This window comes from Microbacterium aquimaris (assembly GCF_039531285.1).
In the GTDB taxonomy this organism is placed as follows: domain Bacteria; phylum Actinomycetota; class Actinomycetes; order Actinomycetales; family Microbacteriaceae; genus Microbacterium; species Microbacterium aquimaris.
The window spans coordinates 1,313,191-1,367,573 of sequence record NZ_BAAAPT010000001.1 but is presented as its reverse complement, the minus strand read 5'-3'; the positions used below and the strand labels follow the sequence as shown (position 1 = coordinate 1,367,573).

The window sequence follows — 54,383 nt, the reverse complement described above, 5'->3', positions numbered from 1 at the left end:
CATCACCTCATGGCGCCCGGCGGGGGCCGAGGCATCCTTCCCGGCGGCGTCCCCGGCACTGCGCGCGCGCACGTCGTGGTGATCGGCGGCGGAGTCGCCGGCACCAACGCCGCGGAGATGGCCGTCGGCCTGGGCGCACACGTGACCGTCATCGACACCTCGCTGCCGAGACTGCGGCAGCTCGACGAACGCTTCGCGGGGCGTATCGACACCCGGGTCTCGACGCGGACCACCATCGCCGAGGCCGTCGCCTCCGCCGACCTCGTCATCGGATCGGTACTCATCCCGGGCTCGGCCGCGCCGAAGCTGGTCACCCTCGACATGGTGGCGGACATGCGCACCGGCTCGGTGCTCGTCGACGTCGCCGTCGACCAGGGCGGCTGCTTCGAGGGGACCCACCCGACCACCTACAGCGAGCCGACCTACCGGGTGCACGGTTCCGTCTACTACGCGGTGGCCAACATGCCCGGCGCGGTGCCGCTCACCTCGACCGTCGCCCTCACCAACGCCACCCTCCCGTACACGCTGACCCTCGCCCAGCACGGCACGGATGCCGCGCTGGACCGGGACCCCGCGCTCCGCGCAGGCCTGTCCACCGCCCGGGGTGAGATCATCGACCCCCGCATCTCCCTCTGAGGTCAGGGCCGGGAGAGGCGGGGCAGGAGAAGGAGCAGCGCGAGGGCGGGCACGGCGGCCAACAGGGCCAATCCCGCTCCCGGACCGGCGAGATCGACCAGCGCGAAGACCGCGAGCGGCCCGACCGCGGCGCCGAGGTCGCCGGTGGTGCGGGTGACACCGACGGCGGCGCCTGCTGAACGGCCCGGGAAGCTCTCGGCGGTCACGACGCTCGGGACGACATTGGCGAGACTCGTCGCGACCGCGTACAAGACGATCGCCGCACCGAACCACAGCGGCGAGTCGAGCACGGCGAACCCGAGGGTCGCCGCGACGACCCCGAGCGCCGACAACACGACCACGGCACGGCGCCCGCCGGCATCCACCCACCGCCCGACGATGCCGAGCGCAGCTGCACTCACGAGTGTCCCGAGTGCGAAGGCCACACCGAGGGTCAGCGGAGTCAGCCCTCCGGCCTCGTATGCGATGACAGGTATGAGCCCCTGCTCACCGGCGAAGCGAGCGAAGAACAGCGCGAAGGACACGATCGCGAGCGTGACCAACGTCGTCGATCCGCGCGGCCGAGCCCTCCCACGCGAAGAAACAGACCCCCGCGCCCCCGCGGTACGCGTACTCGTCAGATCCGCGGCCCCCGAACCCGCGGCACCCGAGCCACCAACCGTCGCCGCATCCGCATCCGCGTCGGCCGTCGCCGCATCCGCATCTTCGTGCGCCGCCGGGGTCGACAGCGCCCGCCAATACCCGTCCGCCGGGCGGACGAGATCCACGACGACGGCCACGAGCACCGGCACGGCGGCCGCGAAGAACGCCGTCGAGACACCTCCGAGAGTCACCGCGACACCACCCAGCAGCGACCCCACGGCGGCGGCACCCATCTGGACGATGGTGGCGAGGGAGATCACCCGGCCACGCCGACCCGGTGGGGCGCCCGCGAACAGCACGGCGAACCCGAGCGTGATCGCCGCGCCGGCGAGCAGCCCGGCGACCAGGCGCAGCCCGATAAGCCACGCCACATCCGCCACGAGCCCCGTCCCGGCCGTCACCCCGGCCAAGCCGATGAGCACCGCGAGCACGAACGGGCGTGCGGGGATGCGCCGCAGGGCCAGTCCGGCCGGCACGTTCGCGATCACCCTACCCACGGCGAAAGCCGCGATGATCGTGCCGAGGAGCACCACCGGGATGTGCAGGTCGTCCACGAGGATCGGGAGCACCGGCACGACCACGCCCCACGTCATCTGCGCCGTACCGATCAGCGCGCACACCTGCAGCGCCTGACCGAGCCCGGGCTCGGCGCGCACCGCGGTCACGCCCGCAGATTCTCGCGCAGCAGCCCGCCGGGGGTGCGCGGCGCGAGCGCGCCGCGCCGCGCCAACTCCGGAACAAGCAGCTCGGCGATGTCGGCGAGCCCCGAGGGTGTGGCCAGCGGCGTGGTGAACATGTATCCCCCCCTCGATCCGGTTGCGGCGAAGTTCTCCTCCAGCGCGTCGGCGATGCCCTCCGGGGTCCCGATCACGGAGTGGTCGAGTCCGGTCGCGCTGCGCCAGCCGTGCTCGAAGAACTCCGCGCGATCCATCTCGTGCTCGGCGCCGAACTCGTCGACCAGGGATCCGACGAGCCCGCCGGGGGTCGCGTGCGCGGCCCGGATGCTCTCGGCGAGTTCCCCGAGCACGATGCGGTCCGGCACGGTGGAGAAATCGAACCCGGCGTTGTGCGAGATATAGGCGCCGACGGCGTCTTCGCTCCAGTACTCCAGGACCGCATCGCGTCGCGCCGATGCCTCCTCCGCCGTGCGGCCGACGATCACCTGTGTGGCCCACAGGATTCCGACCGCGTCGGGATCACGCCCCTCGGAGACCAGCGCCTCATCGAGCATCCGACGATGCCGTTGCTGGGACGAAAGGGGCCCGCCGAAACCGAAGACGACATCGGCGAACTTCGCCGACGCGGCGATCCCGCGGGGCGAGTTCCCCGCCTGCACGAGCACCGGTCGCCCCTGCGGGCTGGGCATGGTACTCAGGGGGCCCTTCACCCGGAAGAACTCACCCTCGTGCGAGATCGCGGCGACCTTCGTCGGGTCTGCGAAGCGCCCCGTCTGCCGATCCATCACGATCGCTTCGGCAGGCACGGAATCCCACAGCGCCTGACACACATCGATGAACTCCTCCATGCGCTCGTAGCGCAATCCGTGTTCGAGGAGCTGGTCGAATCCGTAGTTGGCGGCATCCGCACTGCGACTGGAAGCGACGACGTTGAAGGCGATCCGCCCGGCCGTGACATGGTCGAGCGAATTCAGCAGCCGGGCCACATAGAACGGATGCATGAATGTCGAGGAATACGTCAGCCCGAAACCGATGTCCCGCGTCGCCGCGGCCATCGCCGCGATGAACGGACTCATATCCTGACGCGGCCACTGCACCCCCCACTCGACGGCGGGATCGATCGATCCGCGCCACGTGTCCGGGATGCCGCTGCCGTCCCCGAAGAAGAGAAGGTGCATGCCGGCTCGCTCGGCCGTCACCGCGATCTCCTGGAACATGCCCACGTCGGGGAAGGCGCGCCCCACCCACGACCCGGGTCGCGCCCACCGCCCTTCGGTGTGGGTGAAGGAGAGGTCGAAGGCCACGTGCATCCCGGTCATGCCGTCACCTCCGCGTCGGTGAAGGATCCGGCCCACACCCGCGTGATCTCCACGGTGTCGGTGACCACGGCGACGTTGAGGGCGAGCGCGTCCACGGCCGCGCGATGCACGTCGGCTGCGTACGCGGCAGTGGCATCCTCCACCAACAGCACCGGCCAGCCGAGCTGGAGGGCGTCCGTCGCGGTCGCGGCGACGCAACACTCGGTGGTCAGGCCCGCCACCGCCACCCACGTCACTCCGTCGGCGGTCAGTCTCGCGGCGAGTTCCGTGCCCGAGAACCCCGAGTAGGCCCGCTTGATCGTCTGGGGCTCCCCCTCCCCGGGGGTGACGGTGTACCACTCGGCGCCGGGGGTTCCGATCACGCACGGTTCGTCCGGACCGATCGGCGCGTCCGGGTCACCTCCGCGCAACCACGCACTCGCGCGCCACGGCCGATCGGCGGGTGTGCCGAGCCCGATCCAGTGCACCGGGACCCCCGCGGCGCGGGCGGCATCGACCAGCTGCGACGTTCGGTCGACGGCGGCTGCCACGGCCGCGTGTGCGTCGTCGTCGAGACCGTACGCGCCGAGGAAGGCGGGGTCGGCGAAGGATCGCTGCACGTCGACCACCAGCAGCGCACCCGTGCGCGGGTCGAGCGCAGACAGTTGCGCGTGGCGGAGCACCGTCACGAGGTCACCGCGTCGGAGGCGGTCGCCGCACGCAAAGCCGGAAGCACCGTCTCACCGAACCGGGGGAGCCCCTCGAGATAGTCGGGGAAGATGAGCATCAGCCCGTCGAGTTCCGCCGTGTCGACGATCTCGAGCACCCGTTCGGCTACCGTGCCCGCCGAACCCGTGACATACGGGGTCTGGAATGCCTCGTCGGCGGCGGCACCCTGCGCCCACGACAGGGCGCGTTCGGCGTCCCAGCCCCAGGAACGGCGCATGTTCGACAGGGCCTCGCGATCGAGCCCCTCGCCGTAGTGCGCAGCGAGGGACTCGGCTGCGGCATCGGTCTCGGCCTGCACGACCGTGAGCATCGAGTAGGTGCGGACTTCTCGCCCGACCGTCGCGGCCCGCTCGTGCACGTCGCGCGAGAGATCGCGCATCCCCTCCAGGCTCTCCGCCCCGAGGAAGGCACCGTCGGCGTATCGGGCCTGGAAGGTGCGCCCGCGCTCACTGCGACCGGCCGAGATGATCGTCGGCCGCGGGTCGGGCAGCGGGCGCGACTCGCAGTCGGTGAGGGTGAAGAAGTCGCCGTGCATCGTGACGGAGGGTTCCGACCACAGCCTCAGCACGGCCTGCGTCCACTCCTCGGTCATCGCGTAGCGCTGATCGTGGGTCATCGTCTCGTCCCAGATGCCCATCTGCTGGAACTCGTCTGCGTACGACCCGTTGACGATGTTCATCCCGGCACGGCCGCCGCTGATCTGCTGGAGGGTTGTGAAGACCTTGGCGGCGAACGCGGGGTTCTGCATGTTGGCGTGCACCGTCGCCCAGATCTTCACGGTCGAGGTCGCCTCGGCGAGCGCCGCCATCATCGTCATCGATTCGAGGGTCTGGCCCCAGTGGTCTGTGGCGCCCCCGAAGCCGCGCCATTTCGCCATGGCCATGATGAAGTCGAGGCCGGCCTCCTCTGCGAGCCGCGCGACTCGACGGTTGTAGGCGTAGTCCGCCGGCGGGTAGGGCGCGGTCTCGGAGATCATCCATCCGCCGGCGGCGTTGGGGAGGAAGACTCCGTAGTCCTTGTGCCCGCTCATGCGCGGCTCCTCCCCGTCGGGGTCGAGACCCGCGACGAAACGGTGCGGCCGGCCCGACCGGGCACGGTCGGATGCACCCGCTCCCGGGGGCAGGGAAAGAACGAAGACATGAAACCTCCATACGCTCGGAAATCGGGTGGAGAGCGTGCAGGGCGAATCGGTGATGTGCCCCGCGGAGGTCCACGTATCAGTCAGGATACGCGGACGGTGTTTCGCCCGGGTGAACTCACCACAAGACCTCCTCCGCCGGCCGGAGGCTGTCCGAGCCGGGATCGAACACCAGCAACCGCACCCCCAGCTCCTGTGCGGCCACGCGAACCCAGCCGTGCGGTGCCAGCGCCGGCCCGACCGACGGCGTGACGCACAAGGCCACCTGGGCGTCGGGGAACAGCGCCGTGGCCACCCAGACGAGTTTGAACAGGTTCGCCGTCACCCGGTTACGGTGGGCAGAAGTGAACGCCCCGGCGTGGGGGATCACCTGCGCGAAGACGCTCCCATCCGCCGCGGCCGCCTCGACCTCCAGTCGCGTCGACCCGTCGACGGTGACCGTCGCGGGGGCCAGGGGCTGCCCCACCCGTTCGCTCAGCGCGGCGATCATCCGCGCCGTCAGCGCGTCGCCACGCGGGCGGGCACGTGCCGGATCGAGGGAGATCCTTCGCGGGGGCCCGTGCATGCGCACACCTTAAACAGAACACGTTTCCGACCTGTTTCCGCAGGATGGCCGAGGCCTATGGGAACGCTCCCGGTTTTACCTGCCAGTCATCGGAGGACATCACCTCGAAACACCGCGGTGCCACAGTCGCTGATACCCCCCGATCAGGACGCGCCGACGCGATACGGCGCATCCCCGTGCGCCGGTGAGTCCTCCAGCATCCCCCCGAAAGGACTTGCACGCGCATGCATGCAACCCCGATCCGTCCGCGAAAGCGCTCTCGCGCGCTCGCCGCGGCAGCCACCGCACTCGCTCTGTTCAGCGGGTCGATCGCGCTCGCCCCGGCCGCCAACGCCGCTCCCCCGGAGACCGGCACCATCACCCTCGACGCCCCGTCGAGCGTCGAGGCGGGCCAGACCCTCGAGGTCGTCGCCGAAGCCCCCGCCGCCACCGACCTCTACGCCTACTCCCTCACCGTCGACTTCGACCCGACCGTGGTCGAGTTCGACACCGCCGCCACCTCGCACCCCACCGACGGCTTCGACTCCGTCAGCGAAGCGGCCGGATCGGTGGAGTTCACCCACACGCGCCTGGGCACCTCCCCCGGGCTCGAAGGCGAGACCACCCTCGTCACCTTCACGTTCACGGCACTGGCAGGCGGCACGGTGGAGTTCTCCCTCAGTGAAGCCACCTTCGTCAGCTCCACCGATGAGACCCTCGAGCTCACCGCTGCGGTGACCGCGAGCACCGAGGTCACCGCGGACGTCGATCCGACCCCGACCCCGACCTCCTCGGCCACGACGGACCCGACTGCGGACCCGACCTCGACCGACGAGGCCACCTCGACCGACGACGAGACCGCCACGGGCGATCTCGCCAGCACCGGGTCCGACGCGTCCGTGTGGACCATCGTCGCCGCCTTCGCCGCCGCGCTGGCCGCGTTCGGTGTCGTGCTCGTCCTACGTCGCCGGGCGGTGAACCGATGAGCGCGAACACCCGCATCGACGGCACCCCCTCGGCATCCCACTCCTGGAGGAAGACCCCGGTGAAGACCACCACCCGCACCATCGCCGTCGCGGCGATCGTCGGCACCGCCGCGGCCACCGCCATCTCGGTGCCCGCCACGGCGGCGACCGAGATCGACGCGCCGCTGCTCATGCCCTACTACACCGACCTCGACCTCACCGGCGACGCGCAGGTGACCACGGCCGACCTCGACGTCGCCACCGCGGCCCTCGGCACGGTCTCGACCGACGCCGGGTGGGCCGACGTGAGCGTCATCGACCTCGACGAGGACGGCGAGATCACCGTCGTCGACATCGCCGGGCTCTCCCAGCGCATGGTCTACGACGACGGCCCGTTCGACCTGATCGAAGCCGACGTCATCGAGATGCAGGCCGCGATGAACGCCGGCGTCACCACGTCGGTCGAGATCACGACCGCCTACCTCGACCGGATCGCGGCGTACGACACCGTCGCGCAGGGCGAGGAGGAGCGCGCGCTGAACTCGATCATCAGCACCAGTGACGTCGCCCTCGACGCGGCTGCCGCCGCGGACGCGGAACGTGCGGCCGAAGGCATGACCTCCATGCTGCTGGGCGTGCCGATCGCGCTGAAGGACAACTACAACACGTACGACATGCCCACCACCGCCGGCTGCGGCTGCTGGGATGACAACCAGACCGACAGCGACGCGACGATGGTCGAGGGCCTGCGCGACGCGGGCGCCGTCATCCTCGCCAAGGCGAGCCTGGACGAGTTCGCGTACGGTTTCACGTCGCAGTTCTCTGCGTTCCAGGAAGCCGGCGAGACCACCTACATCGCCTCGCCGTACTTCACGAACGAGACCGCCGGCGGTTCCTCCGGGGGAACCGGCGCCGCGATCGCGGCGAACCTCGCCGGCATCGGCTTCGGCACGGACACGGGCGGATCGATTCGTGTTCCCTCGTCGTACAACGCACTGGTCGGAATCCGGCCGACCGTCGGCCTGACCAGCCGCGACGGCATCGTGCCGCTCGCGCTCAGCCAGGACACCGGTGGGCCCATGGCGCGCTCGGTGCTCGACGCGGCCGTCGCCCTCGATGCCACCATCGGCATCGACGAAGGTGACCCGATCACCGCGAACCAGGCCGGGCTCACCCCCGAGTCGTACACCGAGGCGCTGGACCCGGAGGCTCTGGACGGCGCACGAATCGGCTACATCCCGGTGATGGTCGACCCCTCCTCGGCCGGTTCGTCGGGGGACGCGACCACCATCCGTCTGTTCGGTGAGACGGTCGACACCATGGAGGCCGAAGGCGCGACCGTCATCGAGCTGGAGCAGCCCGAGTGGTTCCTCGACCTCGTCAACGAGGGCAGCGGCTCGACGAACGAGTTCCGCCACGACCTCGAAGAGTACGTCGACGCGTACCTCGCCCCCGAGGTCGCCGCACGCACGATTCCGGAGATCATCGAGAGCGGACGTTTCGTGACCTCCCGCGAGCGCACGTATGAGCGACGCGCGGAAGTCACCGAAGAGGACTACGACGCATGGGCAGGCCCCGAGGGCTCGCACACCGCGATCCTCGCGCAGGGCAAGATCGACATGCACGCCCTGCTCGAGGAGTACGACCTCGACGCGATCATCTACCCGTCGGGACAGCCGTACGGCACCCAGTGGCGCAACCTTCGCCTGAGCCCGAACACCGGCATGCCGACGGTCACGCTCCCGATGGGCCAGTCCATCGAGGGTGAAGAGCTCCCCGGCGCCAACGTCAACATCGAGATCCTCGGTCGCGACTACGACGAGGCGACGATCCTCGGACTGGCCTACTCGTTCGAGCAGGCCACCGAGTACCGCACCACTCCCGCGCTGTACCCCGCGCTGGACTGAGCGGTCCCCGAGACGGCCCCCGACCCGCCGGTCGGGGGCCGTCTCGGCGTTCCGGGTCGTGTCCTTCGCTAGCGTGGCTGATGTGGACCAGGCCGAGCGGGAGCAGCGCGACGGCGACGGGTTGCGTTCCGGTCTGCTGATCCTGCTCCTGGCCACCGCGGTGGCGGGGCTCGCGACCGGATTCGTCGGCGGCGCGTTCCGATGGGTGCTCGACCGCGCGACCGAGCTACGTGGCCACATCGTCACGTGGGCACTCGAGACCCCCTCCGGATGGATCGTGCCCATCCTCCTGACGGCCCTCGCCGCAGCGACCGCCGCGACGATCGTGCGGCTCTCCCCCCGCTCGGCCGGCAGCGGCATCCAGGATGTGGAGGCCGTGGTCCGCGGTGAGGTCGCCCCGCCCCGGCTCGATGTCATCCCCGCACGCTTCGTCGGCGGCGCCCTCGCCATCGGCGGCGGTCTCGTCCTCGGGCGCGAAGGCCCGACGGTGCACATGGGTGCCGCGCTCGGAGCTGCGGCCGCCCAGGCCGCCCGACGGGATGAGACCGATGTGCGCATCGCGCAGAGCTCCCTGTCCGGGGCCGGTCTCGCCGTCGCGTTCAACGCGCCGATCGGCGGCGCCCTGTTCGTGTTCGAGGAGCTCACGCACCGCCTGACCACACGGCTCATGCTCGCGACACTGGTCGCCGTCGGCGTCGCGGTCGCGTGCGCCCGGATCATCATCGGCAACTCCGCCGACTTCGACGTCACCGGCGTCGAGCCCGCGCCGCTGCACGCGCTGCCACTGTTCGTCGCGTTCGGGGTCGTGATCGGGCTGCTCGGGGCGGCGTACTCGTCTGTCGTCGTCGCCTGCCTCACCGTGGCGCACCGTCTACGACGCATCCCGCCGACCGTCCGCGCGGCTCTCGTCGGGGCCGTGGTCGGCGCGGCGCTGTTGTACGACCCCCTCACAGTCTCCGGTGGGGATGCGGTGACCCAGTTGCTCCTGCACGGCCAGAGTGTCGCCCTTCCGGTCGTGCTCACCTACCTGGTGATCCGCTTCTTCGCCGGGCCGCTGTCGTACGCGGCCGGAACACCCGGCGGGCTGTTCGCGCCGCTGCTGGCCCTCGGTGCGCTGTCCGGCCTCGCCTTCATCCAGGTCATCGACGGTCTGTGGCCGGGTGTCGAGCGCGACCTCGCGCTGACTTTCGTGTTCGTCGGGATGTCGACGTTGTTCGCCGCCGTCGTCCGTGCCCCGCTGACGGGCATCGTGCTGGTGATCGAGATGACGGCGGTCACCTCCGCCATCATCCCCATGATCGCCGCAGGCGCGGCCGCCGTGCTCACCGCGACGGCGTTGCGCAGCAGGCCGGTCTACGACCGGCTTCGGGAAATCCTGCTCACCGGCAAGCCGTGATCGCCCACCGGGGGCCGAAGGCGTCAGCCGGCGAGGAGTTCGGCGACGCGGGAGCGCAGCGCGCGCGGCAGGAACGGCTTGACCAGATAGTCATCGGCGCCGGCGGCCATGGCCCGCTCGCGGTCCTCGTCGGCACGCCGGGCGGTGAGCATGACGATCCGCGTCGTGGCGAATCCCTCGTCCGAGCGCAACTCCTCGCAGACCTCGATCCCGGTCTTCACGGGCATCATCCAGTCCAGCAACACCAGATCGGGGCGGTGCTCCCGGGCGAGATCCAGACCCTCACCGCCGTCGCGACCGACACGGATGTCGTAACCGTCGCGGGCGAGCACGTCTCTGACCAAGGATGCGACGTCGTCATCGTCTTCGACGATCAGCACCTGAGCCACCGGGCACCTCCAGCTCGCGATTCGGTGTCCTCCCAATCTACCCAGCCGCCGCGACGGACACACCACGACGATGCACCCTTGCATCAATCCAGGTCGTCCCCCATAATCACCGCTAGTCTCTGACCGTGGAACGCGTGATCCTCGACACGCGGCCGTCGCCCTCGCGGCAGGACCGTGAGCACACCCCCGCGTGGTTGTGGGTGGTCGGCCCGCTCGGCGTGCTCCTGCTCGCCGTCGTCGGCGTCTCGTTCTCGATCCCCGGGATCGAGCTGGCCGTGTGGTGGCCCGCCGCGGGGTTCTCGGCGTGGTTCGCGCTCCGCGCGGCCCCGCAACATCGCTGGATCACCGTGGTCGCGATCTTCGCGGTCACGACGTTCGCGAACACCCTGCCGGGACGGGATGTGCTCCTGTCCGCCGGGTACGGCCTGGCGAACGCGCTCGAGGCGGCCGTCATCGTCGTGATGCTCGCGCGACGCACCCGGCTCATTGCGCGCCGCGCACACCTGCTCGACCGCACCACGCGCGGATTCGTCCTCGACACCGCCAACAACGCCCTCTACTTCGTTCTCGCCGCCGCCGTCGCCTGCGTGGCCGGCGCCGTCGTGATCGGTATCGCGGGATCGGCCTTCTCCACCGGTTTCACCCCACTCACCGGGCTGTTCGTGGGGGCGTCGCACTGCGCCGCGGTGCTGCTGATCGCCCCGTTCGCGCTGCTGCCGCCACCGTTGGCGACCCGTCTGAACACGGTCGAGGTCCTCGCGCAATCGCTCCTGCTGGTGGCGATGATCGTCCTCACCTTCTCGCCGCTGACCAACCTGCCCGGAGCCTTCCTGATCTTCGGGCTGTTCACCTGGGCGGTGCTGCGCTTCCCGATCCGGGTCGTCTACCCGCAGGCGCTCCTGACATCGCTGGCGGTGCTCACCCTCACCGTTCTGGGTCAGGGGGCGTTCGCGGAGCGCGTGGACAGTCCCCTGGAGACCGCCGCGGTCACGGTCATCTTCATGACCTCGCTCGCGGTGTTCAGCGTGCTGCTGTCCTCCGCCCGATACGAGACGGTGGCGGGCGCCGCCGCGACCCTCGAGCTGACGCGGGCGCAGGCGGCCGTGGAACGCGAGCGGGCCGCCGCGCTGACCGAACGCCTCGAGCTGGAACGGCAGCGACAGGACTTCGTGGCCACCACCAGTCATGAGTTGCGTACCCCGATCACAAGCATCCTGGGCTACAGCGAGCTGCTGCACGAGGCGGACATCCATCGGCCCGAGGGCGACTGGGTCGAGGTGATCCGCCGCAACGCGGTCCGATTGAGCGACCTGGTCGAAGACCTGCTCTCCCTCGGACACGACGACGCCGAACCCGCCACCCTCACGCCGGTCGAACTGACGGCGACGGAACTGGCCGCCGACGTCGTCAGCACGCACAACCCCATGGCGATGACGCGGCAGGTCGACCTCACGCATCGCATCGCGACGGAGGCCGTGGTACTCGCGGACCGCAGCGATGCCGTGCGCGCCCTGGGCAACCTCGTCTCCAACGCGGTCAAGTTCACCCCGCAAGGGGGAACCGTCCTGGTGGAGGCCGCGCCCGACGGCGCGTTCGTCACATTCACCGTCACCGACACCGGCCCCGGGATGTCACCCGCGACGCTCGCGCGCGCCTTCGACCGGTTCTACCGTGCCCCGGACGCCGAGATCCAGAACACCCCCGGGACCGGCCTCGGCCTTGCGATCGTGCGGGAGCTCGCCGAGCGCAACGGCGGCCACGTCAGCCTCGAGTCACCCCGTCAGGGCGGGTTGCGTTCGACGCTCTTCCTCCGCGCGGCCGATCCGCCCGCGGCGCGCCGGCGGGGCTGACGCGCGTCGGCACGACTGCCCGTCGGACGACGACCACCGGAGCCGGTGGGTCGACCACAAGGGCGGAACTGACCGAACCGAGCAACGCCCGGGCGACGGCACCGCGCCCGTGGCTGCCCACCACGAGGAGTCGGGCCGACGCTCCGAGGTCGCGCAACAGCTCGCGCGGCGACTCGCGCTCGATACACTCGTGCACGCGCAATCGAGGGTGATCGTGCACGAGCGCACGAGCCGCGAGCTCCACCCGCATCGCCGCCTCGCCTTCATGATCGGTCCGAGGCCCATCGCGCTCCCATGCGCCGGCCGCGATGAGCGGCTCATCGGTCGCAGCGGCCTCATCCGCGGCGAACCGCATCGCCGGCACCGACACATCCGAACCGTCGATGCCCACGACCACGCCGGCGCGGACGGTGAGGTCGAGGTCGGGCACCACGACGATCGGACATCGCGCGGAGGCCGCGAGACGTATCAGGAGGGCGCGGTGCCGGTCATCGGGCTCGGCGCCGAGTACGAGCAGGTCGGATCGGGTGGACTCGTCGAGCAGGTGATCGCCGATCTCGTCGCGCGCGACATCGATTCCGACCTCGACGGGGGCCCCCATCCGCCGGAGCATCGTCCGGATCCGCCGACGCTCCGCCTCGACGAGGATGCGTCCGGTCGACATCGCGCTGCGATTCCGCCACTCGTGGGCGGCCGCGATCAAGGTGAGTCGCCCCCCACGCGCGACGACCCGCTCGACAGCCCATCGCACGGCACTCTCGGAGGCGGGATGCTCGGTGACGAGCACGGTCACGAGGGCCGCTTCCGCGGCCCTCGGATCAGCGCACAGCAATGGTGGGCGAAGCGGGGTCGTCGAGGACGGCGGTGCTGACCGACCCGAGGAAGAAACGAGCCAGCGCCCCGCGGCCGTGGGTGCCCACAATGAGCACCGAGGCATCTCGGGCGAGGTCGGTCAGCAGCCGCGCCGCGTCCGTCTCCTCGACCCGGGTCTGCACCTCCACCTCGGGGTGCGCGGCCCGAACCGGAGCGAGAGCCCGCTCGATGCGGTCGGCCGCGACCGGCGCGAGATCGACCGGATAGAGACCGGCGGGGTCCGCCGACCCGATGAGATAGTCGCCGCTGCCGGTGAGGTCCCCCGGCATGGGAGCCGGAAGCCATGCACTGGCGGCGATCAGCGGCTCCCCGCGGCGCACCGCCTCGTCGACGGCGAAGGCGACGGCGGCCTCGGTGACCTCGGAGTCGTCGATCCCGACCACCACGCCACGTCTCACCGTGTCGTCTCGGGCGGGGATCACCGCGACGGCGCAGTGCGCGCCGGAGACCACGTGGCGCGCCAGGGCATGCTCGGCAGGGTCGTGCCCGAGCACGATCATGCCGGCGCCCTCCGACTCCTCGACGAGGAGGTGGGCGAGATCGCCCCGGACGATGCGGGCCTCGACGTCGATCGCGATCCCGAGCCGCGCAGCGATCTGGGCGATGCGCGCCTCTTCGGCGTCGAGCAGGATGCGTGCGGTGGGGACCGCCTCGGTGTCGCCGTGCTCGGGCGAAGAGGCCAGCAGGAGCAGACGTGCCCCGTGCGCCGCGGCCCGCGCCGCGGCCCATTCGACCGCGTGCACCGTCGACGCAGACTCGGTGACGGCCACCACGATGGGTTCGGACATCACATCGACCCCTCTCCGCGCCGCAGCCGGTGCGGCGTCACCCCGATCGTATCGACCACGCGTCTCCGACGCCGCCCCACGGCGTGGGAGACTTGTCGGCATGGATGGGGTGGAGAGCGCGGCCGAACAACTCGAGCGACTGATCGGCGACCCCATGGCGGGTGCCGTGCGCGGCACCGTGACGGTGATCACCGTCTCCGCGCCGGAGGGGCGCGCCCGCTACCAGGAGTGTGCCCTCGCCCTCCGCGCCGAAGCCGAAGGCCTCGCCGCGGAGATCGTCGAGACGGTCGCGGTGATCGATCGGCGCCACTGGCCCCGTATCGGCGCCGTGCTCCCGGCGCGCATCTCGCGCACCCATCCGGGCACGGTCGAGGTCGACTGGGACGCGCTGTCGCGCTAGGCCATCGCCGACGTGGACGACGCCGGGGATGCGTCCGCGTCGAACGGGATCACGGTATCGAGGTCGACGGTGAGACCGGCTGTCGAGCTCGCCCGATTCGCCAATTCGCTGAGAGTCGGTGCGTGGAGCGGCTCGGGTTCGGCCGAACCGAACACGAAACGCAACGGGATCGACGGCTCGATCCACACGGTGGACCGGCCCCCCTCATCGCCGGCGGCGTTCCGCCAGGACATGGTGAAGCTCTCGTGGCGGCGCAGCTTGGTCGCGATGACGACCTTCAGGTGCGCCAGGAGACGATCGGGGAACTCGATCGGATCCGGCAGATTGCCGTAGTAGAGGTAGCCCACGGGATTGTGTCCCTTCGCCTCACGAAGGTTGCAGAGACCGGCAACGTGAGGACTGGCGCCGATACCCGAAGACTACCGCCCCACGCCTCGATTCCGACAGCGATGAGAGGGATCTCATATGACGGGTCTCCAGGGCTGCACGATGGTCGGCCGTAAGAGAAGTGGCCCCGGCACTGGGGTCGCCGGGGCCACTCTTCCGCTTTCGAATGGAGCGGCCGGATACCCGAAATCCGCCGGTCCGCATCAGCGGGCGGATGCTTCGTCGACGACGATACGTCGCGGGAGATCTCGCGTCTGTCCACCGTTCGGGGGACACGGCCACCGGCGCCCCGTCGTCGCGCGGAAAGGGCCGCCGAGAATGAGAGGAATCTCACCGTCCGGGGATCTCCCGCGGGTGCGCGGACCGCCGGCTCACGGCGCTGCGCCACACGATCGTGCTCCGCTCCCCCCGATCGGTCTCCCAGGCGACTGCGACGACCCGGTCATTCCACCCCGTCGCCCACCCCGCTACCCGTTCCGCCGCGCGGTGGGGCCACGACACCCATGCCCATACCGGCACCCGCGGCGACACCCACTCCATCGGAACCGGCCCGTAGGCGTCGGACGGCAACGTGCACGGCGCGACGTTCGCGAGGACGAGTTGCAGCATCTCGTCGCTGACCTTCGTGCTTCCCACCTGCCGGCCCTCCTCCGGCCGTGCCGCAACGGTAGCGACCCCCGTCGACATCGCCGTCGCGACGATCACCCGTCTCGTCGACATCGCCGTCGCGACGATCACCCGTCTCGTCGACATCGGAGCGGCCCGGTCCCGGCTCTGCGAGCCTCACGGCCACGATGCACAGATGTATCTGCGACACGTGCACAGCCGGCGAGGAGAAAGCGCAAGACGAGCGCAAGGAATGTGAGACAATTCACGCACGCCATGAACGGGACGGGGAGCCCCGAAGATCGTGGCATCCATCGGGGGAGGCGAGATATGACCAAGGCCGACCGCCGGGCGGCGGTGATCATCGAAGATGATCCCGACATGCGCGCCGTCATCGTCGAGGTGTTCGAGGGCGCCGGTTTCGACACCGTCGCCGTCGCCGACGGTGAACGGGGCGTGCAGGAGGTCATCGACCGCGAACCGTCTGCCATCACGATCGACATCTCGATCCCCGGCATCGACGGATTCGAAGCCGCGCGACGCATCCGCGCCGCCAGCGACGCCTACATGTTCATCATCTCGGGCCGTGCCGACGAGGTCGACGCCGTTCTCGGGCTCAGCGCGGGTGCGGACGACTACATCGCCAAGCCGTTCCGCCCCCGGGAGTTGCGGGCGCGCATCGACGCACTCGCCCGGCGCCTGGAACGGCAGGAGAAGTCCGCACCGACCGGCGTGGTCACGACCCAGGCCGACGTGATGTCGCACCGCGACATCACCCTCGACGCGGACAGCCGCATGGTCACCCTCGCCGGCGACGACCCCGGCCTCACGCGAAGTGAGTTCGATCTGCTCACCGCTTTGCTGCGCACGCGTCGTCGGGTGCGTAGCAAAGCAGAACTCGCCCGCATGCTGCGCGGCGACACGACCGACGACACCTATGTGAGCGACGCCGACGAACGAGCCGTCGAAGCCCACATCACCAACCTCCGCCGCAAGCTCGGCGACAGCTCCGCCGCCCCCCGTTACATCGAGACGGTCCGGGGCGTCGGCTACCGCCTCACCGACGGCGACACCACCACGGCGGCGGCCGGGTAGGCCGCATGCGGGGGCCTGCCGACACGAGAGCTGCCGCGCGTACGGCCCCCGCCGGGTCGAAGCGCGTCGTCAGCACGCGCACGCGGTCGATCTGGCTGTGGCAACTCGTCCAGGCTGCGGCCGTGGTCGTGATCATGCTCGTGATCACGACGCTGACCACGAGCCAGCTCGTCCATGCCCCGCTGATCATCGGTGCGGCTCTGCTGATCATCGTCAGCGCGGTGGTGATGATCATCCCGTGGGATCGGGTCCCCCGCACCGCCATCGTGGGGGTGCCGCTCGCGGACACGTTCGCCATCGGCATCATGTCGGTGGGCGGGGAGTTGCGGCTGGAGTTCCTGTGGTGCTTTCCGGTCGCGTGGATCGCGACCCACTTCTCCGCGCGGTGGCTGGTTGCGTCGTTCGCCCTGATCTCGACGGTGATCGCCGTCGAAGCGGTGAATGCGAGCATGTCGTCGTTGGCCACGCTGCGGTTCGCGATCGTGTTGCTGTGCCTGGCTTTCCTCGCTGTCCTCTTCCGACAGATGGCACGACGGACGACGGCGATGAAGGCGTTGCTGCGCAGCCAAGCGGGCCGCACCCAACGCACCCTGTCCAGGGTCTCGGCCCAACAGGCCCGCGCCACGCAGATGTTCGACGGGGTCAACATCGCGATCGCCCGGGTCACCCCCGCCGGAGACCTGGTCTCCCCCAACGCCGCGTACCTCGAGCTGTACGGCATCGACCCCGAAGACCCCACGCAGCCGCCGCGCACGGTCGACTACGAGAGCCAGCGCGGTCGGGCTCTCTCCGCCGACGAACGTCCCGTGAGTCGTGCGGCACGGGGTGAGCAGCTCGACGGCGAACGGGGCTGGGTCTTCGACACCCACGGGCAATGGCGCGCCGTGTCGGTCTCCACCCAGCCGCTGCCGCCCGTCGGAGACGAGAGCCCCAGCACCCTGTTGATGGTGCAGGACATCACCGAACTGACCCAGGAGAAGCGCGGACGCGAGAACCTCGCGGCCGTGGTCTCGCACGAGCTGCGCACGCCGATCACCGTCATGCTCGGAAACGTCGACCTCATGCGCGACGACGAGAACCTGACCGAGGAACAGGTCGAACGGTTGGACACCATCGACCGTGCGGCCGAACGGATGCTCGCCCTGATCGCGAGCATCCTCACCACCGACCGCGACACGGCCGTGCCGCACGAGCCGGTCTCCCTGGTCAACATGCTGCGTGAATCGGTCGCCTCCTTCTCGGCCGCGGCGCGAACCCGCGATCAATCCCTCACCTTGGACCTCGCGGGCACCTTCCGGCTCGCCGGTGACGCCTTCCGACTGCGTCAGCTGGTCGACAACATCCTCAGCAATGCGGTGAAGTACACGCCGAACGGCGGGGCGATCCGCGTGGCCGCCCGCACCCACGACGGCATGATCGAGATCACCATCAGCGACAGCGGTCTCGGAATCGCCGAGGAAGACCTGCCCCGTCTGTTCGACGACTACTTCCGCGCGAAGGAGGCGGTCGGCAGCGGACTGCCCGGCTCCGGGCTCGGGATGGGCATCGCCAAGGCCATCGCCGAGTCCCACGGCGGCTCGATCCGTGTCGACAGCACCGTCGGACGCGGCACCACCGTCACCATCACGCTTCCGGAGGCCACCCCGTGAACACGACCGACGCGCTCAACCTCGGAATCGCCCAGGCTGCCGTCGCCACCCTCGCGACGACGTTGATGATCGGCCTGGGGTTCCTCCGCCGCCCCTCCACGGCCACCGCACTGTGGTCGATGGCATTCGTCCTGACGATGATCACCGCGTATGCCTCGATCAGTGCCGAAGCAGCGGATGAGGAGGTCGCCAGAGTGGCCGCAATCGGATTCATGCTCGGCGCCCCGGCCTTCATCTGGAGTGGGTTGCGCGCGGCCCGCGGCGCCCCGACACTCGCTTGGATCGCGCCGTTGCAGGCGTTGGTTTCGGCAGGGGTCCTCGTGGGCCTCGCCGACACACCGGGGTACAGCACGGGCTTCGGCGTGCTGTACCTCGCCGCGTCCGTGGTCGCCGGCTTGACCGCTTGGGAGCTGTTGCGCGGCCCCGAACGCGGCGGCGGCATGCTCCTTCCGCTGACCCTGGTCTCGGGCGTCTTCCTGCTCCTCGGAACGCTCGTGGCGATCGTGACCATCGCAATGGAACCGGCCGGAGGAAACGATCTCATCCTCGTCCGCACCGTGAACTCGATGGCGATGATCGTCTACATGATCTGCGCACTGGTCTCCCTGCTGTTCCTGTCGGAGACCAGCGACGACGGCATCGGCGGACGCGGTGGCGACCTGCGTCGCGTGATGCAAGATCGACTCGTCCGCGCCGAAGAGCGCGACGACGTGGCGTGGTCCCTGCTGACGATGACCCTCGACGACGTCGCCGAGATCCGCGCGGCCGCCGGCGAGGGCGCGTTCACCTCGACGATGGACCGGATGACCGCCGATGCCCGCTCGACCTTCCCACCCGAATCCGACATCGGCCCGGGGGGTTCGAGCGGGTCCCTGCTCATCCTGGTCCCGCGCTCCGAGAACGAGGTGCGCGAGCACATGCGCGCGTTCCTCCAACGCCTGGGCACCATGCGTCCGGGCCAGCCCCTCGCGGTGCAACTGTCGGCGAGCATCGGGTGGGCCCCCGTGCGCGAAGTGGGATACGACCTCGAGGAGCTCCTCGCCGCCGCCGGGAAGGCGGAGGCCGAAGCGCGTGACGCCGGCGGAGACGGCTGGTACCGGGTCGGCAACACGCGACCGCCCCTGGGCGCCCCGCGTCTCGACGACGAGCCCGCATCCAGCGGCTCCACACCATCGTCGCTCTAAAGTGACAGGGTGACCCCCGCACCGTCGACACCCGTGCTGCCGCACGCCCTCCGCATCGCCGGCGTCGTCTTCGCCGCCGTCCTCGGCGGCGTCCTCGTGCTCACCGTCGCCGCCGCCGCGTGGATCGGTGTGCGGGGCCTGGCCGCGTACGGCCACCTGAGCGACGCCCAGACCGCGGCCGCACTCGCCCGCGACAGCCTGACGGATCCGGCGACCGCCGCCGACACCGTCGCCGTGATCGGCGAGGACACCGCACAGGCCCGCGAGCTGACGACCGATCCGATCTGGCGCGCGGCCGAGGCTCTGCCCTGGGTCGGTCCCCAGCTCGCCGCCGTGTCGACCATGACCGTGGCCGTCGACGACGTCGCCGGCCAGGCGCTGACCCCCCTCATCGAGGTCGCCGGCACGTTCGACGTCGACGCACTGCGCCCGCAGGACGGACGCCTGGACCTCGGGCCGTTCACCACCATCCAGGATGCCGCCGCAGCGAGCGCGGAGGAGCTGGTCGACGCCACCGCCGCCGTCACCACCATCGATCGCGACCCGCTCCTGCCCCCGGTCCGTGACGCCGTGGGAGACCTGTCGGCACTCCTGACCGAGACCCGTGACGGTGCGGGGGCGGTCGCCCGCGCCACCGCGCTGCTGCCGGCCATGCTCGGAGCCGACGGCCCCCGCACCTACCTCCTGCTGTTCCAGAACAACGCCGAGTGGCGCTCCCTGGGCGGCATCACCGGCGCCGTCGCCGCGATCCACACCGACGACGGTGCGCTGTCACTGAGCGCGCAAGGCTCCTCGAGCGACTTCCCGCGCTACGATGACGCCGTCCTGCCCCTCGACGACGAGGTCCTCGGCATCTACGGCACCCGCCCAGGGCGTTACATCCAGAACGTGACCCAGGTCCCCGACTTCGCGATCTCCGGCGCGCTGGCCCAGGAGATGTGGGAACGCGAGACCGGCGAAACCGTCGACGGGGTGATCGCGGTCGACCCGGTGGCCCTGTCCTACCTCCTGGAGGCCACCGGCCCGGTGACGCTGCCGACCGGTGACGAACTCACCGCAGAGAACGCCGTGGACCTCCTGCTGAACGAGGTCTACTTCCGCTACGAGATCCCTGCCGAGCAGGACGCCTTCTTCGCCGCGGCCGCCGCCGCCGTCTTCCAGGCCGTGGCCGACGGCGACGGTGATCCGGCGGCACTGCTGTCCGCCCTCACCCGCGCCGGTGACGAACACCGCCTGCTGCTGTGGAGCGCCCACGAGGAGGACCAGTCTCTTCTGGCCGACACGACCCTCGCCGGTGGGCTTCCGGTCACCGACGACGACACCGCGCGGTTCGGGGTGTTCCTCAACGACGGCACCGGGTCGAAGATGGACTACTACGTCACCGCCGAGACCACCATCGGATGGGATACCTGCACCGTCGACGATGCGGGCGCGGCGCAGGGTGAGGCGACGGTGAGCGTCACCCTCACCAATACGGCCCCGGACGCGCCGCTCCCGGACTACATCACCGGTGGTGGCGGGTTCGGCGTACCGGTCGGCACCGCACGCACCGTCGGATATCTCTATCTGCCCGAAGGGTGGGAGCTCATCGACGCCGAGATCGACGGGGACGTCGGCTTCGGCGGCGGAACGCACGACGGACGCCGCGTGCTGACCTTCGAACTCGATCTCGGATCCGGCGAACAGGCGAGCGTGTTCGTCACCGCGCGTACCCCCGAACCGGGCGCCCGCACGGTCGAAGCCGTTTCCACGCCGCGGATCGGCGAGACCACGGAAGTTGTCGCGACGTGTCCGCGCGCCTAGACTTCCCGCCAAGGGGAAGACATGTCCCCGTCCGCCCGCTTCCACGAGGGACCCTCATGACACGCCGGTTCACCCGCGTCCTCACCGCCGCCGCCCTGGCCGGAGGACTGGTCGCTGCGCCCGGCGCCGCGCAGGCTTCCACGATCTACCCGCCCGCGGGGTCGTGCACCACCAGCCCGGCGACGATGACCGCCGGGAGCACCATCACCTTCGCCTGCTCCGCCGGTACGTTCTCGGCCGACGAACCGGTGACCGTCACCGTGACCGGCGAGAACGGTGCCGACGCCACCTTCGGCATGGTGCGCATGGCGATCAGCACCGCCAGCTCCACCTTCACCTCCACTTCCGACGGCGCCCTCGACGGCATCCGGATCACGCTGCCGACCAACGCGACCGGCACCTACAACATCGCCGCGGTCTCACCGACCTCCGCCGGCGGTACCGCCGCCGCGAGCATCACGACCGCGGAGGGTCTGCCCACGACGGGCCTCGACCAGGACTCCCTGGCGATCGTGTGGATCGGCGGGGGCGCGTTGCTCGCCGCCGGTGCCGTTCTCGCGGTCGTGGCGGGCGTGCGCCGCTCGCGCGACCGCAACTCCTGAGTCGTCTCAGGCGCCCACGACCTCGACCGGCTCCGGGACCGGGCTCGACGCCTGGGTCGGGTGCGCCGTCACGAGGATCGGTAGATGGTCCGAGCGCCCCTGTGGAAGGGTGCGGACCTTGTCGACCCGGAACCCCACCGACGTCGCGAAGTCGTAGTGCCCCCGGAAGAACCGGTACCGGGTGTACGTCCGCGCGTCGCTGAGACTCAGCTCATACCCCTGCTCTCGGACCTTCTGACCGAGGTTCTCCTTGAAGACCGGGTAGTTGTAGTCCCCCACCATCAGGGCCGGCAATCCGTCCCCCAGCGCGCCGAGCTCGTTCAGCGCCGTGCGGATCTGGTGCCGCCGGAGGGAGTTCAGCGCCGTCAGCGGAGCGGCGTGGAAAGAGGCCACGATGAACTCGTGCCCGTCGTCGATGTCGTGGAGACGTACGCCCAGCAGTCGTTCCTCGGCGGGCTTGAGCACACGGTCATGAAGGGACTTCTTCAGCGACAGCGAACGGACCTCCATCGCGCGGTAGGAATTCTCGCGGTAGTACACCGCCAGACCCAGGCGATTGCGTTGCGTCGCATCGGCCAGCCGCAGCCCGCCGATCGTCGCGGGGATGTCGCGCGTGTCGTACTCCTGCAGACACAGGACGTCCGCGCCGTGATGTTCGACGAGGTGGGCGAGCTCGCCGGCCGCCCGGTGCTTGCGCAGGTTGTACGAGATGACCTTCATGGTGCCGCCAGCATATTGCCCGCCCGCCGATCGGCGGGTGATCGTGGAGCAATTCCATAGCCGAAGCCAAGGCCCGTTCGGTTCGCGGCACGATCGGGATAGCATCGATGCGTGACTGTACGCCCGGCACCCGTGCGGCGACGGTTCGGGATGCCGCGGTGGCTGTTGTTCACACTGCTCGGTCTCGCGGCCCTCGTCATTCTGGCGATCCTCGCGGGCGTCGGTTCGCTGATCACGTGGGGGGTGCAGACCTTGTCAGCCCGCCCACCGGCGGTCGGTACGACCGTGGTCGCCCCCGACGAATCCAAAGCCGCCCGCGCCCTCGACGCGCTCGAGGAGGGCACCCCGGAATACGAGGCGACCGCGTACCTCGCCGAGCAGCCCACCACCTACTGGCTCACACCGGAGGAGGACCCCCTGGGCGAGGCGACCTCACGCGTGACGACCCTCGCCGCCGAAGCCCGCGACACCGGGACCGCCCTGTCGGTGGCCATCTACGGTCTGCCGGGGCGGGACTGCGGCAACTTCTCCGCCGGCGGGCTGGCCGAAGAGGACTACGCGACCTGGATCGAGGAGATCGCCCGCGGGCTGAACGCGGCACCCGACGTGCAGAAGATCGTCATCCTCGAGCCGGACAGCCTGGCGTTGGCGCCGGAGTGCGGCAACGTCGAAGAACGCATCCGGCAGCTCCGCAACGCCATCGACCGCCTCGGCGGCACGAACACCTGGATCTACGTCGACGGCGGCCACTCCAACTGGGTCCCCGCCGCAGAGATGGCCGCCCTCATCGACGCACTCGACCGCGACGACGCCATCCGCGGGTTCGCCACGAACGTCTCGAACTACAACCACTCGACCGAGGAGTTCGTCTACGCGCACGAACTCTCCGATCTGCTCGGCGGGGCGCATGCGATCGTCGACACCTCCCGATCCGGCGCGGGGTCGAACGGGGACTGGTGCAATCCGTCGGGCCGTCTCATCGGTGAACCCGGCGGGACCCTGGGCGACGAGGTCGTCGACACGAATCTGTGGGTCAAGCCGCCGGGCGAAAGCGACGGCACCTGCAACGGTGGCCCCGCGGCCGGCGTCTGGTGGCCCGAGGCCGCCGTCGAGCTCACCCGCGAAGCCCACTGACGCGCGCGGGGCGCGCATACACCGGTGTACCGCCGGTGTGTAGCATGACCGGAAGACATACCTTCCCACAGCAATGTCCCACCGGGCCCGCACCCTTCCCCCAAGAGCCGGAGCTTCGCCGATGACCGACCCATCGCTCGACCTCAAGACAGCCGTCATCGTCGAGGACGATCCCGACATCCGCCATCTCCTGCGCGAGGTGCTGGAAGCGGCCGGCTTCTCGACGGTGTCGGTCGGGAACGGGATCGACGGTGTCCGAGCGGTGGCGTCCTACCGCCCGCTCATCACGACGCTCGACGTCAACATGCCCGGCATCGACGGCTTCGAAGCCGCCCGCCGCATCCGCGCACAGAGCGACACCTACATCATCATGCTGACCGGGCTCGAAGACGAGGCCGATGTGGTTCTGGGTCTGGGAGCCGGAGCCGACGAGTACATCACCAAGCCGTTCCGCCCGCGAGAGTTCCGCGCCCGCATCGACGCGATGCTGCGGCGCCCGCGCCAGAACACCGCGGCGCCGGCGCCCCGACAGGACTCCGTCGGACCGTCCTTCCCCGGCGGCAGGAACACCTCCCGCGGCCCGCAACCGGCCTACGACCAAGACCAAGGGTGGGATGGACCCCCGCCCGGCGGCTGGCAGAACCCCCGATACGACGCGTTCGAGGCATCCCGCCCCGACGCCGCCCCTCCGCGGGACGACCCGTCCACCTACCGCCTGCAGCCGGATGCCCCGGGCCAGTGGGCGCCGACCGAGCCCGAGCGCCCCGCACCCGGGACCGACATCGAGCGCACCACCACCGGTGGCGCGATGGAACTCGCGGGCCCGTCGGTGATGACCCACCGCGATCTACAGGTCAACCCCGATACCCGCGTCGTGATCGTCGGCGGCGAGCAACTCGAACTGACCCGGACCGAATTCGACCTGCTCGCCACCCTCATGGAGTCCAAGCGACGCGTGCGCAGCAAGGCCGATCTCACCCTCGTGTTGCGCGGTGAGTCGTATGTGACCTCCTACTTCGTCGGCGAGGCCGACAAGCGCGCGATCGAGGCGCACATGACGAACCTGCGCCGCAAGCTCGGAGACAACCCGACCAACCCGCGCTACATCGAGACCGTCCGCGGCGTCGGCTACCGCATGACCAGCGAACTCAGCGCGTCGACCTGACAGACGAGAAGAGCCCCGCGCGGATGCGGGGCTCTTCTCGTCTGTGCGAAGGCGGTCTATCCGTCAGACCTTGTATCCCTGGTGACGGCGGATCAGCTTGAAGAACATCAGCAGCGTCTGCAGGATCGTCACCACACCCACGATCGGCCACCCGATCCACAGGATCGTCGACTGCACCACCGGGTCGAGCATCGACCAGATGACCGCCAGCGCGATGAAGACGGCCAGGAGCAGGATCAGCGGGATCCAGTGCGTACTGCCGCCGCCCTTCTCCGCCTTGGCCTGCATCGCCCAGTTGTCGACCTTCTTGCGCGACAGGAAGCGCGTCCACGACCGTAGGAAGTGGCTCAGACGGATCCACATGAAGATCTCCGCGGGGAACACCAGTGCGGCGAACAGCACGTCGCGTGTGGTGCGGTTCTCCATCGTGTAGGCGATACGCAGGTTCAGCAGCACCGCCATGAGCACCGGGATCAGCCACCACGCCGAGAACACGAACGCGTTGATCGACAACGACGCGGCCAGCAGTGTGATGAACGCCACACGCACGAACAGGTTGGTGAGCATGCCGAAGTTCTCGAACCAGCGCAGACGCAGGTTCGGGTGGAACGGCTGACCCTTCGTGTCCCCGCGCTGACCGGGCCACATGAGCTCGATCGCACCGTACGTCCACTTCACCTGCTGGGCGTCGTACCCGCGGAGGGTGGTCATCCCGCCCACGTCGGCGCGGGAGAACGGGCTGATCTTGGTGAGGTAGCCGGCGCTCTTGATCTGCAGCGACAGCAGCGAGTCCTCCACCTCGCTGTCCTTCACCCACGGTGTCGACTGGTGGTTCTGTCGCATGACCTCGCGCAGCGCGTTGGTCGAGAAGATCGAGAACTGCCCGCCGAGCACAGCCATGTTGCGCCCGCGCAGCAGATTCTGCAGGTTGAACGCGGCGAACTGGGTGCGCTGCCCGGCGATGAGCCACTTGCCGATCAGGCCTTTGATGGGGCGGTCGTCGATCGAATAGATCGCAGAGATACCCCCGATGCGGGAGTCCGACACGGCTTCGGTCTCGAGGAACTCCACCGCGCGCGGGTCCGCCGTGGTGTCGCCGTCGACGCCGAGCAGGTAGTCGTAGCCCTCCACGAGCGAGTAGCCGTAGTTGAGCGCGCCGACCTTCTTGTCGGGGTTCTTGCCGATGTCGTGGACGAACACCTCGGTGAACTGCTCACCCATCTCGGTCGCGAGCTCGTGCGCGCCGGCGAACTCGGAGGCGATCCGCACGGTGGCGTCGGAGGTGTTGTTGACGACGACGTGGATGACATCCGGCACGCGGGTCTGCGCCAGCAGCGACTGGATGACGTCGGCGATCGACTCTTCCTCGTTGTACGCCGGGATGACGCATCCGATCGTCGAGCGGTGCCCGGTCGTGTTCTCCAGAACCGCCGAGAAATCGTCCGCGAACCCGGGGCCCGCTTCGGGTTCGCGGTCCGGCTCACGCGGCAGGATCGAGTCGGGCGCGTGCGGCGCCACCGCACGGGGGCTGTTGACATCCGTCATGATCGTTCCCATCACAGCCGTCACTGCTCGGCTACTTCGTCGGAGGATATCGCGATCGGCAGGTACTGGTACACCGTCTGCTGTGAGAAGGAGTCGTCGTCGTCGGCGACGCCCTCCACCGCGATGGTCATCGCGAATTCCAGGGTGATGCCGTACGTGTCGGCCGGAAGCTGGTTGATGGTCGTCTCCGGCACCAGCAGACCACCCTGGAAACTGTTCAACAGCAGGCCGCGGTCGGAGCGGAGCGTGTCGCTGGGCACCAGAGTGCGCGGGTCGGAGCTGAACTGGAAGGGGCTCTGCACCTGTCCCGAGGTCTGCGCGGTCTGCGAGCTGATCGAGATCGACGAGATGTACACCCGACGCTTCTCGGTCAGCACCGCCTTCTCATCGACGTAGTGGTCGTAGACGTTCACCGCGAAGCCGAAGGTCTTCGCGTTGTCCGTGTCCCACTCGCTGGTGCGCTTCGGGTCGGCCGCCCACACGTCCAATCGCAGCTCGAGCTGGTCGGCGACGTCGGTGGACAACGAGACCGAGCCGTCATACGTGAACAGGGAGTCGAAGGCGATGTCCTCGGTCACCAGGGGCGTGGGGCTGGCGTAGGTGACAGGCTCTTCGGCGGCGCCGGGTTGCTGGAACCCGTTGAACGCCTCCGCGACCTGCGTGCAGCCGGCGAGCGAGACGGCCAGCCCGGCGGCCGCGCCCACGGCGAAGATGCGGCGCACGGCCGGCGATGTCGAGATGCTCACGATGTTCCGCTCCAGCTGGTCGAGTGTGCCGCCGGGGTTCGGGTCCCCGGCGGCGTCGCAGGAAATCCCGCGACATGATCAAGACAACCACGCGATGTCGCCGTCTTGAGGTTCTTGAGGTTGCCTTGAGGGAGCCTTGAGGATGGAGCGGCCACCCTGCGCGTCGGCGCCGCCGGGTCCTCTCGTAGACTGGCCGAAGAACACGTCGGAGGGGAACCACGCATGAGGACAGCACGACGCGCCGCGGTGGCGGTGGCCGCCGGCGGGCTCGCCCTGGCCCTCGCCGGATGTGGCCCGGCCCCATGGGAGTACGGCGACGGCGACGCGACCCCCTCCCCCACCGCCTCCACCGCATCCCCGGCGCCCGCCCCGGTCCCCAACGACCTCTCCAGCGGCTCGACGCAGCGCGAGCTGGTCGCGGGCGCCGTCACGGCCACCGTCGACTACTGGTCGACCCTGTCGATGGATCTGTGGACCGCAGACGCGGTCAAACCGGTCAGCATCTCCATGGTCACCGAGGTCTCTCCCGACGACGGGCAGAAGGTCTATCTGCAAAGCGCCACGATGGTCGCCGTCGCCCACGACGGCGACGGCGAGACGCTGAGTGCCCTCGACCCGCAAAGCGACACGTCGGCGGTCTCCCCCGGCTACCTCGTCCTGTCGCCGTACAGCTATTCGCAGACCTTCAACGTCGGCGCGGTCCCCGCGGACACCGCGTACGTGCAACTGCAGTTCACGTACGACTTCCTCGTGCAGACCACGCCCACCTCGAAGGAGTACGCCAAGCAGACCGCGAGCGACACCCTCACGGTCGCGATCTTCCAGCCCGGCGAATAGGCACGCACCGCCCCGTTCGCGTGGTCAGTCGACGTCGCGACGGTTTCGGGTCTGCACCGCCCGGGCGGCCAACAGATCATCGGCCGGATACCCCACCCCGGTGAGGGTCAGACCGCGTGCCGCGAGCACCTTCACCTCGGGAACGCGCGCGAGACCGTCGCGGATCGCCGCCAGATCCGGCACCGACAGTCGCCCCTCCCCGACCGCGACGCACCCGCCGACGAGCGCGCGCACCATGCTGTGGCAGAACGCATCCGCCTTCACGTTCGCGACGAGAACGCCGTCGTCGTCGCGGGCCCAATCGAATTCGAGCAGGGTGCGGATGGTGGTCGCCCCCTCCCGCGGCTTGCAATAGGCCGCGAAGTCATGGAGCCCGACGAGGGATCGCGCCGCCTCGTCCATCGCGTCGGCGTCGAGGGCGGCCCGGACCGATGTGGTGCGCAACCGCTCGAGCGGGTCGTATCCGCTCTCGTGGTCGGCGATCCGGTAGGCGTAGCGACGCCACACCGCCGAGAAGCGCGCGTCGAAGCCCTCCGGTGCCGCGCGGGTCGCGATCACGGTCACATCGGAGTACGCGCCGAGCACCCCCCGTAGACGGCCCGCGAGCACCCCGACCGGGTCGCCGTGCGGTGTGCGTGCCCGACCGGAGAGCATCCGCTCGGTCTGCACCGGGTCGAGGTCGACGTGGGCGACCTGGCCCGACGCGTGCACGCCGGCGTCGGTCCGGCCGGCGACCACCAGACGCGGTTCTCCCCCGAGCACGCGCGCGAGGGCCCCCTCGATCTCCCCCTGCACGGTGCGGAGCCCGGGCTGGCGCGCCCACCCGCGGAAATGCGTGCCGTCATAGGCGATGTCGAGCCGGATTCGCACGGCCTCAGCCTACGCCGCGGCTCCCCCACCGATGCTCGGCCACTTCCCGCCCCGGAGTCGTACACTGACGTGTCCCCCTCGCCCCGCAGGCCGCCTCTCCCTCCCGGAATCGATGACCACCGCACCACACACCCCCTCGACCGCGCCCCGGACCCGGTTCGCAGGTCTGGACGGCCTCCGGGCCGTCGCCGTGACGTCGGTCGTGGTGTACCACCTGTTCCCCGGCACGATCTTCGCCGGCGGCTTCGTCGGCGTCGACGTCTTCTTCGTCATCAGCGGGTTCCTGATCACGAGCCTCCTCCTGCGGGAACGTCGGGCGACGGGCCGGGTGTCTCTGGCAGACTTCTGGCGCCGTCGCGCCCGACGCCTCCTGCCGGCCCTGACCCTGGTGGTCACCGTGTGCGCCACGGCGGCGTGGATGGTCGGCGGCGACGTTCTGGTGCGCCTGGGCGCACAAGTGGTCGGTGCGTTCACCTTCAGCTACAACTGGATCGCCGTCGCCGGAGGCACCGGGTACTTCTCCGCCGCGACCCCCGAGCTGTTCCGCAACTTCTGGTCTCTCGCGGTCGAGGAACAGTTCTACCTCGTATGGCCGCTCGTGCTTCCCCTGTTCCTTCTGATCCGCCGCACCCGGGCCCGGGTCGCCGCGACAGTGGTGCTCGCTGCGGCGTCAGCGGTGTGGATGGGGCTGCTCGTCGGATCCGGCGACGACCTCACCCGCGCCTACTTCGGCACCGACAGCCACGCATTCGGCATCCTGCTGGGCATCGCGCTCGCGTTCGCCGTCCCGCCACTCCGGCACCGCCTCGCCACACGCGCCGTCCCGACGTGGGCCCGCTCGGGGGCGGTCGGCGGCACCACGACCGCCGCGGGCGTCGCCGCCCTGCTGGGGGTCCTCGTCGTCGCGTCCCTTCCCGCCGGCGACACCACCACGACATTCCCGGGAGCCCTGCTCGCGGGAAGCGTGTGCGCCGCGGTGGCGATCCTCGTCGCCGCGTGGCCCGGGTCGCGCTTCGGGCGCGCTCTCGACATCGCACCGCTGCGCTGGGTGGGCGAGCGCTCCTATGGGATCTACCTGTGGCACTGGCCATTGCTCGTGCTGCTGCTGGCCGCGTTCGAGGGCACGGGGCCCGACGCCGGCGTGCCGGGCGGGATCGGCCTCCTCGCTCTCGCGCTGACCCTGTCGCTGGCCGAGCTCTCCCACCGCGTCGTCGAGACGCCGGTGCGCCGCTTCGGATTCCGGGGCACCCTCGACCGTTTCGGAGCCTCGCTTCGCGCCCGCGCGGCACGCCGGCTTCCGGCACTCGCGGGTCTCGCCGCCGGTGCCGTCCTCCTCGCGGGCACCGGTGCGGCCCTCGCCGCCGCGCCCGCCGTCTCCTCGGGGCAGGCGGCCGTCGAAGCCGGCGCCGCCGCACTGGCCGCAAAGACGGCCACCCCGTCACCGACGCCCGCCGAGCCGACCGCCGCCCCCACGCCCGGACAGACACCCGGCGGCGTCCCGACCCCGTCACCCACCCCGGTCTCGGGCGAGGAGATCGTCGCCGTCGGGGACTCGGTCATGCTCGCGTCCGCCCCGTCCCTGCTCGCGGAGTTCCCCGACATCGTCGTCGACGCCGCGGAGTCGCGGTCGGCCTGGGCGGGTCCGGGCATCCTCCGCACCCTCGCCGACGAGGGACGACTGCGACCGGTGGTCGTCGTGGGGCTCGGCACCAACGGCCCCGTCGACCGCGAGACGCTCGAGGAGATGGTCGAGATCACCGGGCCCGACCGACGCCTCGTGCTCGTCAACGCCTACGCGCCGCGCGACTGGATCGGCGGGGTCAACGACACGCTGCGGGGTTTCGCCGCCACGCACGCCGGCGTGAGCATCGCCGACTGGAACGGCGCGATCGCCCCGCACACCGACCTGCTGGCCGGCGACCGCATCCACCCGGGTCACCGCGGCGGCGACGTGTACGCCGAAGCGGTCGCGGCCGGCATCGAACGCGCCGAGTACGAACGCGCGGTGAGACGCTACGGCGAGCAGCTGCGCGCGTTCCGTGAGGAGCACAGCGACGGCCCGCCGATGGTGCCACGGTAGCGGGCGGCACCGGAGGACTCAGAAGTGGGCGACGAAGACGCGGTCGCGTTCGGTCGCCACGAAACCCAGGCCTTCATAGAGCGAGTTCGCCCCCGTGGGACTGGCCGTGTCCACATCCAGGACCGCCCGCTCGAGCCCGGCGGTCGCGATGGCCGACAGGGTGCGGGTGATCACCAGCGGCGCGAGGCGGCGGCCGCGGTGCGCGCGGACCACGCCGATGAGGTCGATGTAGCTGTGGGTGGCACCCAGGGCGACCCAGTCGTCCTCGTTGACCGATGCCAGGCAGAACGCCGCCACCTCACCGTCGATCACCGCCAGGGTCGACAGGTCGCGTCGCAGGAATGCCCCGCCGGTGAATTGCGCCCACCGCTCCGGCGGCGTCGGAAGGCTCCCCCAATGGTCGCGGAAGGCGTCGTTGCGGGCATGACGCGTCGCCTCGTCGCGCGCGGGGTCGAAGCCCACGAGGGTCACGCCCTCCGCAACGCCGAGCTCCGGGATCGGATGCGACATGTGGCGCTCCATGGTCGTGAACCAGCGTCCGGTGACCATCCCGGCACGCTCGGCGAGCACGACGGTCCCGTCGTCGCCGTCGTGCGCGTACACGTGCACCTCGCCCGGCACGGCGCCTTCGCACGCGGCCAGCATCTGGCGTGCACGGGTCTGCTGCCAGGCCATCAACCGCGCGCCCAGACCCCGACGGCGCCACTGCGGATGCACCGCACCACTGAGGTGGATCTTGACCGCCACGGATGTGTCCGGGTGCCGCATCACCGATCCCACCGCGACGGGTTCCCCGTCGGCCGAGAAAGCGAGGGCCGTGTCGGTGAGATGATCGACGTCCGCGAGGGCGAACGTGTCGGCGACGTCCTCCCGCGGTGTCACCCACGTCGGATGGTCGACACGATCCGCCGCGGCGATCACCGCGTGCACCGCGTCGATATCGGCCGCCGTCGCCCCTCTCCACACCGCAACGTCAGGATGGGTCGGGTGTGACAGGTGCTGCGGAGCCGTCACGCGCGCGCTGAGCGGCGCACCGGCGGCGGACGGGGTCTGACTCACCCGCACACTCTATGCCCCGCCACACGCGCGCACAGCGGCTCACGCTCAATAGTGGCGGGTGAAGACCTGCTCGCGATCGCGCTCGACGAACCCGAGGCTCTCGTAGAGGGTGTTCGCGCCGGTCGGGCTGTCGGTGTCGACATCGAGCTGCGTGGCCTTGAGGCCGCTGGCGGCCATCGCCCGCAGCGTCCGACGGATCACGCGCGGCGCGAGCCCCTTGCCCCGGTGGGCCCGCACGACGCCGACGTACTCGATGTAGGCGTAGGGCAGTCCGCGGCGCTCCCAGTTCTCCTCGTTGACGGTCACGAGGCAGAACGCCGCGACCTCGCCGTCGATGACGGCCACCGTCGACAGCTCGAGGCTGAAGTGTTCCGACCCGGTGAACGACCCCCAGTACTCCTCCGAGTACGGCACGCTGCCCCAGTGGTCACGGAAGGCGTCGTTTCGGGCCAGGCGCACATCGTCGACGCGGTCGGCGGTCAGCGGCACGAGGTCCACCCCGGCCTCGATGTCACCCTCGACCTCGAAGACCGGCTCGGTGAGGTCGCGCTCCATGACGACGAACCAGCGGCCCACCGTCATCCCGAGCGCTCCGGCGATGGCGGCGGCGCCCGGGTCGTTCTCGTGGACATACTGCTCGATGACGCCGTCGACGGTCGCCTCCGTTTCGGCCGCGAGCAACTGGAGGGCCCGGTCGTACTGCCACCGTCCCACGATGGTGCCCAGTCCGCGGCGGCGCATGTCGGGCACGACTGCGCCCTGCAGACTCACCCGCACCTCGAGCGAGGTGTCCTCCTGCTTGATCGCGGCACCCACGGCGACGATGCGCCCCTCGGGCGTCTCCCCGACCAGCAGGTCCTCGGCGGTCGTCTGCGGCAGCTCGAACCAGTCCTCCACGTCCCCGCGGGCGAAGGCCCACGTCGGGTGGTCGACTTCGTCGGCGGACACGAGCGCCGCGTGGATCGCGTCGATGTCCTCGGGGGTCGGGGATCGCCACGCCACGTCGGGATGCGCGACGGGTGCGAGGGTCTCGGGGGCGGACACACGGTGGTTCAGGGTCTGATCGGCCACCTCCCCACGGTACGCGGGCACCCCCGGGGCCGGTCAAACCGAGCGCGTAACGACGGAAGGCCCGCCCCCTCGCGGGTGGCGGGCCTTCCGGCTGCGATGATCCGGCAGAGCCGGCGGGCGTCACTTCGTGGTGTCGGCGTCCTCGGCGGCGGCCTCGGCGGCTTCGCCCTCCTCGGTCGACTCGGCGCCGGCCTCGTCGGCGGGAGCCTCGGCCGGGGTCTCCTCGGCCGGGGTCTCCTCGGCCGGGGTCTCCTCGGCCGGGGTCTCCTCGGCGACCGGCGCGGCGGTCTTCTTGGTGTTCTTCGCCTTCGGCGTGACCGGCTCGAGGACGAGCTCGATCACGGCCATGGGAGCGTTGTCACCCTTGCGGTTGCCGACCTTGGTGATGCGGGTGTAGCCGCCCTCACGCTCGGCGACCAGCGGTGCGATCTCGGCGAACAGGATGTGCACGACTTCCTTGTCACCGATGATCGACTGCACGCGACGACGGGCGTGCAGGTCACCGCGCTTGGCGAACGTGATCAGACGCTCGGCCAGCGGACGGAGGCGCTTCGCCTTGGTCTCGGTGGTCTTGATCGACTTGTGGGTGAACAACGCCGCGGCGAGGTTCGCAAGCATCAGACGCTCGTGTGCGGGGCCGCCTCCGAGGCGGGGACCCTTCGTGGGCTTGGGCATTTCTCAATTACTCCAGGTGGGAAAAGTCGGTCGGAAACGGTGGCCGGTCAGTCCGGCCGCCGTGCGGCTCAGGCGTTTTCTTCGTCGTAGCCGGCGTAGAAGTGCGCGCCGTCGAACCCGGGGACCGAGTCCTTGAGCGAAAGGCCGAGCGAGACGAGCTTGTCGCGCACCTCGTCGACCGACTTCTGACCGAAGTTGCGGATGTTCATCAGCTGGGTCTCCGACAGGGCGACCAGTTCGCTGACCGTGTTGATGCCTTCACGCTTCAGGCAGTTGTACGAACGCACCGACAGATCGAGGTCCTCGATCGGCATCGACAGCTCGTTCGAGGCGACCTCGGCGACCGGCGCCGGGCCGATCTCGATGCCCTCGGCCTCGACGTTCAGCTCGCGGGCGAGACCGAACAGCTCGGTGAGGGTGCGGCCCGCCGACGCGACGGCGTCGCGCGGGGCGATCGAGGGCTTGGTCTCGACATCCAGGACGAGCTTGTCGAAGTCGGTGCGCTCACCGGCACGGGTGGCGTCGACGCGGTAGCTGACCTTGAGGACCGGCGAGTAGATCGAGTCGACCGGGATCTGACCGGCCTCGGCGTACTCGTTGCGGTTCTGGTTCGCCGACACGTAGCCGCGGCCACGCTCGATGGTCAGCTCGAGCTCGAACTTCGCGGTGTCGTTGAGGGTCGCGATGACCAGCTCCGGGTTGTGCACCTCGACGCCGGCCGGTGCCGAGATGTCGGCGGCGGTGACCTCGCCCGAACCCGTCTTGCGCAGGTACGCGGTGATCGGCTCGTCGCGCTCACTCGACACGACCAGCTGCTTGATGTTCAGGATGATCTCGGTGACATCTTCCTTCACACCCGGGATGGTGCTGAACTCGTGCAGGACGCCGTCGATGCGGATACCGGTGACGGCCGCGCCGGGGATCGACGAGAGCAGGCTGCGACGCAGCGCGTTGCCGATCGTGTAACCGAAGCCGGGCTCGAGCGGCTCGATGACGAAGCGGCTGCGGAACTCCCCGATCTTCTCCTCGTTCAGGGTGGGACGCTGTGCGATGAGCACTATGTGTTCCTTTCGGCTAAGTGCCCGCTATATGACACTTGCTGGTTGAGTTGTTGAGTTGTGGGACGGCCCGCATGTGGCGGTCCGTCGTGAAAACGACCGAATCCCGGGCCGATGCGCGGGCGTACCCACGCACCGGAACCCGGGTGCGGCAAACTCAGACGCGGCGGCGCTTCGGGGGGCGGCAGCCGTTGTGCGCCTGCGGGGTGACGTCCTGGATGGACCCCACCTCGAGGCCGGCGGCCTGCAGCGAGCGGATCGCGGTCTCGCGGCCCGAACCCGGGCCCTTCACGAACACGTCGACCTTCTTCACGCCGTGGTCCTGTGCCTGACGCGCGGCGGCCTCGGCGGCCATACCTGCGGCGTACGGGGTCGACTTGCGCGAACCCTTGAAGCCGACGCCACCGGAGGAGGCCCAGCTGATGACGGCGCCCGAGGGGTCGGTGATCGAGACGATCGTGTTGTTGAACGTCGACTTGATGTGGGCCTGGCCCAGCGCGATGTTCTTCTTTTCCTTGCGGCGCGGCTTGCGCGCAGCGGTCTTGGCCTGTGCCATGAGTGTTCTCCTCTAAACCTTGCAGCGCGCCTTAGCGGGCCTTCTTCTTACCGGCGACGGTGCGCTTCGGGCCCTTGCGGGTGCGAGCGTTCGTCTTCGTGCGCTGGCCGCGCACGGGCAGGCCACGGCGGTGACGCAGGCCTTCGTAGGAGCCGATCTCGACCTTGCGGCGGATGTCGGCGGCCACCTCGCGGCGGAGGTCACCCTCGACCTTGTAGGTGCCCTCGATGAAGTCGCGGAGCGCGACGAGCTGGTCGTCGGTGAGGTCCTTGACGCGGATGTTCCCGTCGATCTCGGTCGAAGCGAGGATCTCGGCGGAACGGGTACGGCCGATGCCGTAGATGTACGTGAGAGCGATCACCACGCGCTTGTCGCGCGGGATGTCGACTCCGGCCAGACGTGCCATGTCATCTCCAAAGGAGTGTCGTGGAGGTGTGGAGCAGGATCGGTGCCCGGGCCTCCGCCCCGAGGTGTCCCCCTTGCGGGTTCTGATCCTGCCGTAGAGGTGTGTTCAGTTGTCCGTGGTGGTACTGCCTCAGCCCTGGCGCTGCTTGTGACGCGGGTTGGACTTGCAGATGACCATGACGCGGCCGTTGCGACGGATGACCTTGCAGTGGTCGCAGATCGGCTTGACGCTGGGGTTGACCTTCATTTTTCTTTTCCTTGTTCGCTGTCTTCGTGCCGCGGCACGCGGGGTTCGCCGCGCTCCGGGCCGTTACTTCTCGACCGGCTCAGCGGTAGCGGTACACGATCCGACCCCGCGTGAGGTCGTACGGGCTGAGTTCGACGACGACGCGGTCTTCGGGGATGATGCGGATGTAGTTCTGCCGCATCTTTCCGGAGATCGTGGCCAGCACCTTGTGCCCGTTGGTCAGCTCAACGCGGAACATCGCGTTGGGTAGCGCCTCGGAGATGACGCCCTCGATCTCGATGACACCGTCTTTCTTCGCCATAAACTCACTATCGCTCGTGCAGCTCGCGCGCCCGGGGCAGCCCCACGGCCACAGGCCATGTTGACGCCCCGTGCAGCCGGTCGGTCTGCGGTGATGGGGTTCGGTGCGTGGACACGCCACGACAGGCGCAACGCACCAAAGAACGAGCATACGTGGTATTGCCCGCCCACACAACTACGCACGACGCTGCCCCGCTCCCCCATCCGCTCCCCGGGGGCCCGAACCCGCCCGCGACCGTCCCCGCCCCCGGCGAGCCCGCGATAAACCCGGTTCGCCGGGACAAACCCCGCATTGCGCGATGCCTCGCGCCGATCCGGGTGTGTCGACGATTCCTCCCCAACCGCCGTCGCCGTTGGCGGATCCCCGACGACGGCCACCCCGAGCACGAGGGGATGCGCCGAACCGGCAGTGTCGGCATATGCCGGACTCCACTTCCCTCCTGCGACCGTCGCCCGTTCCCCTCCATTGCGCACGCGCGTTCGACACCGGGAGGTTGCGCGTGCGTGCCGACCAGGACTTCATCCGCGTCCGCACCGGCGTCTACGCGGAACGTCGGCTCTGGCACGGGCTTGCGCCGTGGGACCGCTATCTCGCTCGCGTGCACGCCGTGGCCGCCCGCCGACCGGGAACCGTCTTCGCTTTCGAGTCCGCTGCAGCGCTCCTCGGTCTGCCGATCTTCGGCGAACCCGCCGACATCCACGTGTACGACCCCGAACGGTCGCGCTCGCGTCGCTTCGGAGACGTGGCCGTCCACACCAGCGAAGACCCGAGAATGATCCGTAGCGGCGTGATCAGCGTCACGTCGGTGGCCGACACGACCCTCGACCTGCTGCGCGTTCTCACGCCGGCGTTCGCTCTGGCGGTTGCGGACGCCGCGATCGCTCCGCTCCGCTCGGATGCCGCGGACCGCTCGCATATGCGGGCCCTCGCCGAGTCGCGGGCGAACCCGCGCCGCCGCGACCAGGTCCTCTGGGCGGTGGACCGGGCCGATCCTCGGTCTGAGTCGCCCGGCGAATCGATCAGCCGCGCGGTGATCGAATGGTCGGGGTTCGAGGCCCCGGAACTGCAGCGCTGGTTTTCGAGCGAAGGCTTCGACGACCGCGTCGACTTCTTCTTCCCGCGCGCCCGCGCCATCGGCGAGTCCGACGGATACGGCAAGTACGCCGCAAGCGAGGCCCCCGAAGCAGTGAGAGCCATCGTCGCCGAGAAACGACGCGAAGACCGCCTCCGGCGGCAGTGCGACGGCTTCGCACGATGGGATCGAGCGGACGCGCTCGCGGTGACACCGCTGCGCCGCAAACTGCACGCAGCGGGCCTTCGTCCGGAGCGGGCGGAGCACGCGGCGATGCTCGCCACGCTCGCGACCCGACGCGCCGACGGCCGGTGGCGATGAATGCGAAACGCCCCGAGAAACCCGGCGATGCGTGGTTTCTCGGGGCGTTCGGCGTTTATCGACCCGGGCTGCGCGGTCAGTCGAAGAGCGAGGCCAGGTTCTCGGGCTCGGGCAGCTCGGAGTTGGCGATGACCTCGCCGTTGACCTCGACGGTCGGCGTCGCGATGCCGGAGTTGCCCGGCTGGACCGGGGTGTTCTGGGTCATCGCGGTGACGTAGTCGGTGTACTCGCCCTCGGTCACGCACGCGTCGATGCCCGTCACGCCGACACCTTCGGCCACGGCGAGGAGCTCGTCATCCGACAGGCCCTCGGTGTTCTCCGCCGGCTGACCGGCGAACAGCGCCTGCATGAACGGCACCGCCGCGTCGGGGTCGGCTTCGGCGACGCAGTACATCGCGTTGGCCGCCCGGGTCGAGTACTCGGTGCCCTGCGAGAAGCGGTCGAGGATCGAGATGGGGTGGATGTTGAGCGTGATCGTGCCGTCATCGACGAGATCGAGGATCGCGTCCCCGTAGACCTCTTCGAACTGACCGCAGATGGGGCACATGAAGTCGATGTACTCGTCCAGGCTCTGCTCACCGTCGCCGACGACGATCGCGCCGGTCTCCTGGTTGATGCCGGATCCCTGCGGGGGCTCACCCGGATCGGTGGCGGCACTGTTCATCCACACCACCAGCGCGGTCACGACGACGAGCACCGCCACGACCACGACGCTGACCCACACGGCGAACCAGTTGGTCTGCTTCGCGCTCGCTGCCATCATGCTGCGTTCCTCTTCCTATGCGATCTCTCGGGGTGTGACACCGAACGGAGCGAGGCCCTCCGCCCCGCCGTCGGGCGCCGTGAGCACCCACACCCCGCCATCATGCAGGGCGACGCTATGTTCCCAATGTGAGCCGGCCATGCCGTCGACCGTTGAGACGGTCCAGCCGTCGTCCTCGACGAACGTGACGTCACTGCCGGCGACCACCATCGGCTCGATCGCCAGCACGAGTCCCGGACGCACCTCGGGCCCGGGGTCGGCGACGCGGTAGTTGAACACCGACGGCGATTCATGCATCTTCCGCCCGATGCCGTGTCCGACGTACTCGCGCAGGATGCCGTACTCGCCCTGGGCTTCGATGTAGGCCTGGATCGCCGCGCCGATCTCCCCGATGTGCTTCGCCGTCGACATCGCCGCGATCCCGGCCCACAGGGAACCCTGCGTCACGCGCGACAGCTCTTCGCGGGCGGCGACGAGGTCGGGGCGCGCGGGATCGGGGATGACCACGGTGAACGCCGAGTCTCCGTTCCAGCCGCGGTATTCCGCCCCGGCGTCGATGGAGACGATGTCACCGGGTTCGAGCACGCGGTCACCGGGGATGCCGTGCACGACCTGCTCGTTGACCGACGCGCAGATGGTGTGCCGGTAGCCGCGCACCATCTGGAAGTTCGATTTCGCCCCGCGCGAGGTGATGACCTCGGACGCGGCGGCGTCGAGTTCGCCCGTGGTGACCCCGGGGGCGATCAGCGCACGGACGGCCGCGAGGGCGTCTGAGGTGATGCGGCCGGGCTCGATCATCGAGCGCAGCTGCGCGGGGGTCTTGTAGGGGGAACGGCGACCGGGGATCAGCGACCGCGACACGTCAGGCCAGCGCGCGCCGTGTGAGGCCGCGCTGCTCGAGTGCCGCGACGATGCGCTCGGTGATCTCGTCGAGAGATCCCACCCCGTCGATCGTGTCGACGGCCCCGCGCTCGCGGTACACACCGAGGATGGGCGCCGTCTCGCGCTCGTAGATGCCGAGACGGTTCGCGATGACCTCTTCGGTGTCATCGGTACGCCCCTGCTCCTGCGCCCGCTGGGTGAGGCGGGCGATGCTCTCCTCACGGGGCACGTTCAGCTCGATGACCGCGTCGATCTTCTCGCCGCGCGCCTCCAGGAACGCGTCGAGGTCGGCGACCTGGCCGAGGTTGCGCGGGTAACCGTCCAGGAGGAAACCGTCGGCCGCGTCCTCCTGCGCCAGGCGGTCGGCGACGACGGCGCTGGTGAGCTCGTCGGGAACGAGGTTCCCCGCCTCGATGAGGGTCTTGACCTGGTTTCCCAGATCGGTGCCGGCCGCGACCGCGGCGCGGAACATGTCGCCGGTCGAGATGGCAGGGATGCCGAAGGCTTCGGCGATACGCACGCCCTGCGTGCCCTTCCCGGAGCCCTGCGGGCCCACGATCAGAAGTCGAGCGGTCTGGTCCGTCATCGGAGGAGCCCTTCGTAGTGACGCTGCTGAAGCTGAGCGTCGATCTGCTTCACGGTTTCGAGACCGACACCGACGATGATGAGGATCGACGCACCGCCGAACGGGAAGTTCTGGTTGGCCCCGACCGTGGCCAGCGCGATCAGCGGCAGCAACGCGATCAGACCGAGGTAGATCGAGCCGGGCAGCGTGATGCGGGTGAGCACGTAGTCGAGGTACTCGGCCGTGGGGCGACCGGCGCGGATGCCGGGGATGAATCCGCCGTACTTCTTCATGTTGTCGGCGACATCGACCGGGTTGAAGGTGATGGCGACGTAGAAGTATGTGAATCCGACGATCAGCAGGAAGTAGGTCGCCATGTAGATCGGCGAGTCACCCGTGGTGAAGTACTGTGCGATCCACGCCACCCACGGTGCCGCTTCCTCGCCGGCCTGCGGCTGGTTGAACTGCGCGATGAGGGCCGGGATGTACAACAGCGACGAAGCGAAGATGACGGGCACCACGCCGGCCATGTTGACCTTGATCGGGATGTAGGTGTTCGTGCCGCCGTACGTGCGCCGACCGACCATGCGCTTGGCGTACTGCACGGGGATGCGCCGCTGCGACTGTTCGACGAAGACGACGAGGGCGACCACGACGATGCCGACGGCGAGCACCAGCAAGAAGACCTCGAAGCCCTGCGAGGTGGCGATCGCCCACATCGAGGCGGGGAAGGCCGCGGCGATGGAGGTGAAGATCAGCAGCGACATGCCGTTGCCGATGCCGCGCTCGGTGACCAGCTCGGCGAACCACATGATGAGGCCCGTGCCGGCGGTCATGGTGATGATCATGAGCAGCTGCGCCCACCACACGTCGTTGGTGAGCACCTGCTGGCAGGCGGCGACGTCGGTGACGCCGAACAGCTGACCGCTGCGTGCGACCGTGACGAGGGTCGTCGACTGCAGCAGCGCCAGGGCGATCGTCAGATAGCGCGTGTACTGCGTCAGCTTGGCCTGCCCCGACTGGCCCTCCTTGTAGAGGGTCTCGAAGTGCGGGATGACCACCCGCAACAGCTGCACGATGATCGTCGCGGTGATGTAGGGCATGACGCCCAGCGCGAAGATCGACAACTGCAACAGCGCGCCGCCGGAGAACAGGTTCACGAGCGAGAGGAGCCCCTCGGTCGTGCCGGTGATCTGCAGGCACTCCTGGATGTTCGGGAAGTCCACGAACGGTGCCGGGATGTGCGCACCCAGACGGTAGATGGCGATGATCGCGAGGGTGAACGCGATCTTCCGCCGTAGGTCGGGGGTGCGGAAGACCCGCGCGATGGCGCTGAACAAGACGATGCCTCCAGGTGGGAATGCGAGGCGGCACACGGGCACGCCGCTACCCAGGGTAGCCGAACGGGGGCCGGAGTGACCTCCGACCCCCGTCAGGGACTTACTTGATCGACCCGCCCGCGGCGACGATCTTCTGCTCGGCCGAGCCGGAGACCTTGTCGACGTCGACGGTGAGGGCCACCGAGATGTCGCCGGTGCCGAGCACCTTGACCTTCTCGTTCTTGCGGACGGCACCCTTGGCGACCAGGTCGCTCACGGTGACGTCACCGCCCTGCGGGTACAGTTCCGCGAGCTTGCTCAGGTTCACGACCTGGTACTCGACGCGGAACGGGTTCTTGAACCCACGCAGCTTCGGGGTGCGCATGTGCAGCGGCATCTGGCCACCCTCGAAGCCGGGGCGCACCTGGTAGCGCGCCTTCGTGCCCTTGGTGCCACGACCGGCGGTCTTACCCTTCGAGCCCTCACCACGACCGACGCGGGTCTTGGCGGTGTGGGCGCCGGGGACCGGACGCAGGTGGTGGACCTTCAGCACACCGGGGCGCGAGGCGGCAGCCTCGGTCTCGGCGGGCTTGGCGGACTTCTTCGCGGCCGGCTTGGCCGTCTTCTTCGCCGGAGCCTTCTCGGCTTCGACCTTGTCGTTCTCAGCCATCAGTCGATCTCCTCAACCTTCACGAGGTGGGCGACGGTCTTGACGTAGCCGCGCGTCTGCGCGTCGTCGGGGCGGACGACGGTGTCGCCGATCCGCTTGAGACCGAGGCTGCGCAGCGTGTCACGCTGGTTCTGCTTCTCGCTCACCTTGGACTTGACCTGGGTCACCTTCAGACGTGCGGCCATCATGCACCAGCCTTCGCAGTGGCGGCGGCCTCGGCCTCCGCACGCACGAGACGGGCGGGGGCGACCTGGTCGAACTCGAGGCCACGACGCGCGGCGACCGCGCGGGGCTCCTCGAGCTGCTTCAGGGCCTCCACCGTCGCGTGGACGATGTTGATCGTGTTCGACGAGCCGAGCGACTTCGACAGCACGTCGTGGATGCCGGCGCACTCGAGCACGGCACGCACCGGACCACCGGCGATGACACCGGTACCGGCAGCGGCCGGGCGCAGGAGCACCACACCGGCTGCGGCCTCACCCTGCACCGGGTGCGGGATGGTCGAGGCCGAGCGGGGAACGCGGAAGAAGTTGCGCTTGGCCTCTTCGACACCCTTCGAGATCGCCAGGGGCACCTCACGGGCCTTGCCGTAGCCGACGCCGACCACACCGTTTCCGTCGCCGACGACGACGAGCGCGGTGAAGCTGAAGCGACGACCACCCTTGACGACCTTCGAGACGCGGTTGATGGTGACGACGCGCTCGAGGAACTGGTTGTCGCCCCGGTCACGCGAACCGCGGTCGCGGTTGTTGTTGCGCTCGCGACCGCCGCGGCGGCCTTCGCGCGGCTCGCGCTCGGTCTGCGGCGCCTCGGCAGCGGCCTGCTCGGGCGCGGCCTGCTCGGTGGCGGTCACTTCGGTCTCCTTGTTGTCACTCACAGGTTCAGCCCTCCCTCGCGGGCACCGTCGGCGATCGCGGCGACGCGGCCGGCGTAGCGGTTGCCGCCACGGTCGAACACGACTTCCTCGACACCGGCGGCCTTCGCGCGCTCGGCGACGAGCTCGCCGACCTTGCGCGCCTTGGCGGTCTTGTCACCGTCGAACGAGCGCAGATCCGACTCGAGCGTGGACGCGGACGCGACCGTGTGGCCCTTGCCGTCGTCGACGACCTGGACGAACACGTGGCGTGCCGAGCGGGTCACGACCAGGCGCGGACGCACCTCGGTGCCGACGATCTTCTTGCGAAGGCGGGCGTGACGACGCGCACGGGCGACGTTCTTCGACTTCACAGCCATGCTTACTTACCAGCCTTTCCGGCCTTGCGGCGGACAACCTCGCCCGCGTAACGCACACCCTTGCCCTTGTAAGGCTCGGGCTTGCGGATCTTGCGGATGTTGGCAGCCGTCTCGCCGACGGCCTGCTTGTCGATTCCGCTCACGGTGACCTTGTTGTTGCCTTCGACCGTGAACGTGATGCCTGCCGGCGGCTCGACCAGGACGGGGTGCGAGAAGCCGAGGGCGAACTCGATGTTCGACCCCTTCTGCTGCACGCGGTATCCGGTACCGACGACCTCGAGGCCCTTGGAGTAGCCCTGGGTGACACCGATGATGTTGTTGTTGATGAGGGTGCGGGTCAGGCCGTGGAGCGACCGAGACTCGCGCTCGTCGTCGGGACGGGTCACGATGACCTGGTTCTCCTCGACGGCGACTTCGATGGGTCGGGCGATGGTGACGCTCAGTTCACCCTTGGGGCCCTTGACGAAGACATCGCGGCCGTCGACCGAAACGGTCACTCCGGCGGGGATGTCGATGGGAAGACGTCCGATTCTCGACATGTCAGATCACCACACGTAGGCGAGGACTTCCCCACCCACGCCCTTCGATTCGGCCTGGCGGTCGGTGAGAAGACCGGAGGAGGTGGACAGGATGGCGACGCCGAGGCCGCCGAGCACCGTGGGGATCTCGGTCGACTTGGCGTACACGCGCAGGCCGGGCTTGGACACGCGCTTGATACCCGCGATGGAACGCTCGCGGTTGGGGCCGTACTTGAGCGTGAGGGTCAGGGTCTGACCGACGCGGGCGTCCTCGACGGCCCAGCCGGAGATGTAGCCCTCCTGCTTGAGGATCTCGGCGATGTGGGTCTTGAGCTTCGAGCTCGGCAGCGACACGGAGTCGTGGTGTGCCGAGTTCGCGTTGCGCAGACGGGTCAGCATGTCTGCGACCGGGTCTGTCATCGTCATGGATTGCTTCTTTCTGTCACCAGGTTTCGTACGCCGTTACACGACGGCCGACCTGTGGTGGTGTGTGGGCCCGGAAGTCCCGGGCCCACGGGGTAAGTCACGCCTGGGCGTCGTCCGTGCGGAACGGGAAGCCGAGGTGGCGCAGGAGAGCGCGGCCCTCGTCGTCGGTCTTCGCCGAGGTCACGACCGTGATGTCGAAGCCGCGGACGCGGTCGATACGATCCTGGTCGATCTCGTGGAACACCGACTGCTCCTGGAGGCCGAACGTGTAGTTGCCGTTGCCGTCGAACTGCTTGCCCGACAGACCGCGGAAGTCGCGGATGCGGGGCAGAGCGAGGTTGACCAGACGGTCGACGAACTCCCACGCGCGGTCACCGCGGAGGGTGACGTGCGCGCCGATGGCCTGTCCTTCGCGCAGCTTGAACTGCGCGATCGACTTGCGGGCCTTGGTGACGACCGGCTTCTGACCGGTGATCTTGGTGAGGTCCTCGACCGCACCGTCGATCACCTTGCTGTCGCGAGCTGCCTCGCCGACGCCGGTGTTCACGACGACCTTCACCAGACCGGGGATCTGCATGACGTTCGCGTAGCCGAACTCCTCCTGCAGGGCCTTCTTGATGTCGGTGTTGTACTTCTGCTTCAGGCGAGGCTGGATTTTGCCAGTCTCAGCGGCAGTGGCGGTGCTCATGTTCAGAGGTCCTTGCCTGACTTCTTCGCGTAGCGCACGCGGACCGTGCGCTTGACGCCGTCCTTGACCTGCTCCTCGACCCGGTGGCCGACGCGGGTCGGCTTCTTGGTCTCGGGGTCGACGACGGCGACGTTGGAGATGTGGATCGGGGCTTCCATCGTCTCGATGCCGCCCGTCTTGGTGCCGCGCTGGGACTGGCCCACGCGGCTGTGCTTGGTGACGTAGTTCACGCCCTCGACGATGACGCGGTTCTGCTCGACAAGGACCTCGAGGACCTTGCCCTGCTTGCCGCGGTCGCCGCCGCGCTCGGGCTTGGCGCCCGAGATGACCTGAACCAGGTCGCCCTTCTTGATGTTCGCCATGATCAGATGACCTCCGGGGCGAGCGAGACGATCTTCATGAACTTCTTGTCGCGAAGCTCACGGCCGACCGGCCCGAAGATACGGGTGCCGCGGGGCTCCCCGTCGGTCTTCAGGATCACGGCGGCGTTCTCGTCGAACTTGATGTACGACCCGTCGGGACGACGGGTGTGCTTGACGGTGCGGACGACGACGGCCTTGACCACGTCGCCCTTCTTGACGTTTCCGCCGGGGATGGCGTCCTTGACCGTGGCGACGATGGTGTCGCCCAGGCCCGCGTAGCGGCGGTTGGACCCACCCAGCACGCGGATCGTCAGCAGCTCTTTGGCGCCGGTGTTGTCGGCGACCTTCAGCCGGGACTCGTTCTGAATCACTTTGCCTTCTCCAGGATCTCCACGAGACGCCAGCGCTTGGTGGCGCTCAGCGGACGCGTCTCGTTGATGACGACGAGGTCGCCGACGCCGGCGGTGTTCTCTTCGTCGTGGGCCTTCACCTTCGAGGTGCGGCGCATGACCTTGCCGTAGAGCGGGTGCTTCACGCGGTCCTCGACCTCGACGACGATGGTCTTGTCCATCTTGTCGCTGACGACGTAGCCGCGGCGGGCCTTGCGGTACCCGCGGGCGTCGGCGTCACGCACGTCGTGTTCGGCGTGCTCGTGGCCGGCAACCTGCTCCGCGGCCTCGGCGGCTGCCTTCTTCGTGGTGGCCATCACTCAGCCTCTTCCTTCGCGGCCTCGGCGGTGTCCGCCTTCTTGGCCTTGCTCTTCTTCGCCTTCGTCTCGACGGGCGCGGGCGTGGCACGGATGCCGAGCTCGCGCTCGCGGATCACGGTGTAGAGCCGCGCGATGTCGCGCTTGACCGCACGGATGCGGCCGTGGCTCTCCAGCTGCCCGGTGGCCGACTGGAAGCGCAGGTTGAACAGCTCTTCCTTGGCCTTGCGCAGCTCCTCGACGAGGCGCTGGTCTTCGAACGTGTCCAGCTCGCTGGTCGCGAGCGTCTTGGTGCCGATCGCCATTACGCGTCGCCCTCCTCGCGCTTGATGATGCGTGCCTTCAGCGGCAGCTTGTGGATTGCGCGGGTCAGCGCCTCACGAGCCAGTTCCTCGTCGACGCCCGAGACCTCGAAGAGGACCCGGCCCGGCTTGACGTTTGCGACCCACCACTCCGGCGAACCCTTACCGGAACCCATGCGGGTTTCGGCCGGCTTCTTGGTCAGCGGTCGGTCGGGGTAGATGTTGATCCACACCTTTCCGCCACGCTTGATGTGACGCGTCATGGCGATACGAGCGGACTCGATCTGACGGTTGGTCACGTAGGCGGGCGTCAGGGCCTGGATGCCGTACTCACCGAAGGACACCTTGGTGCCACCGGTGGCCTGGCCACCGCGCTTGGGGTGGTGCTGCTTGCGGTACTTGACCTTGCGGGGGATGAGCATTACGCCGACGCTCCTTCTGCGACCGGGGCCTCGTTGCGGGGGCCACGGCGGCGGTCACCGCGCTCGCGCGACGGCTTCTGAGCCGCCTGCTCGCGCGCCAGTTCCTTGTTGGTGAGATCGCCCTTGTAGATCCAGACCTTCACGCCGATGCGACCGAAGGTGGTCTTGGCCTCGTAGAAGCCGTAGTCGATGTTCGCGCGGAGGGTGTGCAGGGGCACACGGCCTTCGCGGTAGAACTCCGAGCGGCTCATCTCGGCGCCGCCGAGGCGGCCCGACACCTGGATGCGGACACCCTTGGCTCCGGCACGCTGCGCGCCCTGCAGGCCCTTGCGCATCGCGCGGCGGAAGGCCACACGGGCGGCGAGCTGCTCGGCGATGCCCTGGGCGACCAGCTGAGCGTCGGTCTCGGGGTTCTTGACCTCGAGGATGTTCAGCTGGATCTGCTTGCCGGTGAGCTTTTCGAGGTCGCCGCGGATGCGCTCGGCCTCGGCGCCACGGCGACCGATGACGATGCCCGGACGCGCGGTGTGGATGTCGACGCGGACGCGGTCACGCGTGCGCTCGATCTCGATGTTGCTCACGCCGGCACGGTCGAGCTGCTTCTGCAGCAGCTGACGGATCTTGATGTCCTCGGCGACGTAGTCGGCGTAGCGCTGGCCGGGCTTCGTCGAGTCGGAGAACCACCGCGACACGTGGTCGGTGGTGATGCCGAGGCGGAAGCCGTACGGGTTGACTTTCTGTCCCATTACTTGCTCGCCTTCTTGGTCTCGGCGCCGCCCGCGGTCTCGGCGACCTCGGGCGTCGACAGCACGACCGTGATGTGGCTCGTGCGCTTCTTGATCTGGAATGCACGACCCTGGGCACGGGGCTGGAAACGCTTGAGCGTCGTGCCCTCGTCCACGTACGCGTTCTTCACGTACAGGTCCTGGTCGTCCAGGTACTCGCCGTCCTTGTCGGCCTTCACGCGAGCGTTCGCGATCGCCGAGGCGACGAGCTTGTAGATCGGCTCACTCGCACCCTGCGGTGCGAACTTGAGGATGGCCAGGGCCTCCTCGGCCTGCTTGCCCTTGATGAGGGCAACGACACGACGAGCCTTCTGAGGGGTCACGCGGATGTGTCGCACACGGGCGATGGACTCCACCATTTCTCTCTCCTCTCAGCGCCCCCGCGTCAGCGGCGGCGGCCCTTCTTGTCGTCCTTCTCGTGGCCGCGGAAGGTGCGGGTGGGCGCGAACTCGCCCAGCTTGTGGCCGACCATGGTCTCGGTCACGAACACGGGGATGTGCTTGCGACCGTCGTGCACGGCGATCGTGTGGCCCAGCATGGCCGGGATGATCATCGAGCGACGGGACCAGGTCTTGATGACGTTCTTCGAACCCGACTCGTTCTGCGACACGACCTTGCGAAGCAGGTGCTCGTCGACGAAGGGGCCCTTCTTGAGACTGCGTGGCATCTTCTGTTCCTACCTACTTGCGCTTCTTGCCGGCGGTGCGACGACGGACGATGTACTTGTCGCTTTCCTTGTTGGGGTGGCGGGTGCGACCCTCCGGCTGGCCCCACGGCGTGACGGGGTTACGACCACCGGAGGTCTTACCCTCACCACCACCGTGCGGGTGGTCGACCGGGTTCATGGCGACACCGCGCACGGTCGGGCGGACGCCCTTCCAGCGCTTGCGGCCGGCCTTGCCCCAGTTGATGTTGGACTGCTCGGCGTTGCCGACCTCGCCGATGGTGGCGCGGCAGCGCGCGTCGACGTTGCGGATCTCGCCCGAGGGCAGACGCAACTGCGCGTACGGGCCGTCCTTGGCGACCAGACGCACCGAGGCGCCGGCCGAGCGTGCCATCTTCGCGCCGCCACCGGGGCGGAGCTCGATCGCGTGGATGACCGTACCGGTGGGGATGTTGCGCAGCGGCAGGTTGTTGCCGGGCTTGATGTCGGCGCCGGCACCCGACTCGACGACGTCGCCCTGCTTGAGCTTGGCGGGCGCCAGGATGTAGCGCTTCTCACCGTCGGCGAAGTGCAGCAGCGCGATACGCGCGGTGCGGTTGGGGTCGTACTCGATGTGAGCGACCTTCGCGTCGATGCCGTCCTTGTCGTTGCGACGGAAGTCGATCACGCGGTACTGGCGCTTGTGCCCACCGCCGATGTGGCGGGTGGTGATGCGGCCCTGGTTGTTGCGTCCACCGGTCTTGGCCAGCGGGCGCAGCAGCGACTTCTCCGGCGTCGATCGGGTGATCTCGGCGAAGTCGGCCACCGACGAGCCGCGGCGACCGGGGGTCGTCGGCTTGTACTTGCGAATAGCCATAGTTCTCTCGTCCCTTACCCGACCGTCAGTTGACTGCCGTGAAGATGTCGATGGAGCCCGACTTCAGGGTCACGATGGCGCGCTTGGTGTCCTTGCGCTTGCCGGTGCCGAAGCGGGTGCGACGGGCCTTGCCGACGCGGTTGATCGTGTTGACGCCGGCGACCTTCACGCCGAAGATCTTCTCGATCGCGGCCTTGATCTCGGTCTTCGAGGCGCGGGGGTCCACCAGGAAGGTGTACTTGCCCTCGTCGATGAGCCCGTAGCTCTTCTCCGAGATGACCGGCTTGAGGATGATGTCGCGCGGGTCCTTGTTGGATGCCGTCTGCAGGACGTTCTCCGTGGTCATGCCGAGACCTCCTCGGTGGCGGCGCTCCTGGACGCGACGAAGGCGTCGTAGGCGGCCTTGGTGAAGACGATGTCGTCGGAGACGAGCACGTCGTAGGCGTTCAGCTGGTCGAACGACAGCACGTGGACGAACGCGAGGTTGCGCACGCTCAGGATGCTGCGCTCGTCGTCGCGGTCCACGACCACGAGCACGTTCTTGGTGGCGCCGAGGCCGGTGAGGACCGATGCGGCGGCCTTGGCCGACGGACCGTTTTCGGTACCGAAGGCCTCGACGATGTGCAGGCGCTCGCCACGGGCGCGGTCGCTCAGGGCGCCGAGCAGGGCGGCGGCGATCATCTTCTTCGGGGTGCGCTGCGCGTAGTCGCGCGGCTTCGGCCCGTGGACGATGCCACCACCGGTCATGTGCGGCGCACGGATCGAACCCTGACGGGCGTTACCGGTGCCCTTCTGCTTGAAGGGCTTGCGGCCGGCACCGGAGACCTCACCGCGACGCTTGGTCGAGTGGGTGCCCTGGCGAGCCGCCGCGCGCTGCGCGACGACGACCTGGTGGATCAGCGGGATGTTCGTCTTGACGTCGAACAGCGCGGCGGGAAGCTCAACCGAACCGGCGTTCTTGCCGTCGGCGCTGCGGACGTCGAGCGCGAGAGTCGAGTCAGCCATGAGATCAGGCACCCTTCACTGCGTTGCGGACGTAGACGGTGCGGCCGCGCGCGCCGGGGACGGCGCCCTTGACGAGCAGCAGACCCTTCTCGGCGTCGACGGCGTGAACCGTGAGGTTGAGGATGGTCACGCGCTCGCCACCCATACGGCCGGCCATGCGCATGCCCTTGAAGACGCGGCTCGGGGTCGCCGAGGCGCCGATCGAACCGGGCTTGCGGTGGTTGCGGTGCGCACCGTGCGAGGCGGAGACGCCCTTGAAGTTGTGGCGCTTCATGACACCCGCGGTGCCCTTGCCCTTGCTGGTGCCGACCACGTCGACCAGCTGACCGGACTCGAAGACACCGTCCACCGTGAGCTCCTGACCGAGTGAGTAGTCAGCGGCATCGGCGGTGCGGATCTCGGTGAGGTGGCGGCGCGGCGTGACGCCGGCGGCCTCGAAGTGCGCGGTGAGGGGCTTGTTGACCTTGCGGGGGTCGATCTGGCCCGCGGCGATCTGGACGGCGTTGTAGCCGTCCTTCTCGAGCGAACGGACCTGAGTGACCACGTTGGGTGCCACCTCGATGACGGTGACGGGGACGAGCTTGCCGTCCGCGTCCCAAACCTGGGTCATGCCGAGCTTGGTGCCCAGCAGTCCCTTGGAAACCTTGGTGTTGATGTCAGCCATGTCGAACCTCAGAGCTTGATCTCGATGTTGACGTCGGCCGGCAGGTCGAGGCGCATCAGCGAGTCGACGGCCTTGGGCGTCGGGTCGACGATGTCGATCAGGCGCTTGTGGGTGCGCATCTCGAAGTGCTCGCGGCTGTCCTTGTACTTGTGGGGCGACCGGATGACGCACACGACGTTCTTCTCGGTCGGGAGGGGCACGGGGCCCACGACCGTCGCGCCCGCACGGGTCACGGTGTCGACGATCTTGCGCGCCGAAGAGTCGAGACCTGCGTGGTCGTACGACTTCAGGCGAATGCGGATCTTCTGTCCCGCCATTGTCTGCTCACTCTCTTTCTCGCGTCTTACCGCGGTGTTCCCCTCACGGGGCACAGCGCAGGCATCGGACGCACATGGCGCTTTCGCGCCCTGGCACTTTCGTCCCGTTCTCACGGGTTCTGCTGCACCGCTGTTCTGATGTCAATCCGAACACCGGGGTGTCCGGCCGGCACTCGCACGCACGGGAGTGCATCCCGGAACGAGGAGGTGTCGGTGTGGCGTTCTGCTGCCCGCGGCCTAGGACCCTGCGCGAGGCCTCCGAAGATGCCTGCCGCGCCGCCTATGCACTGCCCTGGCAGTGATCCGGCGGCAGCAAAAGCGCACGCCGGAATGTGGAACTTCACTAGCTTAGCCGCGGGTCGACACCCCACGCAAACCCGGGCGTGTCGCGCTGGGCCGACTCCCAGGAAACCGTCCTCCCCCGGGCGGGTCGAACGGACCGCAAGGATTCGGCCGCGGAGCGCGAACGCGCGCACACGACGCCTCATGTTGTGCTCGCTTTCCCCGAAGAGCAGTCCCCGCCTCGCGCGCCGGGGCTAACCTTCGGACACCCGCGGAACCGGTCTGAGGACCGGGCGGGACCAGACGTCGCGTTCCGGCGCGACAGACACGAGGGGGTGTCATGGGCGATGACGAAAACGATGCCCGTCGCGGCCCGACAGCCGGTGGGCCGGGTCGTCGCGCTCGTCCCCGCACATGACGAGGCCACGACGATCCGGCGCGCGATAGCGGGGCTGCGCTCCCAGACCGCGACCCCCGACCGGATCATCGTGATCCCGGACAACTGCACCGACGACACCGCGGTGATCGCGGCAGCCGAGGGCGTCGAGGTGCGTCCCACGACCGGCAACGCCGACAAGAAGGCCGGCGCGCTCAACCAGACGTTGGCGGCGATACTCCCCGACCTGGTCGACGACGACGTGGTTCTGGTCCAGGACGCCGACTCGATCCTCGACGCCCCGTTCATCGAACGCGCCCTGATGCGGTTGATCGATCCCCGGTACGGCGCCGTCGGTGGCGTGTTCCGCGGGGACGACCGGCCCGGCTTCGTCGCCCACCTGCAACGCAACGAGTACGCCCGCTACGCCCGGGACGTCTCCCGGTTGCAGGGCCGATGTCTCGTGGTCACCGGAACGGCGGCCTTGTTCCGCGTGCGCACGTTGCGCGAGGTGGCCGCAGGCCGTCTCGGCGGCCGCCTCCCGGTGGGCGATGGCCACGGCGGCGTGTACGACACCACCGTGCTGACCGAGGACAACGAGATCAGCTTCGCCATCCTGCACCTGGGCTATCGCATCATCTCCCCGAGTGCGTGCACGCTGGTCACCGAGACCATGCCCACCTGGCACGACCTGTGGGCGCAGCGGCTCCGGTGGAAGCGCGGTGCCGTGGAGAACTGCCTGCAGTACGGGCTCACACGGGTCACGTGGTCGTACTGGGGACGCCAGGTGCTCACGATGTGCGGGGTCCTGGTGACGGCGATCTACCTGGCGACGCTCGTCGTGGCCGTCACCCTCGGAACCTTCGCCGTGCACCCCTTCTGGCTCGGGATCACCGCGATCTTCATCGTCGAGCGGATCGTGACCGTCCGTCTGCGCGGGTGGCGTCAGATGCTGCTCGCGGCCACGATGTACGAACTCGTCCTGGACGGGTTCCTCCAGATCGTTCAAGGAAAAGCCTATGTCGACGCGCTCACGGGGCGCCGTCGTCAGTGGTAGGAGAGAGAAGGTCCGACATGTACAACACGAACTCCGCGCTGGCCGTCACGGGCGGAGGCGCCATGGTCGCCGGGGCCAACGGCATCTGGTGGCTACTCGCCGCCTTCGCGCTTCTGGCTGCGGGATCCGCGCTGATGCGCATCGTCCCCCGACGCACGGACGCGCCCTCAGGCGACTGACCGGCCCGCGCGCCCACTCCGTTCCGGTCCGCACCGGGTCTCCTCGGTCCAGACCCCCCGGGTTCCGCGGGAGGGGGGCGCGGAACCCGGGGGGTCTGACCTACAGGGAGCCGGCGTTTACACGCTCGCTCCCGATCGACGGCGGCGGCTGGTCGCCACCGTCAGCGCGGCCCCGCCCACCAGGGCGAGGAGCCCGAACAGCACCGCCGGGAGGGCGATCTGACCGCCCGTGACCGGGAGCTCACCGCTCGGACGCGAGCAGTCGTGCGCCGACTGTTCCCCACCGGCGGCGGTGACCGTCGCGGTGTTGAGGAACCCGCCGGCCGCCGGGTCGTCGCCCGCCTGGCAGGCCAGCGACGCCGCCGAAGCGGTCTCGATGTCGACGGTCGCCAGCGCCGTCACCGTGTAGATGTCCTCCGCCCCCGCGGCCAGGACGCGACCGGTGGCCAGCGTCGCGCTCCACGCAGCGGAGAACTCCCCCTCGGTCGGACCGGTCCAGCTCGCACCGGTGACGGTGATGTCGTCACCGAAGCGCAGGGTGTCGTCGAGGTCGTACACCGCGGCCAGCTCCGGGTCCGGGTTGTGGACGACCACGTCGTAGGTGATCCGCCACCGGTCTCCACCGAGGTCCACCGTGTCGATCACGGTCTTGTCGATGGTCACCTCGGGTCGGTCGATTCCGGCGCACGCCGTGTCGGTGACCTCGGCGATGCCGTTCGAGACGGTCGCGGAATTCCACAAACCGGTCTCATCGTCCGACTCGCCGCAGGCGAGGAGTGCGTCGTCGACATCCACCGCCACGGCCACCGTGCGGGTGACGGTGTAGACGTGCACGGCTCCGGCGGGAAGGATCCCGGTGGCCATCGCGGTGACGTCCTCGCCGTTCCAGTCCGGCTCGAGGCTTGCCTTGCCGCCGCCGGTGACGACTGGCCCGGTCGCGTGCCACGTCCCCCCGGTCACCCCGTCCGGAAGGCTCTCCGGTGTGTCGGTGAGGTCGTAGGCGACGGTGATGTCGGAGTCGTTTCGCACGGTCACGTCGTACCCGATCGTCCACTGGCCGGTCTCGGCATCCTGCGCGGAGTCCCGGGCGGTCTTGGTGACCGTCGGCGAGGCCGGCTCGGCGCAACCGTCATCGGAGTCGGTCCCCCCGGGGAACGCGACGGTCGCGATGTTGTGGAACGCGCCCCCGTCACCGGGCTCACAGGCCAGCTGTGGGTCCTCGGTCTCAGGGTCGAACGCGGCGATCACACGGTACGTGTAGACGTGGGCCACCGGCTCGACATCCGCCCCCGCGATGGAGGTGTTCGGCTGGGGCGCGTCGCCGACCCACCCCTCGGAGACCAGGGAGAACCCGGTTCCGAGGTCGGGGGTGTCGGTCAGGGTGTAGACCGTCGCCGTCGGCGAGACGTTGATGACCGTCACGTCGTAGTCGATCTGCCAGGTTCCGTCCTCGAGCTGCTGGACGTCACCGTCGGTTTTGACGACCTCGACCGGCGGCAGTGTCACCGAGACGCATCCTTCGGCGTCTTCGACGATCTCTCCCGAGCCGACGGTCGCCGTGTTGACCAGGCCACCCTCGGGAGTGCCGCACACGCCGATGGACTCGGCGTCGACCGTCGGCACGAGGGTGCCGACGACCGTGTACGCGTAGACCGCGTCGACGGGGAGCGTGCCCTCCCAGACGGTCACCTCGCCCGGGGCGGCGGTCGGGGTGGCGGGCGCCGGAGCGCCGTCCACGGCCGCAAGGGACCACGCGCCACCCTCGAGCGACCACCCGGCCGGAGCCGCGGGCAACTCGTCGGTGAGCACCGCCTGGATGTCGACCGCGCCGGTGTTGGCGATCGTCACGGTGTAGGCGACGTTCACCGAGGCGTCGGCGTTGTGCTGCGCGGCGGATCCGGTCTTCGTGATCGTCGGGAACG

At 69.2% G+C, this 54,383-nt stretch carries 65 protein-coding genes (2 of these 65 only partly in view); 18 read left to right on the top strand and 47 right to left on the bottom strand.

Annotation, left to right across the window (positions count from 1 at the left end):
• Positions 1-636 carry the 3' portion of an alanine dehydrogenase gene (gene ald, locus ABD204_RS06380; RefSeq protein WP_194423807.1) on the top strand. It extends 438 nt beyond the left edge of the window, so the window shows 636 of its 1,074 coding nt (coding positions 439-1,074); the start codon falls outside the window, past its left edge; the stop codon is at positions 634-636.
• A gap of 2 nt (positions 637-638) precedes the next feature.
• Here the strand turns inward: ald and ABD204_RS06375 are convergent, their stop codons facing one another.
• From ABD204_RS06375 to ABD204_RS06355, 5 genes are all read right to left on the bottom strand, one after another.
• Complete coding sequence (locus ABD204_RS06375; protein ID WP_194423806.1) at positions 639-1,943, bottom strand: MFS transporter; 1,305 nt, start codon at positions 1,941-1,943, stop codon at positions 639-641.
• Positions 1,940-3,274 carry an NtaA/DmoA family FMN-dependent monooxygenase gene (locus ABD204_RS06370; RefSeq protein ID WP_194423805.1) on the bottom strand — a complete coding sequence of 445 codons (1,335 nt, stop codon included), beginning with the start codon at positions 3,272-3,274 and terminating at the stop codon, positions 1,940-1,942. The genes ABD204_RS06375 and ABD204_RS06370 overlap by 4 nt, the downstream gene beginning before the upstream one ends.
• Positions 3,271-3,942: a cysteine hydrolase family protein gene (locus tag ABD204_RS06365; RefSeq protein WP_194423804.1), complete on the bottom strand. Its 672-nt coding sequence runs from the start codon at positions 3,940-3,942 to the stop codon at positions 3,271-3,273. Before ABD204_RS06365 ends, ABD204_RS06370 begins: the two co-directional genes overlap by 4 nt.
• Complete coding sequence (locus ABD204_RS06360; protein ID WP_194423803.1) at positions 3,939-5,012, bottom strand: LLM class flavin-dependent oxidoreductase; 1,074 nt, start codon at positions 5,010-5,012, stop codon at positions 3,939-3,941. The genes ABD204_RS06365 and ABD204_RS06360 overlap by 4 nt, the downstream gene beginning before the upstream one ends.
• A gap of 226 nt (positions 5,013-5,238) precedes the next feature.
• The gene (locus ABD204_RS06355) at positions 5,239-5,685 is read right to left on the bottom strand and encodes a hypothetical protein (RefSeq protein WP_194423802.1); all 447 of its coding nucleotides are present in this window, start codon (positions 5,683-5,685) and stop codon (positions 5,239-5,241) included.
• A 224-nt stretch (positions 5,686-5,909) separates the two neighbouring features.
• On the opposite strand from ABD204_RS06355, the gene ABD204_RS06350 reads away from it, so the two are divergent.
• The 3 genes from ABD204_RS06350 to ABD204_RS06340 all read left to right on the top strand — a co-directional run bounded on the left by ABD204_RS06350 (position 5,910) and on the right by ABD204_RS06340 (position 9,932).
• Positions 5,910-6,650 (top strand): cohesin domain-containing protein, encoded by a 741-nt coding sequence (locus ABD204_RS06350; RefSeq protein WP_194423801.1) that lies wholly within the window; start codon positions 5,910-5,912, stop codon positions 6,648-6,650.
• The gene (locus ABD204_RS06345; protein ID WP_194423800.1) at positions 6,647-8,536 is read left to right on the top strand and encodes an amidase family protein; all 1,890 of its coding nucleotides are present in this window, start codon (positions 6,647-6,649) and stop codon (positions 8,534-8,536) included. Before ABD204_RS06350 ends, ABD204_RS06345 begins: the two co-directional genes overlap by 4 nt.
• Before the next feature lie 73 nt (positions 8,537-8,609).
• Positions 8,610-9,932, top strand: coding sequence for a chloride channel protein (locus ABD204_RS06340; RefSeq protein ID WP_206697146.1), 1,323 nt, complete (start codon positions 8,610-8,612; stop codon positions 9,930-9,932).
• A gap of 23 nt (positions 9,933-9,955) precedes the next feature.
• On the opposite strand, the gene ABD204_RS06335 is transcribed toward ABD204_RS06340, so the two are convergent.
• The gene (locus tag ABD204_RS06335; protein WP_322597529.1) at positions 9,956-10,321 is read right to left on the bottom strand and encodes a response regulator transcription factor; all 366 of its coding nucleotides are present in this window, start codon (positions 10,319-10,321) and stop codon (positions 9,956-9,958) included.
• Between the two features lie 125 nt (positions 10,322-10,446).
• Between ABD204_RS06335 and ABD204_RS06330 the strand changes: the two genes are divergently transcribed.
• Positions 10,447-12,171 carry an ATP-binding protein gene (locus ABD204_RS06330; protein WP_194423798.1) on the top strand — a complete coding sequence of 575 codons (1,725 nt, stop codon included), beginning with the start codon at positions 10,447-10,449 and terminating at the stop codon, positions 12,169-12,171.
• Here ABD204_RS06330 and ABD204_RS06325 read toward each other — a convergent pair.
• Together ABD204_RS06325 and ABD204_RS06320 are read right to left on the bottom strand one after the other, a co-directional pair.
• Positions 12,083-12,964 carry a universal stress protein gene (locus tag ABD204_RS06325; protein ID WP_194423797.1) on the bottom strand — a complete coding sequence of 294 codons (882 nt, stop codon included), beginning with the start codon at positions 12,962-12,964 and terminating at the stop codon, positions 12,083-12,085. The two genes, ABD204_RS06330 and ABD204_RS06325, sit on opposite strands and share 89 nt — an antisense overlap.
• Before the next feature lie 25 nt (positions 12,965-12,989).
• Positions 12,990-13,832, bottom strand: coding sequence for a universal stress protein (locus tag ABD204_RS06320; protein ID WP_194423796.1), 843 nt, complete (start codon positions 13,830-13,832; stop codon positions 12,990-12,992).
• A 100-nt stretch (positions 13,833-13,932) separates the two neighbouring features.
• Between ABD204_RS06320 and ABD204_RS06315 the strand changes: the two genes are divergently transcribed.
• Entirely contained in the window at positions 13,933-14,232 is a 300-nt protein-coding gene (locus tag ABD204_RS06315; protein WP_194423795.1) for a hypothetical protein, read from the top strand.
• Here the strand turns inward: ABD204_RS06315 and ABD204_RS06310 are convergent.
• Positions 14,229-14,579: a DUF7882 family protein gene (locus ABD204_RS06310; RefSeq protein ID WP_194423794.1), complete on the bottom strand. Its 351-nt coding sequence runs from the start codon at positions 14,577-14,579 to the stop codon at positions 14,229-14,231. The two genes, ABD204_RS06315 and ABD204_RS06310, sit on opposite strands and share 4 nt — an antisense overlap.
• Positions 14,580-14,949: 370 nt before the next feature.
• Positions 14,950-15,372: a hypothetical protein gene (locus tag ABD204_RS06305; RefSeq protein WP_344098380.1), complete on the bottom strand. Its 423-nt coding sequence runs from the start codon at positions 15,370-15,372 to the stop codon at positions 14,950-14,952.
• 183 nt (positions 15,373-15,555) lie between these two features.
• On the opposite strand from ABD204_RS06305, the gene ABD204_RS06300 reads away from it, so the two are divergent.
• Genes ABD204_RS06300 through ABD204_RS06280 form a run of 5 tightly spaced genes read left to right on the top strand, consistent with a single transcriptional unit; the run spans position 15,556 to position 21,558 of the window.
• Complete coding sequence (locus ABD204_RS06300) at positions 15,556-16,320, top strand: response regulator transcription factor (protein WP_194423792.1); 765 nt, start codon at positions 15,556-15,558, stop codon at positions 16,318-16,320.
• Between the two features lie 5 nt (positions 16,321-16,325).
• On the top strand, positions 16,326-17,969 hold the full coding sequence (locus tag ABD204_RS06295; protein WP_194423791.1) for a sensor histidine kinase: 1,644 nt from the start codon (positions 16,326-16,328) through the stop codon (positions 17,967-17,969).
• Positions 17,966-19,153 carry a hypothetical protein gene (locus ABD204_RS06290; RefSeq protein WP_194423790.1) on the top strand — a complete coding sequence of 396 codons (1,188 nt, stop codon included), beginning with the start codon at positions 17,966-17,968 and terminating at the stop codon, positions 19,151-19,153. The genes ABD204_RS06295 and ABD204_RS06290 overlap by 4 nt, the downstream gene beginning before the upstream one ends.
• Before the next feature lie 9 nt (positions 19,154-19,162).
• Positions 19,163-20,956, top strand: a complete 1,794-nt coding sequence (locus ABD204_RS06285; RefSeq protein WP_322597528.1) for a DUF4012 domain-containing protein — start codon at positions 19,163-19,165, stop codon at positions 20,954-20,956.
• Positions 20,957-21,012: 56 nt separating this feature from the next.
• A complete protein-coding gene (locus ABD204_RS06280) occupies positions 21,013-21,558 on the top strand; it encodes an LPXTG cell wall anchor domain-containing protein (RefSeq protein WP_194423789.1) in 546 nt (181 codons plus the stop codon).
• A 6-nt stretch (positions 21,559-21,564) separates the two neighbouring features.
• Here the strand turns inward: ABD204_RS06280 and ABD204_RS06275 are convergent, their stop codons facing one another.
• On the bottom strand, positions 21,565-22,278 hold the full coding sequence (locus tag ABD204_RS06275; protein ID WP_194423788.1) for an endonuclease/exonuclease/phosphatase family protein: 714 nt from the start codon (positions 22,276-22,278) through the stop codon (positions 21,565-21,567).
• 111 nt (positions 22,279-22,389) lie between these two features.
• On the opposite strand from ABD204_RS06275, the gene ABD204_RS06270 reads away from it, so the two are divergent.
• Together ABD204_RS06270 and ABD204_RS06265 are read left to right on the top strand one after the other, a co-directional pair.
• Positions 22,390-23,412 (top strand): glycoside hydrolase family 6 protein, encoded by a 1,023-nt coding sequence (locus ABD204_RS06270; protein WP_322597527.1) that lies wholly within the window; start codon positions 22,390-22,392, stop codon positions 23,410-23,412.
• Positions 23,413-23,533: 121 nt separating this feature from the next.
• A complete protein-coding gene (locus ABD204_RS06265) occupies positions 23,534-24,577 on the top strand; it encodes a response regulator transcription factor (protein WP_194423787.1) in 1,044 nt (347 codons plus the stop codon).
• 63 nt (positions 24,578-24,640) lie between these two features.
• On the opposite strand, the gene ABD204_RS06260 is transcribed toward ABD204_RS06265, so the two are convergent.
• Complete coding sequence (locus tag ABD204_RS06260) at positions 24,641-26,122, bottom strand: glycosyltransferase family 2 protein (RefSeq protein WP_194423786.1); 1,482 nt, start codon at positions 26,120-26,122, stop codon at positions 24,641-24,643.
• Positions 26,123-26,142: 20 nt separating this feature from the next.
• On the bottom strand, positions 26,143-26,868 hold the full coding sequence (locus ABD204_RS06255; protein WP_322597526.1) for a fructose 1,6-bisphosphatase: 726 nt from the start codon (positions 26,866-26,868) through the stop codon (positions 26,143-26,145).
• Between the two features lie 222 nt (positions 26,869-27,090).
• Between ABD204_RS06255 and ABD204_RS06250 the strand changes: the two genes are divergently transcribed.
• Positions 27,091-27,705 (top strand): hypothetical protein, encoded by a 615-nt coding sequence (locus ABD204_RS06250; protein ID WP_194423785.1) that lies wholly within the window; start codon positions 27,091-27,093, stop codon positions 27,703-27,705.
• A 24-nt stretch (positions 27,706-27,729) separates the two neighbouring features.
• On the opposite strand, the gene ABD204_RS06245 is transcribed toward ABD204_RS06250, so the two are convergent.
• A complete protein-coding gene (locus ABD204_RS06245; RefSeq protein ID WP_194423784.1) occupies positions 27,730-28,575 on the bottom strand; it encodes a tRNA pseudouridine synthase A in 846 nt (281 codons plus the stop codon).
• A gap of 112 nt (positions 28,576-28,687) precedes the next feature.
• Here ABD204_RS06245 and ABD204_RS06240 point away from each other — a divergent pair, with 112 nt between their 5' ends.
• Positions 28,688-30,655 carry an acyltransferase family protein gene (locus ABD204_RS06240; RefSeq protein WP_194423783.1) on the top strand — a complete coding sequence of 656 codons (1,968 nt, stop codon included), beginning with the start codon at positions 28,688-28,690 and terminating at the stop codon, positions 30,653-30,655.
• An 18-nt stretch (positions 30,656-30,673) separates the two neighbouring features.
• Here the strand turns inward: ABD204_RS06240 and ABD204_RS06235 are convergent, their stop codons facing one another.
• The 8 genes from ABD204_RS06235 to infA form a co-directional block, all read right to left on the bottom strand.
• A complete protein-coding gene (locus ABD204_RS06235) occupies positions 30,674-31,714 on the bottom strand; it encodes a GNAT family N-acetyltransferase (protein WP_194423782.1) in 1,041 nt (346 codons plus the stop codon).
• A gap of 45 nt (positions 31,715-31,759) precedes the next feature.
• Entirely contained in the window at positions 31,760-32,785 is a 1,026-nt protein-coding gene (locus tag ABD204_RS06230; RefSeq protein ID WP_194423781.1) for a GNAT family N-acetyltransferase, read from the bottom strand.
• A 120-nt stretch (positions 32,786-32,905) separates the two neighbouring features.
• Entirely contained in the window at positions 32,906-33,460 is a 555-nt protein-coding gene (gene rplQ / locus ABD204_RS06225; protein ID WP_194423780.1) for a 50S ribosomal protein L17, read from the bottom strand.
• A 68-nt stretch (positions 33,461-33,528) separates the two neighbouring features.
• The gene (locus tag ABD204_RS06220; RefSeq protein ID WP_071044936.1) at positions 33,529-34,518 is read right to left on the bottom strand and encodes a DNA-directed RNA polymerase subunit alpha; all 990 of its coding nucleotides are present in this window, start codon (positions 34,516-34,518) and stop codon (positions 33,529-33,531) included.
• A 157-nt stretch (positions 34,519-34,675) separates the two neighbouring features.
• Positions 34,676-35,074, bottom strand: a complete 399-nt coding sequence (gene rpsK, locus ABD204_RS06215; protein ID WP_071044935.1) for a 30S ribosomal protein S11 — start codon at positions 35,072-35,074, stop codon at positions 34,676-34,678.
• A gap of 31 nt (positions 35,075-35,105) precedes the next feature.
• Entirely contained in the window at positions 35,106-35,480 is a 375-nt protein-coding gene (rpsM, locus tag ABD204_RS06210; RefSeq protein ID WP_194423779.1) for a 30S ribosomal protein S13, read from the bottom strand.
• Positions 35,481-35,609: 129 nt separating this feature from the next.
• A complete protein-coding gene (gene rpmJ / locus ABD204_RS06205; RefSeq protein ID WP_055821300.1) occupies positions 35,610-35,726 on the bottom strand; it encodes a 50S ribosomal protein L36 in 117 nt (38 codons plus the stop codon).
• Between the two features lie 79 nt (positions 35,727-35,805).
• Positions 35,806-36,027, bottom strand: coding sequence for a translation initiation factor IF-1 (gene infA / locus ABD204_RS06200; RefSeq protein ID WP_028496510.1), 222 nt, complete (start codon positions 36,025-36,027; stop codon positions 35,806-35,808).
• A gap of 418 nt (positions 36,028-36,445) precedes the next feature.
• Here infA and ABD204_RS06195 point away from each other — a divergent pair, with 418 nt between their 5' ends.
• The gene (locus ABD204_RS06195; RefSeq protein WP_322597525.1) at positions 36,446-37,420 is read left to right on the top strand and encodes a hypothetical protein; all 975 of its coding nucleotides are present in this window, start codon (positions 36,446-36,448) and stop codon (positions 37,418-37,420) included.
• Between the two features lie 76 nt (positions 37,421-37,496).
• Here ABD204_RS06195 and ABD204_RS06190 read toward each other — a convergent pair whose 3' ends face one another.
• The 24 genes from ABD204_RS06190 to rpsJ all read right to left on the bottom strand — a co-directional run bounded on the left by ABD204_RS06190 (position 37,497) and on the right by rpsJ (position 50,567).
• Positions 37,497-38,183: a DsbA family protein gene (locus ABD204_RS06190; RefSeq protein WP_241747785.1), complete on the bottom strand. Its 687-nt coding sequence runs from the start codon at positions 38,181-38,183 to the stop codon at positions 37,497-37,499.
• 15 nt (positions 38,184-38,198) lie between these two features.
• Entirely contained in the window at positions 38,199-39,044 is an 846-nt protein-coding gene (map, locus tag ABD204_RS06185) for a type I methionyl aminopeptidase (protein WP_409263976.1), read from the bottom strand.
• A gap of 1 nt (position 39,045) precedes the next feature.
• Complete coding sequence (locus tag ABD204_RS06180; RefSeq protein ID WP_194423777.1) at positions 39,046-39,651, bottom strand: adenylate kinase; 606 nt, start codon at positions 39,649-39,651, stop codon at positions 39,046-39,048.
• Entirely contained in the window at positions 39,648-40,970 is a 1,323-nt protein-coding gene (gene secY / locus ABD204_RS06175; protein WP_194423776.1) for a preprotein translocase subunit SecY, read from the bottom strand. The genes ABD204_RS06180 and secY overlap by 4 nt, the downstream gene beginning before the upstream one ends.
• A gap of 100 nt (positions 40,971-41,070) precedes the next feature.
• A complete protein-coding gene (gene rplO, locus ABD204_RS06170; protein ID WP_194423775.1) occupies positions 41,071-41,619 on the bottom strand; it encodes a 50S ribosomal protein L15 in 549 nt (182 codons plus the stop codon).
• A complete protein-coding gene (gene rpmD, locus ABD204_RS06165; protein WP_194424257.1) occupies positions 41,619-41,804 on the bottom strand; it encodes a 50S ribosomal protein L30 in 186 nt (61 codons plus the stop codon). The genes rplO and rpmD overlap by 1 nt, the downstream gene beginning before the upstream one ends.
• Complete coding sequence (rpsE, locus tag ABD204_RS06160) at positions 41,804-42,496, bottom strand: 30S ribosomal protein S5 (RefSeq protein WP_194423774.1); 693 nt, start codon at positions 42,494-42,496, stop codon at positions 41,804-41,806. The genes rpmD and rpsE overlap by 1 nt, the downstream gene beginning before the upstream one ends.
• Positions 42,493-42,852: a 50S ribosomal protein L18 gene (gene rplR, locus ABD204_RS06155; protein WP_194423773.1), complete on the bottom strand. Its 360-nt coding sequence runs from the start codon at positions 42,850-42,852 to the stop codon at positions 42,493-42,495. Before rplR ends, rpsE begins: the two co-directional genes overlap by 4 nt.
• Positions 42,853-42,854: 2 nt before the next feature.
• Positions 42,855-43,391, bottom strand: coding sequence for a 50S ribosomal protein L6 (gene rplF / locus ABD204_RS06150; RefSeq protein ID WP_194423772.1), 537 nt, complete (start codon positions 43,389-43,391; stop codon positions 42,855-42,857).
• Positions 43,392-43,397: 6 nt separating this feature from the next.
• Positions 43,398-43,796, bottom strand: coding sequence for a 30S ribosomal protein S8 (gene rpsH, locus ABD204_RS06145; RefSeq protein ID WP_194423771.1), 399 nt, complete (start codon positions 43,794-43,796; stop codon positions 43,398-43,400).
• Positions 43,797-43,893: 97 nt separating this feature from the next.
• The gene (gene rplE, locus ABD204_RS06140; protein ID WP_194423770.1) at positions 43,894-44,484 is read right to left on the bottom strand and encodes a 50S ribosomal protein L5; all 591 of its coding nucleotides are present in this window, start codon (positions 44,482-44,484) and stop codon (positions 43,894-43,896) included.
• A gap of 2 nt (positions 44,485-44,486) precedes the next feature.
• The gene (gene rplX / locus ABD204_RS06135) at positions 44,487-44,846 is read right to left on the bottom strand and encodes a 50S ribosomal protein L24 (protein ID WP_194423769.1); all 360 of its coding nucleotides are present in this window, start codon (positions 44,844-44,846) and stop codon (positions 44,487-44,489) included.
• Between the two features lie 2 nt (positions 44,847-44,848).
• Complete coding sequence (gene rplN, locus ABD204_RS06130; protein ID WP_194423768.1) at positions 44,849-45,217, bottom strand: 50S ribosomal protein L14; 369 nt, start codon at positions 45,215-45,217, stop codon at positions 44,849-44,851.
• Entirely contained in the window at positions 45,214-45,552 is a 339-nt protein-coding gene (rpsQ, locus tag ABD204_RS06125; RefSeq protein WP_194423767.1) for a 30S ribosomal protein S17, read from the bottom strand. Before rpsQ ends, rplN begins: the two co-directional genes overlap by 4 nt.
• Complete coding sequence (gene rpmC, locus ABD204_RS06120) at positions 45,552-45,857, bottom strand: 50S ribosomal protein L29 (RefSeq protein ID WP_194423766.1); 306 nt, start codon at positions 45,855-45,857, stop codon at positions 45,552-45,554. The genes rpsQ and rpmC overlap by 1 nt, the downstream gene beginning before the upstream one ends.
• Complete coding sequence (gene rplP, locus ABD204_RS06115) at positions 45,857-46,276, bottom strand: 50S ribosomal protein L16 (protein ID WP_194423765.1); 420 nt, start codon at positions 46,274-46,276, stop codon at positions 45,857-45,859. Before rplP ends, rpmC begins: the two co-directional genes overlap by 1 nt.
• Positions 46,276-47,022 carry a 30S ribosomal protein S3 gene (rpsC, locus tag ABD204_RS06110; RefSeq protein WP_194423764.1) on the bottom strand — a complete coding sequence of 249 codons (747 nt, stop codon included), beginning with the start codon at positions 47,020-47,022 and terminating at the stop codon, positions 46,276-46,278. The genes rplP and rpsC overlap by 1 nt, the downstream gene beginning before the upstream one ends.
• Positions 47,022-47,420: a 50S ribosomal protein L22 gene (gene rplV / locus ABD204_RS06105; RefSeq protein WP_194423762.1), complete on the bottom strand. Its 399-nt coding sequence runs from the start codon at positions 47,418-47,420 to the stop codon at positions 47,022-47,024. The genes rpsC and rplV overlap by 1 nt, the downstream gene beginning before the upstream one ends.
• A gap of 26 nt (positions 47,421-47,446) precedes the next feature.
• Positions 47,447-47,728 (bottom strand): 30S ribosomal protein S19, encoded by a 282-nt coding sequence (gene rpsS, locus ABD204_RS06100; protein WP_194423760.1) that lies wholly within the window; start codon positions 47,726-47,728, stop codon positions 47,447-47,449.
• A 13-nt stretch (positions 47,729-47,741) separates the two neighbouring features.
• On the bottom strand, positions 47,742-48,581 hold the full coding sequence (rplB, locus tag ABD204_RS06095; protein WP_194423759.1) for a 50S ribosomal protein L2: 840 nt from the start codon (positions 48,579-48,581) through the stop codon (positions 47,742-47,744).
• A 25-nt stretch (positions 48,582-48,606) separates the two neighbouring features.
• Positions 48,607-48,927, bottom strand: coding sequence for a 50S ribosomal protein L23 (gene rplW / locus ABD204_RS06090; RefSeq protein WP_194423758.1), 321 nt, complete (start codon positions 48,925-48,927; stop codon positions 48,607-48,609).
• Entirely contained in the window at positions 48,924-49,586 is a 663-nt protein-coding gene (rplD, locus tag ABD204_RS06085) for a 50S ribosomal protein L4 (protein WP_194423757.1), read from the bottom strand. The genes rplW and rplD overlap by 4 nt, the downstream gene beginning before the upstream one ends.
• A gap of 4 nt (positions 49,587-49,590) precedes the next feature.
• Positions 49,591-50,250 (bottom strand): 50S ribosomal protein L3, encoded by a 660-nt coding sequence (gene rplC / locus ABD204_RS06080; protein ID WP_194423756.1) that lies wholly within the window; start codon positions 50,248-50,250, stop codon positions 49,591-49,593.
• Between the two features lie 8 nt (positions 50,251-50,258).
• A complete protein-coding gene (gene rpsJ, locus ABD204_RS06075; RefSeq protein WP_039403048.1) occupies positions 50,259-50,567 on the bottom strand; it encodes a 30S ribosomal protein S10 in 309 nt (102 codons plus the stop codon).
• A 641-nt stretch (positions 50,568-51,208) separates the two neighbouring features.
• Here rpsJ and ABD204_RS06070 point away from each other — a divergent pair.
• Both ABD204_RS06070 and ABD204_RS06065 read left to right on the top strand, forming a co-directional pair.
• Positions 51,209-52,282, top strand: coding sequence for a glycosyltransferase family 2 protein (locus ABD204_RS06070; protein ID WP_241747784.1), 1,074 nt, complete (start codon positions 51,209-51,211; stop codon positions 52,280-52,282).
• 17 nt (positions 52,283-52,299) lie between these two features.
• The gene (locus ABD204_RS06065; RefSeq protein ID WP_194423754.1) at positions 52,300-52,461 is read left to right on the top strand and encodes a hypothetical protein; all 162 of its coding nucleotides are present in this window, start codon (positions 52,300-52,302) and stop codon (positions 52,459-52,461) included.
• A gap of 117 nt (positions 52,462-52,578) precedes the next feature.
• Here the strand turns inward: ABD204_RS06065 and ABD204_RS06060 are convergent, their stop codons facing one another.
• On the bottom strand, positions 52,579-54,383 hold the final stretch of the coding sequence (locus ABD204_RS06060) for a DUF5979 domain-containing protein (RefSeq protein WP_194423753.1). 3,382 nt of this gene lie beyond the right edge of the window; the window shows 1,805 of its 5,187 coding nt (coding positions 3,383-5,187); its start codon lies beyond the right edge, outside the window; its stop codon occupies positions 52,579-52,581.

What these genes read in the sequence shown, in the direction of transcription:
- ABD204_RS06370 (WP_194423805.1), bottom strand. Translation starts at nt 3,274, where the DNA reads ATGACCGGGATGCACGTGGCCTTCGACCTCTCCTTCACCCACACCGAA.
- ABD204_RS06360 (WP_194423803.1), bottom strand. Translation starts at nt 5,012, where the DNA reads ATGAGCGGGCACAAGGACTACGGAGTCTTCCTCCCCAACGCCGCCGGC.
- ABD204_RS06355 (WP_194423802.1), bottom strand. Translation starts at nt 5,685, where the DNA reads ATGCACGGGCCCCCGCGAAGGATCTCCCTCGATCCGGCACGTGCCCGC.
- ABD204_RS06350 (WP_194423801.1), top strand. Translation starts at nt 5,910, where the DNA reads ATGCATGCAACCCCGATCCGTCCGCGAAAGCGCTCTCGCGCGCTCGCC.
- ABD204_RS06345 (WP_194423800.1), top strand. Translation starts at nt 6,647, where the DNA reads ATGAGCGCGAACACCCGCATCGACGGCACCCCCTCGGCATCCCACTCC.
- ABD204_RS06320 (WP_194423796.1), bottom strand. Translation starts at nt 13,832, where the DNA reads ATGTCCGAACCCATCGTGGTGGCCGTCACCGAGTCTGCGTCGACGGTG.
- ABD204_RS06315 (WP_194423795.1), top strand. Translation starts at nt 13,933, where the DNA reads ATGGATGGGGTGGAGAGCGCGGCCGAACAACTCGAGCGACTGATCGGC.
- ABD204_RS06305 (WP_344098380.1), bottom strand. Translation starts at nt 15,372, where the DNA reads ATGTCGACGAGACGGGTGATCGTCGCGACGGCGATGTCGACGAGACGG.
- ABD204_RS06300 (WP_194423792.1), top strand. Translation starts at nt 15,556, where the DNA reads ATGACCAAGGCCGACCGCCGGGCGGCGGTGATCATCGAAGATGATCCC.
- ABD204_RS06295 (WP_194423791.1), top strand. Translation starts at nt 16,326, where the DNA reads ATGCGGGGGCCTGCCGACACGAGAGCTGCCGCGCGTACGGCCCCCGCC.
- ABD204_RS06280 (WP_194423789.1), top strand. Translation starts at nt 21,013, where the DNA reads ATGACACGCCGGTTCACCCGCGTCCTCACCGCCGCCGCCCTGGCCGGA.
- ABD204_RS06275 (WP_194423788.1), bottom strand. Translation starts at nt 22,278, where the DNA reads ATGAAGGTCATCTCGTACAACCTGCGCAAGCACCGGGCGGCCGGCGAG.
- ABD204_RS06265 (WP_194423787.1), top strand. Translation starts at nt 23,534, where the DNA reads ATGACCGACCCATCGCTCGACCTCAAGACAGCCGTCATCGTCGAGGAC.
- ABD204_RS06260 (WP_194423786.1), bottom strand. Translation starts at nt 26,122, where the DNA reads ATGACGGATGTCAACAGCCCCCGTGCGGTGGCGCCGCACGCGCCCGAC.
- ABD204_RS06250 (WP_194423785.1), top strand. Translation starts at nt 27,091, where the DNA reads ATGAGGACAGCACGACGCGCCGCGGTGGCGGTGGCCGCCGGCGGGCTC.
- ABD204_RS06240 (WP_194423783.1), top strand. Translation starts at nt 28,688, where the DNA reads ATGACCACCGCACCACACACCCCCTCGACCGCGCCCCGGACCCGGTTC.
- rplQ (WP_194423780.1), bottom strand. Translation starts at nt 33,460, where the DNA reads ATGCCCAAGCCCACGAAGGGTCCCCGCCTCGGAGGCGGCCCCGCACAC.
- rpsK (WP_071044935.1), bottom strand. Translation starts at nt 35,074, where the DNA reads ATGGCACAGGCCAAGACCGCTGCGCGCAAGCCGCGCCGCAAGGAAAAG.
- rpsM (WP_194423779.1), bottom strand. Translation starts at nt 35,480, where the DNA reads ATGGCACGTCTGGCCGGAGTCGACATCCCGCGCGACAAGCGCGTGGTG.
- rpmJ (WP_055821300.1), bottom strand. Translation starts at nt 35,726, where the DNA reads ATGAAGGTCAACCCCAGCGTCAAGCCGATCTGCGACCACTGCAAGGTC.
- infA (WP_028496510.1), bottom strand. Translation starts at nt 36,027, where the DNA reads ATGGCGAAGAAAGACGGTGTCATCGAGATCGAGGGCGTCATCTCCGAG.
- ABD204_RS06195 (WP_322597525.1), top strand. Translation starts at nt 36,446, where the DNA reads ATGCCGGACTCCACTTCCCTCCTGCGACCGTCGCCCGTTCCCCTCCAT.
- ABD204_RS06190 (WP_241747785.1), bottom strand. Translation starts at nt 38,183, where the DNA reads ATGATGGCAGCGAGCGCGAAGCAGACCAACTGGTTCGCCGTGTGGGTC.
- ABD204_RS06180 (WP_194423777.1), bottom strand. Translation starts at nt 39,651, where the DNA reads ATGACGGACCAGACCGCTCGACTTCTGATCGTGGGCCCGCAGGGCTCC.
- rplO (WP_194423775.1), bottom strand. Translation starts at nt 41,619, where the DNA reads ATGGCTGAGAACGACAAGGTCGAAGCCGAGAAGGCTCCGGCGAAGAAG.
- rpmD (WP_194424257.1), bottom strand. Translation starts at nt 41,804, where the DNA reads ATGGCCGCACGTCTGAAGGTGACCCAGGTCAAGTCCAAGGTGAGCGAG.
- rplR (WP_194423773.1), bottom strand. Translation starts at nt 42,852, where the DNA reads ATGGCTGTGAAGTCGAAGAACGTCGCCCGTGCGCGTCGTCACGCCCGC.
- rplF (WP_194423772.1), bottom strand. Translation starts at nt 43,391, where the DNA reads ATGTCGAGAATCGGACGTCTTCCCATCGACATCCCCGCCGGAGTGACC.
- rpsH (WP_194423771.1), bottom strand. Translation starts at nt 43,796, where the DNA reads ATGACGATGACAGACCCGGTCGCAGACATGCTGACCCGTCTGCGCAAC.
- rplE (WP_194423770.1), bottom strand. Translation starts at nt 44,484, where the DNA reads ATGAGCACCGCCACTGCCGCTGAGACTGGCAAAATCCAGCCTCGCCTG.
- rplX (WP_194423769.1), bottom strand. Translation starts at nt 44,846, where the DNA reads ATGGCGAACATCAAGAAGGGCGACCTGGTTCAGGTCATCTCGGGCGCC.
- rpsQ (WP_194423767.1), bottom strand. Translation starts at nt 45,552, where the DNA reads ATGGCCACCACGAAGAAGGCAGCCGCCGAGGCCGCGGAGCAGGTTGCC.
- rpmC (WP_194423766.1), bottom strand. Translation starts at nt 45,857, where the DNA reads ATGGCGATCGGCACCAAGACGCTCGCGACCAGCGAGCTGGACACGTTC.
- rplP (WP_194423765.1), bottom strand. Translation starts at nt 46,276, where the DNA reads ATGCTCATCCCCCGCAAGGTCAAGTACCGCAAGCAGCACCACCCCAAG.
- rpsC (WP_194423764.1), bottom strand. Translation starts at nt 47,022, where the DNA reads ATGGGACAGAAAGTCAACCCGTACGGCTTCCGCCTCGGCATCACCACC.
- rplV (WP_194423762.1), bottom strand. Translation starts at nt 47,420, where the DNA reads ATGGTGGAGTCCATCGCCCGTGTGCGACACATCCGCGTGACCCCTCAG.
- rpsS (WP_194423760.1), bottom strand. Translation starts at nt 47,728, where the DNA reads ATGCCACGCAGTCTCAAGAAGGGCCCCTTCGTCGACGAGCACCTGCTT.
- rplB (WP_194423759.1), bottom strand. Translation starts at nt 48,581, where the DNA reads ATGGCTATTCGCAAGTACAAGCCGACGACCCCCGGTCGCCGCGGCTCG.
- rplW (WP_194423758.1), bottom strand. Translation starts at nt 48,927, where the DNA reads ATGACCACGGAGAACGTCCTGCAGACGGCATCCAACAAGGACCCGCGC.
- rplD (WP_194423757.1), bottom strand. Translation starts at nt 49,586, where the DNA reads ATGGCTGACTCGACTCTCGCGCTCGACGTCCGCAGCGCCGACGGCAAG.
- rplC (WP_194423756.1), bottom strand. Translation starts at nt 50,250, where the DNA reads ATGGCTGACATCAACACCAAGGTTTCCAAGGGACTGCTGGGCACCAAG.
- rpsJ (WP_039403048.1), bottom strand. Translation starts at nt 50,567, where the DNA reads ATGGCGGGACAGAAGATCCGCATTCGCCTGAAGTCGTACGACCACGCA.
- ABD204_RS06070 (WP_241747784.1), top strand. Translation starts at nt 51,209, where the DNA reads ATGCCCGTCGCGGCCCGACAGCCGGTGGGCCGGGTCGTCGCGCTCGTC.
- ABD204_RS06065 (WP_194423754.1), top strand. Translation starts at nt 52,300, where the DNA reads ATGTACAACACGAACTCCGCGCTGGCCGTCACGGGCGGAGGCGCCATG.